The organism is Peijinzhouia sedimentorum (genome assembly GCF_049340005.1).
In the GTDB taxonomy this organism is placed as follows: domain Bacteria; phylum Bacteroidota; class Bacteroidia; order Cytophagales; family Cyclobacteriaceae; genus CAXBDP01.
In genome coordinates, this window is record NZ_JBMPIY010000003.1 from 1 (window position 1) to 57,671 (window position 57,671).

At 40.8% G+C, this 57,671-nt stretch carries 38 protein-coding genes; 8 read left to right on the forward strand and 30 right to left on the reverse strand.

Features of this window, described 5'->3' with window-relative positions; genetic code table 11:
• Positions 1-384: 384 nt before the first annotated feature.
• The 10 genes from ACOXY8_RS05675 to ACOXY8_RS05720 form a co-directional block, all read right to left on the reverse strand.
• A complete protein-coding gene (locus tag ACOXY8_RS05675) occupies positions 385-924 on the reverse strand; it encodes a helix-turn-helix domain-containing protein (RefSeq protein WP_458330589.1) in 540 nt (179 codons plus the stop codon).
• 660 nt (positions 925-1,584) lie between these two features.
• On the reverse strand, positions 1,585-1,842 hold the full coding sequence (locus ACOXY8_RS05680) for a hypothetical protein (protein WP_458330590.1): 258 nt from the start codon (positions 1,840-1,842) through the stop codon (positions 1,585-1,587).
• 774 nt (positions 1,843-2,616) lie between these two features.
• Positions 2,617-4,089: a 1-hydroxycarotenoid 3,4-desaturase CrtD gene (gene crtD / locus ACOXY8_RS05685; protein WP_458330591.1), complete on the reverse strand. Its 1,473-nt coding sequence runs from the start codon at positions 4,087-4,089 to the stop codon at positions 2,617-2,619.
• A gap of 49 nt (positions 4,090-4,138) precedes the next feature.
• Complete coding sequence (locus ACOXY8_RS05690; protein ID WP_458330592.1) at positions 4,139-5,473, reverse strand: FAD-dependent oxidoreductase; 1,335 nt, start codon at positions 5,471-5,473, stop codon at positions 4,139-4,141.
• Between the two features lie 85 nt (positions 5,474-5,558).
• A complete protein-coding gene (locus ACOXY8_RS05695; protein ID WP_458330593.1) occupies positions 5,559-7,835 on the reverse strand; it encodes a family 20 glycosylhydrolase in 2,277 nt (758 codons plus the stop codon).
• A 379-nt stretch (positions 7,836-8,214) separates the two neighbouring features.
• The gene (locus ACOXY8_RS05700) at positions 8,215-9,051 is read right to left on the reverse strand and encodes a maleylpyruvate isomerase N-terminal domain-containing protein (protein ID WP_458330594.1); all 837 of its coding nucleotides are present in this window, start codon (positions 9,049-9,051) and stop codon (positions 8,215-8,217) included.
• Positions 9,052-9,090: 39 nt separating this feature from the next.
• Positions 9,091-10,353 (reverse strand): kynureninase, encoded by a 1,263-nt coding sequence (kynU, locus tag ACOXY8_RS05705; protein WP_458330595.1) that lies wholly within the window; start codon positions 10,351-10,353, stop codon positions 9,091-9,093.
• A 51-nt stretch (positions 10,354-10,404) separates the two neighbouring features.
• Positions 10,405-10,890: a methylated-DNA--[protein]-cysteine S-methyltransferase gene (locus tag ACOXY8_RS05710; RefSeq protein ID WP_458330596.1), complete on the reverse strand. Its 486-nt coding sequence runs from the start codon at positions 10,888-10,890 to the stop codon at positions 10,405-10,407.
• Complete coding sequence (locus tag ACOXY8_RS05715; protein WP_458330597.1) at positions 10,844-11,914, reverse strand: amidohydrolase family protein; 1,071 nt, start codon at positions 11,912-11,914, stop codon at positions 10,844-10,846. The genes ACOXY8_RS05710 and ACOXY8_RS05715 overlap by 47 nt, the downstream gene beginning before the upstream one ends.
• A 5-nt stretch (positions 11,915-11,919) precedes the next feature.
• Entirely contained in the window at positions 11,920-12,438 is a 519-nt protein-coding gene (locus ACOXY8_RS05720) for a 3-hydroxyanthranilate 3,4-dioxygenase (RefSeq protein ID WP_458330598.1), read from the reverse strand.
• Between the two features lie 223 nt (positions 12,439-12,661).
• Between ACOXY8_RS05720 and corA the strand changes: the two genes are divergently transcribed.
• Positions 12,662-13,723 (forward strand): magnesium/cobalt transporter CorA, encoded by a 1,062-nt coding sequence (gene corA / locus ACOXY8_RS05725; RefSeq protein ID WP_458330599.1) that lies wholly within the window; start codon positions 12,662-12,664, stop codon positions 13,721-13,723.
• Positions 13,724-13,797: 74 nt separating this feature from the next.
• Here corA and ACOXY8_RS05730 read toward each other — a convergent pair whose 3' ends face one another.
• Together ACOXY8_RS05730 and ACOXY8_RS05735 are read right to left on the reverse strand one after the other, a co-directional pair.
• Positions 13,798-15,213: an MBL fold metallo-hydrolase gene (locus ACOXY8_RS05730; RefSeq protein ID WP_458330600.1), complete on the reverse strand. Its 1,416-nt coding sequence runs from the start codon at positions 15,211-15,213 to the stop codon at positions 13,798-13,800.
• A gap of 201 nt (positions 15,214-15,414) precedes the next feature.
• Positions 15,415-16,152, reverse strand: coding sequence for an MIP/aquaporin family protein (locus ACOXY8_RS05735; protein ID WP_458330601.1), 738 nt, complete (start codon positions 16,150-16,152; stop codon positions 15,415-15,417).
• Positions 16,153-16,785: 633 nt separating this feature from the next.
• Here ACOXY8_RS05735 and ACOXY8_RS05740 point away from each other — a divergent pair.
• Together ACOXY8_RS05740 and ACOXY8_RS05745 are read left to right on the forward strand one after the other, a co-directional pair.
• Entirely contained in the window at positions 16,786-17,166 is a 381-nt protein-coding gene (locus ACOXY8_RS05740) for a transposase (RefSeq protein ID WP_458330602.1), read from the forward strand.
• 50 nt (positions 17,167-17,216) lie between these two features.
• Positions 17,217-18,071 carry an IS3 family transposase gene (locus ACOXY8_RS05745; protein WP_458330603.1) on the forward strand — a complete coding sequence of 285 codons (855 nt, stop codon included), beginning with the start codon at positions 17,217-17,219 and terminating at the stop codon, positions 18,069-18,071.
• A gap of 103 nt (positions 18,072-18,174) precedes the next feature.
• On the opposite strand, the gene ACOXY8_RS05750 is transcribed toward ACOXY8_RS05745, so the two are convergent.
• The 6 genes from ACOXY8_RS05750 to ACOXY8_RS05775 all read right to left on the reverse strand — a co-directional run bounded on the left by ACOXY8_RS05750 (position 18,175) and on the right by ACOXY8_RS05775 (position 32,074).
• The gene (locus tag ACOXY8_RS05750) at positions 18,175-18,627 is read right to left on the reverse strand and encodes a hypothetical protein (RefSeq protein ID WP_458330604.1); all 453 of its coding nucleotides are present in this window, start codon (positions 18,625-18,627) and stop codon (positions 18,175-18,177) included.
• Positions 18,628-18,630: 3 nt separating this feature from the next.
• The gene (locus ACOXY8_RS05755; protein ID WP_458330605.1) at positions 18,631-22,827 is read right to left on the reverse strand and encodes a DUF6443 domain-containing protein; all 4,197 of its coding nucleotides are present in this window, start codon (positions 22,825-22,827) and stop codon (positions 18,631-18,633) included.
• Positions 22,828-22,845: 18 nt separating this feature from the next.
• Complete coding sequence (locus ACOXY8_RS05760; protein ID WP_458330606.1) at positions 22,846-23,508, reverse strand: hypothetical protein; 663 nt, start codon at positions 23,506-23,508, stop codon at positions 22,846-22,848.
• A 5-nt stretch (positions 23,509-23,513) separates the two neighbouring features.
• Positions 23,514-27,101 carry a hypothetical protein gene (locus ACOXY8_RS05765; RefSeq protein WP_458330607.1) on the reverse strand — a complete coding sequence of 1,196 codons (3,588 nt, stop codon included), beginning with the start codon at positions 27,099-27,101 and terminating at the stop codon, positions 23,514-23,516.
• A gap of 2,528 nt (positions 27,102-29,629) precedes the next feature.
• On the reverse strand, positions 29,630-31,201 hold the full coding sequence (locus ACOXY8_RS05770) for a glycerol-3-phosphate dehydrogenase/oxidase (protein WP_458330608.1): 1,572 nt from the start codon (positions 31,199-31,201) through the stop codon (positions 29,630-29,632).
• A 36-nt stretch (positions 31,202-31,237) separates the two neighbouring features.
• Complete coding sequence (locus ACOXY8_RS05775) at positions 31,238-32,074, reverse strand: hypothetical protein (protein ID WP_458330609.1); 837 nt, start codon at positions 32,072-32,074, stop codon at positions 31,238-31,240.
• 163 nt (positions 32,075-32,237) lie between these two features.
• On the opposite strand from ACOXY8_RS05775, the gene ACOXY8_RS05780 reads away from it, so the two are divergent.
• Entirely contained in the window at positions 32,238-35,399 is a 3,162-nt protein-coding gene (locus ACOXY8_RS05780; RefSeq protein ID WP_458330610.1) for an endonuclease/exonuclease/phosphatase family protein, read from the forward strand.
• Here ACOXY8_RS05780 and ACOXY8_RS05785 read toward each other — a convergent pair whose 3' ends face one another.
• The 11 genes from ACOXY8_RS05785 to ACOXY8_RS05835 all read right to left on the reverse strand — a co-directional run bounded on the left by ACOXY8_RS05785 (position 35,400) and on the right by ACOXY8_RS05835 (position 46,545).
• Positions 35,400-39,233, reverse strand: a complete 3,834-nt coding sequence (locus ACOXY8_RS05785; RefSeq protein ID WP_458330611.1) for a T9SS type A sorting domain-containing protein — start codon at positions 39,231-39,233, stop codon at positions 35,400-35,402.
• Between the two features lie 273 nt (positions 39,234-39,506).
• On the reverse strand, positions 39,507-40,397 hold the full coding sequence (atpG, locus tag ACOXY8_RS05790) for an ATP synthase F1 subunit gamma (protein WP_458330612.1): 891 nt from the start codon (positions 40,395-40,397) through the stop codon (positions 39,507-39,509).
• Between the two features lie 67 nt (positions 40,398-40,464).
• Positions 40,465-42,042 carry a F0F1 ATP synthase subunit alpha gene (gene atpA / locus ACOXY8_RS05795; protein ID WP_458330613.1) on the reverse strand — a complete coding sequence of 526 codons (1,578 nt, stop codon included), beginning with the start codon at positions 42,040-42,042 and terminating at the stop codon, positions 40,465-40,467.
• A gap of 36 nt (positions 42,043-42,078) precedes the next feature.
• Positions 42,079-42,639 carry an ATP synthase F1 subunit delta gene (atpH, locus tag ACOXY8_RS05800; protein ID WP_458330614.1) on the reverse strand — a complete coding sequence of 187 codons (561 nt, stop codon included), beginning with the start codon at positions 42,637-42,639 and terminating at the stop codon, positions 42,079-42,081.
• 17 nt (positions 42,640-42,656) lie between these two features.
• The gene (locus ACOXY8_RS05805; RefSeq protein ID WP_458330615.1) at positions 42,657-43,151 is read right to left on the reverse strand and encodes a F0F1 ATP synthase subunit B; all 495 of its coding nucleotides are present in this window, start codon (positions 43,149-43,151) and stop codon (positions 42,657-42,659) included.
• Positions 43,152-43,220: 69 nt separating this feature from the next.
• Complete coding sequence (gene atpE, locus ACOXY8_RS05810; RefSeq protein ID WP_458330616.1) at positions 43,221-43,478, reverse strand: ATP synthase F0 subunit C; 258 nt, start codon at positions 43,476-43,478, stop codon at positions 43,221-43,223.
• Between the two features lie 38 nt (positions 43,479-43,516).
• The gene (atpB, locus tag ACOXY8_RS05815) at positions 43,517-44,629 is read right to left on the reverse strand and encodes a F0F1 ATP synthase subunit A (protein ID WP_458330617.1); all 1,113 of its coding nucleotides are present in this window, start codon (positions 44,627-44,629) and stop codon (positions 43,517-43,519) included.
• Positions 44,630-44,643: 14 nt separating this feature from the next.
• Positions 44,644-45,033 (reverse strand): hypothetical protein, encoded by a 390-nt coding sequence (locus ACOXY8_RS05820; RefSeq protein WP_458330618.1) that lies wholly within the window; start codon positions 45,031-45,033, stop codon positions 44,644-44,646.
• Between the two features lie 6 nt (positions 45,034-45,039).
• Positions 45,040-45,288: an AtpZ/AtpI family protein gene (locus tag ACOXY8_RS05825; RefSeq protein WP_458330619.1), complete on the reverse strand. Its 249-nt coding sequence runs from the start codon at positions 45,286-45,288 to the stop codon at positions 45,040-45,042.
• Positions 45,224-45,664, reverse strand: coding sequence for a bactofilin family protein (locus ACOXY8_RS05830; protein ID WP_458330620.1), 441 nt, complete (start codon positions 45,662-45,664; stop codon positions 45,224-45,226). Before ACOXY8_RS05830 ends, ACOXY8_RS05825 begins: the two co-directional genes overlap by 65 nt.
• An 11-nt stretch (positions 45,665-45,675) precedes the next feature.
• Positions 45,676-46,545, reverse strand: a complete 870-nt coding sequence (locus ACOXY8_RS05835; protein ID WP_458330621.1) for a M23 family metallopeptidase — start codon at positions 46,543-46,545, stop codon at positions 45,676-45,678.
• Positions 46,546-46,703: 158 nt separating this feature from the next.
• On the opposite strand from ACOXY8_RS05835, the gene porW reads away from it, so the two are divergent.
• The 3 genes from porW to uvrC are packed head-to-tail and all read left to right on the forward strand — an operon-like array spanning position 46,704 to position 53,415.
• Positions 46,704-49,232, forward strand: a complete 2,529-nt coding sequence (gene porW, locus ACOXY8_RS05840) for a type IX secretion system periplasmic lipoprotein PorW/SprE (RefSeq protein WP_458330905.1) — start codon at positions 46,704-46,706, stop codon at positions 49,230-49,232.
• A 3-nt stretch (positions 49,233-49,235) separates the two neighbouring features.
• Positions 49,236-51,560, forward strand: coding sequence for a penicillin-binding protein 1A (locus ACOXY8_RS05845; protein WP_458330622.1), 2,325 nt, complete (start codon positions 49,236-49,238; stop codon positions 51,558-51,560).
• Between the two features lie 46 nt (positions 51,561-51,606).
• Positions 51,607-53,415, forward strand: a complete 1,809-nt coding sequence (gene uvrC / locus ACOXY8_RS05850; RefSeq protein ID WP_458330623.1) for an excinuclease ABC subunit UvrC — start codon at positions 51,607-51,609, stop codon at positions 53,413-53,415.
• 87 nt (positions 53,416-53,502) lie between these two features.
• On the opposite strand, the gene ACOXY8_RS05855 is transcribed toward uvrC, so the two are convergent.
• Positions 53,503-55,860, reverse strand: a complete 2,358-nt coding sequence (locus tag ACOXY8_RS05855; RefSeq protein WP_458330624.1) for a DPP IV N-terminal domain-containing protein — start codon at positions 55,858-55,860, stop codon at positions 53,503-53,505.
• A gap of 266 nt (positions 55,861-56,126) precedes the next feature.
• Here ACOXY8_RS05855 and ACOXY8_RS05860 point away from each other — a divergent pair, with 266 nt between their 5' ends.
• The gene (locus ACOXY8_RS05860) at positions 56,127-57,599 is read left to right on the forward strand and encodes a M20/M25/M40 family metallo-hydrolase (protein WP_458330625.1); all 1,473 of its coding nucleotides are present in this window, start codon (positions 56,127-56,129) and stop codon (positions 57,597-57,599) included.
• Positions 57,600-57,671: the final 72 nt, after the last annotated feature.

Genomic DNA, 57,671 nt, shown 5'->3' on the forward strand with positions numbered 1-57,671 from the left:
TGTCTTTTTCATAATACCATTTAAAATTGAACATTTTTTTTCAACTTTTAAATGGCCGGACTTTAGGGAAGCTTACACTGAAAACCACTTTGGTCGTGGAAAAACTTTAAATCATCAGTGATGTGGTCGTCCAAATAATCCAAATCACATTGATTAAAAACGCGCTCAAAGAAGGTGCTATCTTGTTTCTTGAGGTCTATAAATAAACTTGAGTTATTATCTATTTGTGCATTGGCATTACTCCATAAAAATGAGATAAAAAGTAGGCTTAAGAGAATTTGTTTTGTCATCGTTTTTTTCTGCAAACATGCGATGATGCCCATATTTATCCCATAAAATTACCCGCCAATATCCTGACAATTGCCCGTCAGCTGCATTAAAGGCTCATATTATACTAAAATTCAATTTGAAGTACAGCTTTCCCTTTTTGTCTATTTCAGCGGCATTTCTCAAAATGATAAACACATTAGACAAGACTAAAACTACCATAACCACCAAGGAAAATTTGTTTCCAAGCGAAAACCAATTCTTCATAAATGCACTTAGCATAAAAATAATAATGGCTAAAATGGACCAAATGATCTGAACAGACACAATTTGCTTGGTCAGAGGATTAACTTGTTTCATTATGAACATTAGAGACAAAGGAAGCGCAATATTTACTGGGGGTAAAAAGGCAAATACGACGGATGAAATATTAATGATTTTAAGAAGGGAATAGTTAATTGGTTTTTGATCCTTTGGCTTCTCAATTAGCTCATTCTCTTTCAGATCCAAGGTCTTCGTTAATATTTTAAGCGTATGCCCTTTAGGCTCGGTACCAGATTCAATTCGCTGAATTGTCCTTACAGAAATCCCCGATTTTTCAGAAAGTTCTTCCTGCGTCAAATTGTGCCTTTCTCGAATTTCCCTAAGTTTAGACATTCTGAATTATGGTTTTGGATAACTATTAATGACCGATAAATAATTATTAGCCAGCTGTAGATGTATGCTAATCAAGTCTTAAGAGAAATGAAGCGGCTCAGTCGCCTTAAATTTACTTATATCTTAGCTATTGTTTGAAGGGTTTATAGGGAAAATAAATTCTTACCGAGGCTAACCCTAAAGGAAGGCACGTTTGTAGACTTTTTGCAAAGTCGGATTACAAATCCTTTTTACATATAGTCCGACATTGCAAATGGCGAACAGGTGGTGAGATCAGTATCATTTGATTACACTGTTTCCCTTCTTGTCCAAACCCATTCCAACGGAATGATATGTTTATAGACTATTTACGGAGAATTAGCAACGACTCTGAAGGAGTCGAATGTATTGGGCACCTCATTCAAAATCCAATACCTAGTTTCAGACCCGCAAGGCTTCAGAAACCTTGCGGGTCTTTTTGCATTTGTCTGAACTATGATTACGCAGATTAATTAAATGATTAATATGATTTTCTTTTTTTGCTAGCTCCAGAGGAGTGGAATATCCATAGCCCATGGTTTCAACCGTGGGGTAATGGAGATGCACAAAGCAACCTCCCGCACAATCGTCTGAACTATCCCACCTCCTGAGGGCAGGGATTAATAATGATTTTCTGATGGACTATTTTTCCATTACATCAGTTATCCTCATTTTGCCATCGGGAGCACGCATTTTCAACCCGTGACAATTCGTCACGGTTTCATTTCCTTCTGCTTTTAGCCTTTGCTTGAGTTTTCTCCAATAGGCATTTGGATCAACACTTTCGGTTAAAATCAATATTACATCTACAATTGACACATACCATTTCTCTCGCTCCTCGTCCCAAGCAGTTCTCACTTTTTTATCTTCGTATAACTGTATCGTTTCCTTTTTAGGCATTTGGATTAAGATTTACCTAATATAAATAATTTCAATACTAATCAAAAGCACTCAAATTCATTTATTAAGACTCACTGATTTTTGAACTAGGCTGATTTGATGCATTGTGCCTCTTTAGCTTTAATGTCCCAGCCAGTATCAAGCGCAGATGACTTGATATACAATTCCATCATTTATTTCATTTAACTGGTCTTCCATTTTTGGGGCTTAATTGGTCGGATTACAAATCCTCCTTATCTGTGGTTCGACATTGCAAATGGCGAATAGGTGGTGAGATCGGTATTAATCTATTACACTGTTTCCCTTCTTGTCCAAACCCATTCCAACGGAATGACATGTTTATAGACTATTTACCAAGAATGAGCAACGACTCTGAAGGAGTCGAATGTATTGGGCACCTTATTCAAAATCCAATACCTAGTTTCAGACCCGCAAGGTTTCAGAAACCTTGCGGGTCTTTTTGCATTTGTCTGAGCTATGATTAGGCAGATTAATTAAATGATTAATATGATTTCCTTTTTTTTTGCTAGCTCCAGAGGAGCGAAATATCCATAGCCCATGGTTTCAACCATGGGATAATGGAAAAGCACAAATCAATTTTACCGACCGTAGGTGGGCCTCCCGCACAGTCGTCTGAATCACGCCTGCATGCCGCAGGCAGGGATTAAACTCCCGCAGAATGTTATAAAATCGGATTGCAAATCCTCCTTATCTGTGGTTCGACATTGCAAATGGCGAACAGGTGATGAACAGTTAGATTCCTTTAAAAGAAACCTATTTCGCCTCTGGCACATAATAATCCACCATCTGCTTAGCAGAAAGAAGACTTAGCGGAATGCCACCGCCTGGGTGGACGCTGCCTCCGCAGAAATATAGATTGCTTATGCTATGGTGCTGGTGTGGGTGGCGTAGAAATGCTGCGTAGGGATTGTTGGAGCTATTGCCATATAATGAGCCTGCAGATGATGAAGTTTTGGATTCGATACGGCGTGGGTCGAGGTAGTCTTCCTCTTCAATATATGCTGCCAAATCCACTTTGAGTAAGCGGCTGAGTTTGGCTATTATATTTTGCTTAGCCTCGGCAATTAATTGATCCCAATCTTGCCCTTGGTTATTGGGCACGTTGATCATGGTAAACCAGTTTTCCCCACCCTTACCCGCATCTGTAGTCTGCATTTTGGAAGTGATGTTCACATAGATCGTTGGGTCGCTACTGATGGTGCCTTTGTTAAATATCTGGTCAAATTCATCTTTATAATCATCTGAGAAGAAGATATTATGCAGACCTAGTGCTGGAAAGCTTTTCTTAATTCCCCAATAAAAAATCAATGCCGAACTGGATTTTGGTTGGCGAAGCAATCGCTCTGGTTGCTTTTGATTGCTTAGCAGTTTTCTATAGGTATTTACCATATCCATATTGCTCACCACCAGATCTGCACTATGCCATTGACCATTTACTATCACGGCTTTGCAGGCGTTATTTTCAATTTTAATCTCCTCTACCTTGTGGCCAAAGTGGAAAGCAATGCCTAAATCCTGCGCTAGTTTGAGGATGGATTGAGTAATGGAATGCATCCCGCCAATAGGAAAAAATGCCCCTCTGTTAAACTCCAAATGCGGTATGATATTGAGCGTGGCTGGTGCCTGATATGGATCGGAACCATTGTAGGTGGCATAGCGATTAAAAAGCTGCACGGCTTTATCAGTTTTGAAAAGGCGTCGGTTTTCATCCGCCATACTGCGATTGAAGTTGAGCGTATGCAATCGAGTATAGGCTTTGAAAGCTTTGGGACCCAGCCAAGTACTCAATTTGTGTATAGGCTTAAACATAAACAGGTCGGCCAAGGTATCGTAGAGGGCGGCACTTTTGCTTAAGGCTTTTTCTAGATTGGCGGGAGGTTCGCCAAGTTTATCCTCTATTTCCTTGAAGAGCTCAGCTCGATTGCTGGAGGCGGTGAGTTGGGTGCCATCCTCCCAAAAATATCGGCAGCTTTCGGCTAGTTGTTGGTAATTGAAGTAATCCTTTGGGTTTTTGCCGGCAGCTGTAAAAAGCTCATCGACCAACTCGGGCATGGTAAATAATGAAGGACCCGCATCGAAGCGATAGGCGCCCAGCTGTATTTCGGACAATTTTCCTCCCGCATAGCTGTTGGCTTCGAATACTTCCACATCATAGCCTTTGAGCTTTAGCCGCACGGCAGCTGCCAAACCTGCAATACCGGAACCAATGATGATGGCTTTTTTCATATTAGCTATTTCGAAGTCTGCTTACTGCCCTTTTTGAATGAACAGTAAATTAACTTCTCGCATCTAGAAGAGTTATAATTTCGGCCAAATTTGCCTCATTAGGATTGTGCGAAAAGTCGGCTTTGCTCATATATTCCTTCATTACAGCATCTTGCACTCGACCTCTTTTGAGCGCTTCGCTGTAGCGCAGATTGCTAAAGGTAACCATCGTATAGAGCGGAATCCATTTGTCGGGATAGGCTTGGTGCAAGCGGGCTTCAATCTTCTTTTGCAATAGGAATGCTTCATCGGCAACACTATCGCGCATTTCGATAAAATTGTGCAAAGCCAAATCGGCTATGGCATCGGCATCGGGCTTGCGGACTTGCTGAAATCTATTTGCCAAAGCTTCCCAATTGCCATCGAAATTGTCCATCATGCTGTTGAGCACGTAGCAATCCTCAAAGGCGGCATTCATTCCTTGTCCGTAAAAAGGAACAATCGCATGCGCTGCATCACCAATTACCATTGCTTTGGATCGAAGCCAAGGATAGCACTTTACAGTCACCAGTGAGGAAGTTGGGTTATGCTGATATTGCTCTTGTAGATCAGGCAAATTCACAAGCGAATCTGGAAAATACTGTTGGAAAAAGGCTTTTAGATTTTCTGGCTTATCCAAATGCTCAAATGAATTTGCACCTTCGAATGGAAGGAATAACGTAACCGTAAAAGACTTATCCAGATTGGGCAGAGCAATCATCATAAAACCGCCTCTGGGCCATATATGGAGGCTATTGGGTTCAATACAAAAATCACCGGCTTTGGCAGGAAAGCTCAGCTCTTTGTAGCCGTGCTCAATAAAATGTTGTGAATAATTGAAGCGATCGTTGCGCATCAATTTGCTTCTCAAAATAGAAAATGCACCATCGGCACCGAATATAAAATCCGCTTTGAAATTACGGCCATCTTCTAGCCAAACTTCTGCGGTTTGGATATCCACATTTTTGCAAGCTTGGCCAAAATACATGGTGGCTCCAGCTTCCTCTGCGGCATCGAGCAAGAGAGCATTTAGACCCGAGCGAGAGATGGAATTGATATACTGCCCCTGCTTGCCATAAGGCTGAAACGTGAGGTTACCTTCCAGATCGTGCATGGTACGGCCATGCATAGGGATGGCCAATTGTCGCACTTTATCAATTAAGCCAATTTGCTCAAAACACTTGAGCCCTCTGTGACTCAAAGCCAAATTGATAGATCTACCAGCATCTAGCTCGCTTTTACGTAGGTCGGGTCTTTTCTCAAAAACTGATACTTGAAAACCTCGCTTGGCTAAATAAATGGCCAACATAGAACCGCATAATCCGGCTCCAAGAATAATGATATGGTTTTTGGTGGGCAGGTTCATTCTTGTGGATTTACGCTAAGATAATCATGAATGCAGGTTTAAAAAACAACAAGAACTTTCTCAAGTGATTATCCGGTTCATTCGATCAATGAAAATCATCTTCCGTGACTTCTCTCCAAGTTCCGCTTGGTTCTTTCACTCTCAATTTCAAGCCATACCCTCCACCTGCATCGAAATACAAAATTTGGATTGGATGATTGCCTTCTTCCAACGCAATCTGTCCATTCTTAGCAGTTGAGCCATGCAATCCATCATGATTGATCACTTCTCTATTGCCTATTTTCAGCATACTTCCATCATCACTTGTCAACTCAAATTCGTAAATGCCTGCTTCCTTGGCAACAAATATTCCATCTATCTTAAGGCCAAATACAGCCTCTGTTACTTCGGCAGGAATTTGTGGAATAGTCAGTTTATAGGAAGTCATCGGCTCAGCATCGGCTAGTTGACTTATTGTTCTGAAGTTTTGTTTGAAATACTGCGCTGTTAACCCAAACGCATTTTTCACGTCCTCTACTTGTACACCCGGTAAAGGATCTTGTCTGGTAAACGTACCAATAGCCGGCGCACTTTGGCGGCCATCTTCACTTATGGCAATTGCCATTACTTTGAGGCTGGCATCTATCGGAATGTCTATTGCTACCGGCTCTGTGTATAAGGTAGAATTAGCATCAGGCAAGGTTCCATCTAGCGTATATCTGATCTCGGCATTTGGCAAAATGGACTGAAGTTTCAGCTCAAAGCTTTTTTCCATTTGCACCATATTGCCTCCTAAGCCAATAGGCTCTGGCAATCTGTAATTGATGTTTTTGGCGTCGAGTAATGGCAAATGATACGCAAGGCGTGACTGAAAATCTACGTAATTTTTCTTATCCGCTCCACTCCACACGACCTCTGACAAAGCCAGCATACGAGGGAAAACCATATATTCTACATGATCTGATGTGGGGATATATTCTGTCCAAACATTGGCTTGCGCACCCAAAATATGTGATTGCTCCTCTGCACTAAGTTCGGCCGGAATTGGATGATAACTGTAAACATTTGCTAAGGTACTAAGGCCACCAATGGCGGTAGGCTCAAATTGCGGATCACCTTGATAATGATCGAAATACAGCGCAAAACCGGGCGTCATCACTACGTCATTTCCATGCTTTGCGGCTTCTATTCCTCCCGCTTCTCCACGCCAGGACATCACTGTGGCAGTGGGTGATAAACCACCTTCTAATATTTCATCCCAGCCGAGCAATTTCTTGCCTCTTGCATTTATTATTTTCTCTACCCTTCTGATAAACCAGCTTTGCAATTCAAACTCATCCGCCAAGCCTTCTCGTTTCATCAGCTCTTGCGCATATTGACTCTCTTGCCATTTTACTTTCGGCGCTTCATCCCCACCAATATGTATATATTCACCCGGGAATAAGTCCATCACCTCATTGAGTACATCTTCCAAAAACACAAATGTCTCTTCCTTCGGACTGAAAATATCCTCAAATACCCCCCATAGTGTCGTAACTTTATCTGGCCCTTCATCATTGGCAAACTCAGGGTAGGCATAAAGCGCCGCAGTGGCATGGCCAGGCATTTCAATTTCGGGCACTACCGTAATGTAGCGTTCTGCAGCGTAAGCCACGATTTCCTTCACCTGCTCTTGGGTATAAAATCCTCCATACCGCTTTCCATCAAACTGATGCGGATGATCGCTGTAATGGCCGATAAGCGTTTCATCCCGCCAAGCTCCTTTTTCAGTAAGCAAAGGGTATTTCTTGATTTCGATGCGCCAGCCTTGATCTTCGGTAAGATGCCAATGAAAACGATTCATCTTATACATGGCCATCATATCCAGATATTTCTTGATGAAATCTATCTCAAAAAAATGGCGAGCAACATCTAAGTGCATACCTCGCCAAGAAAATGCCGGGCTATCGGAAATCGACAAAAGCGGGAGGTATTGGGCAGGTTCGTTGGCCGGCAGCAATTGCAATAAGCTTTGCACCCCGTAAAACAAGCCAGCATGCGAATTGGCTTGGAGCAGCAAAGCATTGGAATAGATATCAAGCTCATAAGCTTCCTCATTGGATGTATCTGTTGCATCATCCGAAATCAGAATTTGCCAATCCGACTTTTGTGGATCATCAATGAAATCCGCTTCTGTGCCGGAAGCATCTAAGAACAACTGAATGATGCGCTTGGCCTCCTCATCTTGCACGTAAACGCGTGGATTAGCTGGAATTTTATAAGTTCCATTCGGTGTACTAATCTGCTGTGGAAGAGGAATAATGGCAATGGGCAATTCCTTTGGTGCTTCGTTTTGGCAGGCGACCAATGCCGCTATTAAAATAAATAAGGTTAATTTTCTCATCTTTTTCATGATTGCTCATGAAATATAGGAATTAAAAATTTTAGCCAAATTCAGCTATTAATTATTTTTTATTTAATTTGGTTATAGTGCTATTGAATCTCAAATTCTAATGAAAATTTAATTTGATGACCAATTTTGTATTGTTAGTACTTGAATTTCTGATTTAATCTTAAAGAATATTATAATCCGATTTGCAACAGAATTTCCGACTTTATCCATTGCATTGGCAATACATTTTTTCATTATCACAACGGTGCTTGCCATTAGATTGAGATCTAAATTGCCAAAAGAGGATAAGTGGATTTTAGGAATCGTAACTGTTGTGAGTTCTTTACTCGGCTTACTAATGCTGATTATCTGGCGGAAAAAATTACGGTAACTAAGCCATCACGGATACCATGTGGAGCACTCTTTGACCCAACTCCTGATTACCTTTTATCTCCACCAATGATTTAGCTTCATCTAACTTCATTCCTTTTGAAAACAACTTCCAAGCAATCTCTGGTGATATGGCAATTTCTGCTGCGAACGCTTGCGGTATATCAGCAGTCAATTCCCATTTGCTAGCATTCTTCTGCAAATACCAATCACCCCCAATCTCAGTGGAAATAGATACTTTGATAGCAGTTCCATGCTCCGCAATTACATCCCGAAAAGTATGCGGTAATCCCTGCATAAATGTGTGGATAAATGGATAAAACAAATCTTTGCGCATTAATCCTTTATCACCAAAGGCATCTCGAATTTGCTGTTGATGGATAAACTTTTCGGTGTATTCTCTTGCGATATGAAACCAGTTCAGCGATTTTTCCTCACCAGCCCAAGCCACAGAAAATACAGCTTCTTCGAATGGATCGAGGGTAGCTAAGTATGCGCAATATTGCTTACCGGTATGTTGAAGTAAATCCAAAATCACTTTTGGGCTAAGTCGCTGACTTGCCTTTGTCCAATCGGCATTTAACTCGTTTAGATAATCCACCAAATCCTGATAGGAATGAATAGGATTAGCGGGAGCAACAAAATGACCATCACGAAGCATCGATAAGGTTCGCACATTTCCATCGAGCAAATGAGTGGCGATATCACGTACCTTCCATTTTTTGGCTATGGTAGATTGCTGCCAATGCTCTGTCGACAAAGACGCCAAAAAGGAAATGAGCATTTCATCCAAGATTGGAAATAGATGGATGGTCTGTATGAGAACCACTTGCTTCATTTTGAAAATAAATCAGCCTAATTCCAAAACAACGAAATTTTAGATAAACTTGGCTAAAATCTGCCCAAACTTATACACATCCATAAAGCTATTGTACATAGGTGTTGGAGCCAGGCGGATAACATCCGGCTCTCGCCAATCGCCGATAACTCCTGCGGCCATCAAGTTATCAAATAGCGCACGTCCATTTTCCTTTATCATTAGCGATAATTGCGCTCCTCTTTCTTGTGGGTTTTCAGGAGTGATAATGGTAATGATATTTTGTTTATCGATTATTTTGATGACAAACTCAAGATAAGCCGTAAGTTCAAGGCTCTTCTGGCGCAGGTTTTTAATTCCAGCTTTTTGGAATAGCTCCATTGATGCTAGATGCGCGGCAGTTCCAAGTATATTGGTATTGCTCAATTGCCAGCCATCTGCACCATACATTGGCTCAAACCCACTTTCCATTTTGAAGCGCTTACTTTCATTGTATCCCCACCAGCCTGCAAAGCGTGGAATTTCATTGTCCTGAGCGAATCTTTCGTTTACAAAAGCACCACCTACGGAGCCCGGGCCGCTATTCAAATATTTGTACGTACACCATACAGCAAAGTCCACATTCCATTTGTGCAGCTCTACCGGCACGTTACCTGCAGCATGCGCCAAATCGAAACCAACCGTAGCACCTATTCTATGCGCTTCTTTGGTGATGATCTCCATCGGCATTAATTGCCCCGTATAGTATTGAATACCCGGGAATAGCACCATAGCAAGCTCATCTTTGTATTGCTCAATGGCAGCAAGTATATCTTCTTCCCGCAATGTGTACTCACCTTCACGAGGCGCTAATTCCAAAATGGCATCTTCAGGATCGTAGCCATGATGCTTCACTTGCGATTCCAATGCATAAATATCAGAAGGGAAACTTCCTGCTTCGGTCAAAATCTTGTATCGCTCACCATGCGGCCAATAGAATGAGACTATAAGCAAATGAAGATTAGTCGTGAGATTATTCATAATCACTACTTCATCCTCCCGCGCGCCTACCAGCTCAGCTACTGATTTTTTGAATAGATGATGGTATTTTGCCCATGGTCTATCTCCATTGAAATGACCTTCGACACCTAAGTTTGCCCATTGATCTAATTCTCTGTTTACATATTCACGCGCCAGCTTTGGCTGCAAGCCGAGTGAATTACCACAGAAATAGATGGCATCTCGGCCATTTACCTGCGGAAAGGAAAATTCTTCTCTAAAGGATCTTAAAGGATCTTGTTGATCCTGGAATTGGGCAAAATTCTCTGTGTATTCGAAGTTCATGGCAAAAGCTAAATCAATGGAACCTCAAAAATGGCTATTGGTTTTCAATAATTAAAATAAAGAAAGCTGTTGAGGAACATTTAAGGCATTTTCGAATTTCAAAAGCCACTCTTTTCTGGTTTTTCCTCCCGCATATCCGGTAAGATCGCCCGATGAGCCCATCACCCTATGGCAAGGAACTACGATCAAGTATGGATTTTTACCGGTGGCATTGCCTATTGCTCTTGGCGAAGTATCACCTATTTGCTCACCCAATTTTTTATAGCTGATGGTTTTTCCTTTCGGGATTTTGGCAATTTCCGTCCAAACTTTCCGCTGATATTCCGTACCTCTTTCGCCCAGATTCAGGTCAAATTCAGTTCGTTCAGCATTGAAGTATTCTTGAAGCTGATCGATGCATTTGGCGATCTCTTTAGGAACAAATCTAGACGTAATTTCTTCAGCAGTTTCATCTACAAAAGTGATGGAGAAAATGGTATCTTCATTTCCACTAATCTCTATTTTCCCAATTGGGGTTTCTAGGTATTCTTTGGTCATTATCTAAAAAATTATCAACACTCCTTCCCAGCCAATTTAGGGCATTATTCTGTAGCAATTTTTGGCTTACTCGTTCATCGAAACCAGCACTCCGGATAAGCTTACCGGGTGACGCTTCGCCAAGTGGGAAAGGGTAATCAGAGCCCAAAGCTATAAAGTCTTCGCCAATTAGATCAACAATAAATCGTAACATTTGCGGCTCATGCACCAAAGAGTCTAAATAAAACTTACCAAGATAGTTCTTTGGATTGAAAGGATTGTCCACCGCACAAAGGTCGGGACGCACATTGAATCCATGCTCTATGCGACCAATAGTAGCTGGAAATGAGCCTCCTCCATGCGCAAATGCTACACGCAAATTGGGTAGTCGCTCGAACACACCACCGAATATCATCGAGCAAATAGCCAAACTGGATTCTGCCGGCATTCCTACCAACCAAGGCAGCCAATATTTGGGCATTTTCTCCTTGGCCATCATATCCCAAGGGTGCACGAATATACATGCGCCTAGTTCTTCGGCTGCCTGAAATACCGGAAATAGCTCTGGTGCATCCAGATTCCAATCATTCACATGGCTGCCAATTTGTACGCCTGCAAGGCCCAATCCTTTCACGCATCTTTCCAATTCTTTAATAGCCAATTCGGGAGATTGCATTGGTAAAGTACCCAAACCCACAAATCGACGAGGGTAATCCTGCACTACACTGGCAATATGATTATTGAGAATCATACTCATATCGTAGGCATCCCGCGGCTTAGCCCAGTAGGAAAACATTACTGGAACTGTGGACAAAACTTGTACATCTACATTGTGCAAATCGCAATCGTGCATACGCACCGTCGGATCCCAGCAATTATCTTGTATTTCACGAAAAAACTTGTCGTCGATCATCATGCGTGCGCAACATGGCTTATGATGCTCCAATCGCACAAAGCCGCCATATCCGTAGCGCTCCTGCAAGTCGGGCCAGGTTTTGGGCAAAATATGTGTATGAATATCAATGGTAAGGGGATCGCGAATCATCAATATCAGTTTGGCTTTTGCATGACTGTACCACACTTTTTGCAGGTGCGGTTTTCTTCAGATTCGAAAAAACGATTCATAATAGGCGGTAGTTGACTGACGATATCGGAAATATGGGCAAATTCTTCATAAAGCTTGTTCCCACAATTTTCACAAAACCACATAAAGCCATCTTTTTCCTTTTGCTCACGGTACACTTCCATTACCATTCCTACAGAACCGGCAGGCCGTTGCGGGGAGTGAGGTGTACGTGGCGGGAGGAGGAAGATATCGCCTTCATTGATTGGAATATCTACCGGCTTACCGTCTTCGATAATCTTGAGAACGATATTTCCTTCTACTTGATAGAAAAACTCTTCGGCTTCATTGTAGTGATAATCCTTACGAGCATTTGGCCCGCCAACCACCATTACAATAAAGGTTTCGTTGTCAGTATATACCTGTTGATTGCCAACAGGAGGCTTTAATAAGTGACGATGTTCATCTATCCACTTTCTGAAATTAAATGGGCGTCTAATCGGCATAGAATTCAAATTTTAGGAATCATCTAAGTTATAAATTTTTTTCGTGAAAATAGAAGCCACCATTCAATGACCTATGTAAAGATCGGATTCGCTTTCTTATTGAAGATTAAAAATTCAATTAATATTTTACCTTATGCGCATAAAGCTTGGACAAAAAACGAATTGTACCCATTATCAATTTCATTTGTTATCTTGAAAACACTTTCATCTCAAACTATTATTCATGGCTCGTTTCTTTAACAATCGTTCTCGAAAAGTGGGTTTACCTCCCGGCAGCGCAATCTATACCGGCAAAAAACAAGATAATGTATCTTCTATGGAGCTATTATCTTATTCCGCTGAAGCTGTAGAAGAAAAGAAGAATGCCCACATCAGCGATTTCTTAATGCTCCCCGACAATCGCACCAACTGGATTAATCTCAATGGAGTACACGATGTAGAACAAGTACAAGCTATTTGTGATCACTTCGAAGTCCACCCTCTTTTGATGGAAGATATACTTAATACCGATCAAAGACCCAAATTGGATGTACACGATAATCATATTTATGTGGTACTCAAAATGGTGGAGTACCTGCCAGACTTAGCCGAAATCAAAATGGAGCAAGTGAGCTTTATCATTGGCAAAAATTTGGTGCTTAGCTTTCAAGAAGTGGTGGGCGACACATTCAATCCGGTAAGAGATCGTATACATAGCCGTGGAAAAATTTGTACACGCGGAGCCGAATATTTGCTTTACGCACTAATAGACACTGTGGTAGATAACTACTTTGTGGCCTTGGAGAAAATTGGCGATGAGATGGAACTGATGGAAGAAGATCTCCTTCAAAATCCTGACAACGAATCTGTACAAGATATTTACAACTTGAAAAGAGAAATGCTAGCATTGCGTAGAGCTATTTGGCCATTGAGAGAAGTGATTGCTCAAATTGAGCGGGAGGATACACGATTAGTAACAAAAGCGACCAAATTATACTACCGCGATTTGTATGACCATATGATTCAAGTAATTGACACTATCGAAACTTATCGAGATCTCCTCTCGGGGATGGTGGATTTGTACCAAAGTACTATCAGTAATCGTATGAACTCGATTATGAAAGTGCTAACGATTATTTCAACAGTGTTTATTCCCATCACCTTTCTTACAGGTGTTTATGGAATGAACTTCAAATATATGCCGGGAATAAGTAATGAAAATGGCTTCTGGGTTATAACGGGCGTTGTGCTGCTAAGCATGGCCGGAATGCTATCCTACTTTAAAAAACAGGGTTGGTTTGATTGATTTTCATATTGGCAGCATCAAAAAAGCCACCTCATTTCTGAAGTGGCCATTTACCTAAATCAATCCAATTAGTTTTACAATAGCGTAGTAGGGCAAACGTATGCAGACTTTGCCATATCAGTTTTTGCAATCGCCTCAAAGCCTCCAACTACATCTACGAAATTATCCCATCCTCTTTGCTTGAGAATAGAGGCTGCGATCATACTTCTATATCCTCCTGCACAATGCAGTGCAAATGGCTTATCCTTTGGAAATTCCGCCAAATGATCGTTGATCTGATTGAGTGGAGTATTATGAGCAACCAATAAGTGCTCCGAGTCAAACTCACTTTTCTTTCTCACATCAAATACAAGTAGCTCATCTTTTTCTACCTGCTCTTCTAATTCACTTGCCGAAATTCGATTTACCTTATCCAGCTCATGCCCATCATTTTTCCAAGCATCTATACCACCCTCGAGATAGCCGATTGCGAAATCGTAGCCTACTCTTGCTAAGCGAGTAATTGCTTCATCTTCTTTGCCCGGCTCAGCTATGATCAGAATCTCCTGTTTGATATCTGGAATCAATTCACCAACCCACATGGCAAAGCTTCCACTCAGGCCTATATTGATACTATTTGGGATAAAGCCTTTTGCAAAATCAGCTGGGTCGCGAGTATCTAGTAACAAAGCACCTGTTTCATTAGCTGCGGCTTCAAACTCTCTTGGAGAAAGCGCCTTCATACCACGCTCCATCACCTTATCTATACTGTCATATCCCTTTATATTCATCAGCACATTTTTAGGGAAATAGCCTGGAGGAGTAGTGAGTCCCGTTAAAAGTTCTTTTATAAATTCCTCACGAGTCATATCCGCACGCAAAGCATAGTTTGTAGCTTTTTGATTTCCCAATGTATCGGTAGTTTCCTTACTCATTTTCTTACCACAAGCACTGCCTGCACCATGGTTCGGATATACGATCAGATCGTCACTCAAAGGCATAATTTTATTGCGTAGCGAGTCGAATAAATGAGAAGCTAATTTCTCTTCTGTAAGATCAGCAATTACGTGCTGCGCCAAATCCGGTCTGCCTACATCACCAATAAAAAGTGTATCTCCTGTGATAATTCCATGCTCCTTTCCTGATTCATCTATCAGCAAATAGGTTGTACTCTCCATAGTATGACCCGGAGTGTGAATTACTTTCACTTTGTATTTACCCACTTCGAATACTTGATTGTCTTCGGCGACAATAGCTTCGAAACCTGGTTTGGCAGTTGGGCCATAAACGATTTTCGCACCCGTTTTCTTTGCAAGGTCTAGGTGCCCACTTACAAAGTCGGCATGGAAATGTGTTTCAAACACATACTTGATTTTTGCGCCGTCTTTTTCAGCACGATCGATATACGGTTGCACTTCACGCAGTGGATCAAAAATAGCTGCCTCGCCATTGCTCTCAAGATAGTAAGCTGCATGTGCTAAACAGCCTGTGTAAATTTGTTGTACTTTCATATTCTTCGATTTTTGTTTTTAGCCTTTTAGATTTCCGGCAGAGCAAATAATATTTTCTATCCTTTGCAAGCCAGATCATTTATTTCATTCGAAATTATACTCAAATTAAACATCTAAAAAACAGAAAAACAGTGATTTTGGTCACATTCGGAAAAAATATCCAAACCAATACCAATCAAAAGAAGCGGGAGGGATAGATCGTTAAATATTTGCCAAATGCAAAGCAACGGCAATGCTTGCACCTATAATTGGCCCAACAATAGGCACCCAAGAGTAGCTCCAATCGCTATTTCGCTTAGCAGGGATGGGTAATAATTGATGCATAATACGCGGCCCTAAATCACGCGCAGGATTTATCGCATAACCGGTAGTGCCGCCGAGAGACAAACCAATAGCCAAGACAACCAAGGTGACAGGAATAGCTCCTAATGAGCCCATGCCTACTTTCTCGGATTCGCCAATGCCTATACCTATTTCCGGATCAGCAAAATGGAGAATAGAGAATATCAGCACAAAAGTGCCAATTACTTCACAGAATAGATTGAAGGGAATTTTGCGAATGGCTGGTGCAGTACAGAAAGTGGCCATTTTGGTATCGCCATCTGCTGTTGCTTTGTAATGATCGTGATAAAAAACCCAAACTAGCGTGGCACCAATTGCTGCTCCTAAAACTTGGGCTAAGATAAAACTTGGAACTTTTGCCCATTCGAATGAGCCTTCAAAAGCCAATGCAAAAGTCACGGCAGGATTGAGATGCGCCCCGCTATATGGCCCAGCTACAATTACGCCTGTAAATACACCCAAAGCCCAGCCTACTGTTATCACAATCCACCCGCCTCCATGACCTTTGGTGTCTTTTAGTATTACATTAGCTACAACGCCATTGCCCAATAAAATAAGAAGCATTGTGCCTAAAACCTCAGCTGCAAATTCAGTCATTCCATAAATTCATTTGGCTGAATATCGGAATTATTTTGAGTTTTTACCCAATGACCAATCAATTTTTGAACCTATTAATAATCTATCCTAGCTGCATTGATTGTGTAGAAAGGAAAATAGATCTGCACGCTTTAAAAAAACGCGCCAGTTGACAAACATTTTCTGCTCATATTGACCGCTAAAGCCGTAGCATGCTACGGCTCTACTGGATTCAAATCTTTTTCAAATTTTCTAAACAATAATTTCTAGCTTCAAAGGAGCGAAAATCCATAGCCCATGGTTTCAACCGTGGGATAATGGAATAGCACAAATAATCCTCCCGCACAGTCGGTAAAAAATAGGATAAGACATCAATCTATAGCTATTGAACCTCGATCATCTACCAACACCGCAATTGTCTGAACTATCCCACCTCGGACGGGCAGGAATTTTTATGATTAAATGATAGGCTATGATTTTTTTTGAAGGTACTCCCTGCTCTAAACACCTGTCGGGTATTGCCTAAATGATCCTTATGATAATAATGATACTCCTAGCCATATGCCGAAGGCATATAAACGATCCGACCATCGCCAAATTGTCTATGTTGCAAGGTGTCTTGTCCTGAAATAGGTTTACACAATCTACATAGAAATGAAGAGATATGTAAAGACCTATAAGAGTAAATGGCAGAATCAGTATACTGAAGAATTTAAGCAAAGTGTCTGTAAAGATTTTTTATCTGGAAATATGACACTGCGAGCAGTGGAACATAAATATGGGCTTGGGAACTCCAGACTTAATGACTGGCTAAAAAAGTATGGGTATAAAATCAAAAAGCCCTATATTATAGAAACTAGGGATATGGCTAAAAAAAGGGTACCCAAAAAAGATTCCGTTTTGTCCAGGATCCAAGAACTGGAGAAAGAATTGGAGATGGCACGTTTGGAGGCAGCTGCCTATCGAAAAATGATAGAGATAGCAGAAAGCGAGCTTAAGGTTGAGATCAGAAAAAAGTCAGGCACCAAACAATAACAGCAATAAAAGCCTGCTATCCGCAAATTGGGCTATCAAGGATATGCAGATTGTTTGGTGTAACTCGTCAGTCCTATTATCAACACCTGTGGCGTCAGGATTATTTAACAATAGAACATCACCTTATACTCGAACAAGTAAAAAATATTCGTCAAAACCATCGAAGTATGGGAACTCGAAAATTGTATGAAAAACTTCAAGACTTTCTTCTTGACAATAAAATAAAAATTGGCAGAGATGCTCTATTTAATTTATTGGCTTTCAATGGATTGTTAGTTAGAAAAAGGCGACGTAGCGTGTCTACAACTATGAGTTACCATCGTTACCATAAATGGCCTAATCTGATCAAAGATTATATTCCCACGGCTATTAATCAACTTTATGTAAGTGATATCACATATTGGAGAATTGAAACTGGCTTTCTTTATGTGAGTCTAGTCACTGATGCATTTTCGCATAAAATTGTTGGCTACCATGTAGCAAATACCCTTGAGACAATTGCTAGTAGACAAGCACTTGAAATGGCTCTGAAAAATATGGAAGGCAATAAAGAGATCCTTATTCACCATTCAGATAGAGGCATTCAATATTGCTCTCAGGAATACGTCCAAGTTTTGCAGCATCATCGTGTTAGGATTAGTATGACAGAGACATCAGAACCGACTGACAATGCCATAGCTGAAAGAATAAATGGCATACTAAAAGAAGAATATCTAAGTCATTATACAGTTAAAACTATAAAACAGGCTAAGAAATTATTAAGTGAGTCTGTCCAACTATATAATGAGGATCGACCTCACTATAGTATTGGTCTTTTAACACCAAACAAAGTCCATAATCAAAACCTTATAACAGATAAACTATGGAAGACATACCCAAGAAAAAAGAAGGTACTTACAACATGAAGAATAATTGTAAATTTGTGTAATAATTAACTTTAACCTGTAAACTTTTTTCAGGACGATACAAGTAAATTTGTTGCAATAATAACTTCAGTTGGACTCCAAGTCATTTCTGCTTCTTATGATACTCACCCAAAAGGAGATTCACCCTTTCCACTTCTTCATTTTTCGAAGGGTCTGTATGTATTTCTTCAATTCTATTCAGCAGTAATCGGTACTCATCCTCGGTAGTAATCTTCCCTCTCTTAAGGATTTGAGCAACATTCTTTTTCTCAATTTCACCATTTAATCCTGAACCAAATTTAGATTCTAAAACTTCATCAAGCTTACTCTTATCAGATTCACTTAATCCTTTCGCCCATTCCATAACATCTTTTGCAACCATACGTAGACCTCTAATGTCTTGTTTTTGATACGATGAGTTAATTACAATATCATATTGCATCAACATGTCTCCCCCTACTGGACTCTGCTCAAGTATAAACTTAACAACAGAACTACACCACTCTTTTAAGTAGTATAGCTCTTTTAACTGATCTTCCTTTATTTTCTTTGCCATTTTTTAATATCCTGTATATGGAGCTAACGGCCCAAAAAAGGTATTTGATGCCCCGTGATATATAAGTCCTAATGGATTATATTGACTTACACCTCTAATTCTGTTGCCTACATTGCTACTATTAACTCCTCCAAAAGAGTCAATAAGTTGTTGTTCACGCCCTCTAATTGCAGGGTAACCTTGATATCCTTGAACGGCTCGATCAAGAACAGGTACTCCAAATCCAAACACTTTCATATGATGATTTGATGCTCGTCTCATCACTATACTATAAGGGTTACCGTATCCACTGGTTCTTCCAACATAAACTTGCCCTGTAGCATTTGTCATAGTATATGTTACAAACGTTCTTTGGGTTGCATCATATGCTGTAGCTCCTGCTAGAATTACAGCTCCTAGAACATCTCCAAGTGGAATGGGGCCATCTACTGCTGCTGCTGTTAATGCAATCGGAACTGCTGTTGCAATAGGCCCATCATCATTACAATCACCATTTGGGCAGTCTGTAAGTGACTCATTACCTACACTCTGATCCTCTTCAACCTGCTCACCTGACCCAGACAAAAACTTCCCTACAAATTTCTTAAACCCTCTCGATACAGATTGAATAAAACTCGATCCTTCATCACTCCTTCTATCAGGATCGGTTTGCTGCGCTAAAAACTGTGAGATCTGGAAAGTAGAAACCCACATCCCATTCGGATCTATATTCGATAGCGGGTTGTTTAAGGTGTAATTATACGGACTAAAACTCAAATAACTATCCGCCATCGGATCCACCACATGCCATCTCCCAATCTGTGCATCATACATTCTAGCTCCGTAGTCATGCCAATCGAGGTCATGGTCGTCTTGGAGTTCTTTGCCATTGTAGAGGTAGCGATTCCTACTACCCAAATCCAACTCCAAACCTGCGATTTGCATTCCAAATGGATAATAGTGGTTCTCTTGGATAATGACCGCTTGGCTGCTGCTGATGGAGAATTGATCGTACCATACGGGTAAGTCTGAGCTATTATAAACATATACTTCTACAAAGCCTGCTTGGCTTGCGGTGATGTCCAAGGCTAGCTCCTCAGGGTTGGTGAAAGCTTGGCGACTAATTTCCACCCGCCCAGAGTCGTAGCGGATACTGTCTTTATCATAGAGGATATAGCCTAAGTAACTCTCGGGTACGGGTGCCTTCTCAAGCTGGCGAGCCAGTTGTAAAGCCAACCACAGCGGTTGTAAACCTAGACTGCTAGTGCCTGTTAGATTGGCGCCTTCTAGACCTGAGCGTAGTGCATTTTGTCTGCCTATGCCTGTGAGTAGATCATTGAATTTCGGTTTCTCTTTCGGATCATACAGCATACCCAAGACGGCCGCATGAAGGGAGTCGCCTTGTGCAAGTTCTTTGCTCCACACCGGGCCATAGTCTCGGCCACGAGAAGCATCCAAATAAGCTACAGCTCTACCGCCTTCGGTTTGGTTATACCGCGCATCGATCGATCGGCTATCACTTAAGTTATGGAAAAACTGCTGCATCTCTTGCGTTTCGTTTTCAGGTTCCATCGTCGCCATATAGGTCGTGGTGCTCTCTGCTCTAAACACCTGACGGATATTGCCTAAATGATCCTTATGGTAATAATGATACTCATAGCCATACTCCGCTGGATTATAAACGATCCGACCATCACCAAATTGTATATGCTGCAAGGTATCATTTTCGTAGAAATAATTCCCTAAGTAATGGCGGGTATGTTGCAAGGTACTGCCTGACCATACCCGCTGGCTGAGTTTGTTGCCCTGCGCATCGTAGCGATAGCTGATAGAATTGCCATCGCTCTTGCGGATGCTATCGGGTAAGTTCAAGCGATTGTAGCGGATATGGCTGATTTCTTTGTTGAGATCTGTCTGCAAGTTGCCGTTGCCATCGTATGTGAATTGAGTGGCTGCGGTGCTTCTGCTTTTGAAATCTCCCACGCCATTTGCTAGGCTTACGCCATCATTTACGGTTTTCAAGCGATTGCCATCGTAGCTATAGCTAAGGTTATCGATTTGGCCGTAGCTTGGTGTGCCAGTGCTATTGAGTAGTCCTTGGCGTTGCAAGGCGGTGATATTGCCATTGGCATCGTAAGCAATATTGTTTACGCTATAGCGATTGCTCTCTAGGCTCGTCCAGTTGCTGCCATTGTGCGCACGGTAGTCGGCGTGGTTGAGGCGCTGCGGCACATCATAGCGAAAACCATAGCTACGCTTCACTTCATCTGTGGCGGTTTGCCAGCGTACTCCGGCAATGTTGCCATTCTTTTGTGCTTGGCTATAGCCATAGTCATAGTACAACTCCATACCAAAGAGGTCATCGCTATCGCTGCGGTCGGCATCGTTGATATGGGTGAGCCAGCCACGGACATTATAGCGATAGTTGATCGTTTGCAAGCCATCACCCAATTCCTTGCTCGTCAATTGGCCTAAGGCATCGTAGCTTTGTTCAAGGATCTTCACACTTGTACCATCATTGATCCGATGATGCACCGTCAGCAGACGATCTTGATGGTCATAGATATAGTCTTCCTGCAAGGTGAAGCTGGCACCAATATCTGCTTGTGGCTGATTCATGGCTTGATAGCTGCGCAGCAGGTTGCCGACAAAGTCGTACTGATAGGTGGTGTATTGGGTGCCGCCTAGGTGATGAACACTTTGCTGTTGCAGTAGTCTGCCCATTTCATCATAAAACATCACTTCCTTGTTAAAGGTTGTCGTGCCCAATACCCGTGTTTCTACTCCTGTAGCCATGCCATACACCTGCATACTCACTTGGGGCGTTTGGGCAAATTTGGTATTGAAGCTTGTGTTAAAGCTCTCATCTGCGATGCCATCATTATCAAAGTCATAATCGTCATAGTAATAGCGGATTTCTTCATCAGTACTGCTCGTGGTCGGCCAGGCAGGGTTACTATTCGCCTGAGACTGATTCGCAGATCGTGTTTGGCTATTAGTGATTTCGCCTACTTTAATCAATCGATCCAACCCATCGTATTTCATAAAGGTCCAGCGGTTTTGGGCACGTTGTGTGCCTGTCTGGGTCATGATCAGTCGATCTCTCTTATCATAGACATATTCAATGCCACCTAGCAAATCTGTGATTCCCGGGAGTTTTTTTACAATCAAGCGATCGCGTTCATCGTAGAAATAAAAAAACCAATATTTAGCAACCATATTCCGGATCGTAGAAGTACCCATAGCCCAATAATTATTCGTCCGCAGGTATTCCTCTGCAGCGGGAGGAATCACCACCCGTAAGCGTCCTTGTTCATCATAGACATAATAGGTACTTAACCAATGGCTTGCAGTGTTCAAGTTGCTGTTTCCGCTGGCCTTTTGCACCCGCTCTAACTGCAATCGCCCCTCTCGATCGTGATACTGAAGCCGGATGGTATTTTCTTCGTCCTGCGTCTGGGTTATCAATAATTCACCTGCACTATAGGTTTGAGTCGAAGTGGGTGCACTTGAGAGAAATGTGCCGATGGTCCAAACCCGAATATTGGTCGATGTATTATAGCTCATCGTGGTGGTTGCTTTTACATTCCTTCCGACAAAGGCTTGTCCCGGTCCCGCCTTGGATAGGCTCCGATTTCGTCCACTCTTTTCCAATTCCGAATACCCATAAAAGAAATTTGTGTCTTGATGACTCACATTACTCTTGTTGGTATGAAAGGTATATTGTGCATTGAAGGGATTCGTCTTGAAGTCTCCATCTGTTGTCGAGCTAGGCGAATACGCTAAGTAGGATGCTTGTGATTTACCAAATTCATCATAATAAATGGGTTGCACGATATCATTCCCTTGGGCTGAGGCACGCTTAAGTACGGTTTGTATCGGACGACCCAAGCCATCTAAATATTGCGTACTGACCATGACCTGCTCTTTAGACAAGCCATCCAGCGAAGCGCCATTCACTCCCGCAATTCTCGCTTGGTAGCTGCGAACAAAACTCACTTTCATCCCACTGGTGGTATAAGTAGGTCGAGCCAATGCCGTCTGGGTTGCACTCAAGGGACCCGTTTGACTATTGGGTATATTTTGTGCTTGCCCATGATAACTATAGCTCAGCAAGCCTAGGCCTATCACGAACACTATACGGTTGAAACGAATGGAAAATGCCCTCCCTATGTTGAAGGTAGTCTGGGCTAGGCGCTTGGGAAAGAATTGATCCATCATGGGTCTTGCTGTCTTTACTTAATGGCTTGGTTTAATACTCCGCTGGAGGGACTGCTTAATGGCTGCTTCATTCCACACTTCTTGACGTTGATCCAATAAGGTGGCTTCTACCTGTAGCTGTGCATTCTCAATAAGCACTCTTACAGGTAAGCCCGCTGCTGTTTGCCAATAGCTCGCCAGAATCCCCTGAGGAAAGGCCGATGCCTGTACAGCTTCTTGTTCCTGTCTCTCCTTATTGGCCGCATAATAAAATGTATAAGTGGTTTCTGCTTGCTGAAACACCAGACGTAGAAGACCCTCCGTGGTGGATGAGGTATCTTCCGATTCCTCCTTGCTTAGAAATGCCGAATCTTGTATGCGAGATTGCGATTCATACACTTGGCCATTGCCCGCCTCCCGATACAATTGGCGGCCTTGGATATCCCATATCTGGGATTTTACAATGCTGCCATTGGTGGATAAGACTATATAATCTTTCCCAATATGCACAGTGGCCCGATTACCTTGCTTTTCGATCAGTGACTCTTGCGGGAGGTTACCCGATTTCAGTTGATATGCCAGGCGATATTCGCCTACTTTGGCTTGCCCATGGCTGCTAAGGCTTGCTACACATAGCAACATCGCTAGTAGCCCACTGTAAAGGGAGAATCGCATGGTATTTGGTATTTTTATATGTCTCATGTCTATTAATTTGCATCTACACCCACCTTATAATCAAAGGCGCGTTGGATATTTCCTAAATGGTCTTTTATAAAGCGTAAGCGACCAAAACTATCGTACTCATAGCGCAGTAAGCGCCCATCTACCGGGTTGATCGAGCGATATCCTTCCAAAATATCGTAACTGTATGTCTCCATTTGGGAGCCAACCGGATGGATCCGAACTTCATCTACATGGGCTAAACTGCTGCTCAAACTTATGCTGCTCACGCCACTCACCTGATATTGGTAGTATTTCCAATCGCTCGTCAAACTCACACTCCCAATACTTGTCAGCGTTAGGCTGCCGCTGCCTTTGGCCCAAAAACTAACAATATATGGGGTACCTGTACTCAACCCACTTTTGCTGACTTGCTGACTTGGACTCGTTCTTAATTCATAGTATTTGCGACCAGCTGCTGAGGAACCCGTTTTGATGCCTCCACTTGCATAGGTCAACTGTCCGGTTGTACTGCCCTCGAATCCGGAATAGCCATAGGTAGTGCTCGTCGAAAAATTGGTGATTTTGGCGATGGGTAAACTATGGGCATAATCCCACAAATACCCGATCTTCTGCCCATCCACTAGTTCTTGTGTCTGCAAAGTGCCCGTCGCTACATCATAGCCAAAGAGGGCACGTTGCTCATAGTGCGTATCTAACAGAATATTTGGGCCAGGACTGCTTTTGGAGGGAGAAAAGCTCGTTATAAAATCATCAGGTTCCCAAGACCATATCTCTGTAGGTTCATAGATGGCTATACTGCTATTGTATTTGCTTACTTGCCCGCTAATATAGCGCATCTGACTTCCTATCTTACGAGCTTGATATTGCTCAATGGGGACATTGTGTATATGCTGATCCACTAAGCCCGAGGTGTTAGGACTGGCCTTGTGGGCATAATCCAAGGGATAGCTATAAAAAGTGATAATCGATTCGCTTTTATTGCCCAAGCTTGTTTTTACTTCTTTCTGCGTAGGCTGCAAATGACCCGGTGTAGTTTCGTAGGTATATAGCGTCTGTGTATTTCTCGCGACTCCATCATCATCATAGGCCGTTTCATTGATTTCTGCTAACTGCGTCCAAATGGAACGATTATTATAACGATGAACTAAACGATAATCCTGGGTCGGCGAACTGCTTCTATAAATGATCCCTGCCTTTTCGCCTACCGCTGAATCCAATACTTCATAGGCATAGCTCAATGCTCGTTCACTGATAGGATCATAGTCAACGCCATCCCGCTTATATGCTACCTCCTTGAGTAAAGCACCCGGTTCGTACAATCCATAATAAGGATCTGGAAAGGGGTAAATCCGAGAATTATAGCCTACTTCATAAGATAATGGTGGTACTGATTGATATTCATAAACTTTTTTACCATACTCTCCATTCTCTCCCAAATACTCTGTTACTTGTTCATATCCAATAGCTGGCCCATAATAATTAAATTGATCTTGGCTGCTCTGGTTTAGGTAAACATCGTTGGGATGCTCTCCAGTATAGGTTTTATAACTATACACTGGCTGATGGTAGATAATGCCGGACTCCTTTCCATCCTCTTTCGTATAAGCAAATCGGCGCACCTGCCACTTGCCCGATTTTGTGCCATCCCATTCCTTAATGCGTTTCACTCGTAAGCCCGGTCCGGGATAAAATTCTTTTACCACCTCTGTATTATGTACCCATGAAATGAGCAACCTCGCATAATCAAATACAATTGTGTTATTATGCCTTGCATAGGTGATTGTACGATAATCACCTGCTATTAATTTCTTATACTTTTGATCTGTATAGCTGCTGCCATAAAAGTTTAACCCCTCTACGGTCTCCCAAGTACCCCCATTCTTTTTTTGTACTCGTGCAAATGGTTGTTCCGTTCCAGGGGCTGGCGTTCCTCCTGAATTAATAATCTCAGCAGAGACATGCACAAATTGCGTTGTATTGATGGTATATTCAACTGTATCGGATATAAAAGGTGCATCCGGATCAAACGCAAAGGCCTCTGATAATACTGACTTATCTTCAAGCTCATACTGACGAAGCTCATTTAAAAAATCCCAATCTGACCAATAATGCAAGGAATCGCCCCAAGCAGTAACATGATAAAAATAAGGATTTATTTCATCTTCAAAGAGCGCTTCTGTATCCTCTACATTTCCTTTATTTAACTCATACTCAAATTCTACCTCTCCACCAGTCGGGTAGCTGATTTTCTGCAATACACCCATTTTTAAGTGGGTTTCCGACGGTGTTCGATTACCACCTGTTATACTAAAACCCTTTTCTTGTGGAAGATAATTATCCTCGATTGTCGGATGAAGCACCAAATAATCTAGTTGCACTATCTTAGGCTCCATTAAGTTTGCATTGGATGTTGCCCCATTGTAATAATTCCAACGGTCGCGTGCGGAACTCAAGGGGCCGGGAATCGCACCGCTGTTGTAGGTAAATGTATATGGTGGTTGGCTCGTACTTTCTGTGCCGTCATATTCTTGGAGTGACATGAGATACAAACGCTTAAATCCTGCACTATTGGTATGATCATAGCAGAAACTAAAGACTTTAAAGGTGGTATAGCTGGCTCCATTAGGGTCAAGCTTGCGCTGAATCTTGATTTTCCCTAAACTTTCTCCATTGGTTAAATCTTCGCGAGGATCAGGCGATGGATCAAAAAGTACGCGTACTAAGGGACTTGTAATACTACTCAAGCGATACGCACTATAGCCCACAGATGCATCTACATTTGTAGCAGGAGGCGTGGTACTATAATTAATCATATGGATTATGCGTGATTGCCTGCGAAGGGTGTAGGCATTGCTTAAGTTCTCGAAGGTATAGGCAAAATTGATCTCCTGACTAGGCGCTCTGGGATGATACATCTTCGTTAAATGCCAAGCTGAGGTATAGGTAAAAGACCCCGACAAAGAAGTTCCTCCTACAGAGGTAAGCTCCTTTTGATAAAATTCATACACAGTGCCCGAAGCATCTGTGATTTTAAAGCCATTTGTGTCATTGGGCAAGCCTTCTATTTTTAATTTCTCTTTTGAGATTAATTGGATATTTCCTTCATCATCAAATACAAATTTGCCCGAACCTCCTGGAAAGGAAAAAACAAATATATCCGGCTCGCCATCCTCGCCACCTGCTTCTAAATTTCTGTAGTAGGAATTCTTAAAATATGGATTAGCCGAAGGTGACAACAAACCATTGGTTAAGTAGCCTGCGACATGTTCATCGGGCAACTTCCGTAAAATACGGGTAATGCTACCGCCCGCCTGCAAGGACCAATTCATCCCCACCCAAGAGGCCATATCTGTCACTTTTACACCACTTGCATCATAGGACAGCTGTATTGGGATGTTGAGTCCACGATGAGATACCGTAAATAGTGGAATCGATACCGAAGGCCGGCCACTAAAACTGGAACTCGGACTTAACACGTAATTGCTCAAGGAAGCTGCCGTCGGAGAGGGAGGTATACGATCCATTATAAACGGTAAATCCTGACCTATCGCTGATTGCATCCCTAATGCGCTCACGATGAATAGTATGAAATATATACTTGACCTGACCATTAATACGTTATTTTTGGTCAATGCTACTTTTATTATGAATAACATGCAAATAAAATGTAAATATTCATTTATTATTCATATTTCTGAAAATATCATTTTTATATATTACTGTTGATCAATTCCCTTTTTATGTAGTACATAGCATTTTTTACTACTGAAAAAAAAATTCGTCCAATTCTACATATATTTATATTTAATCAAATTGAATACGACATTATCCCTGCTCTATTACTTCAAGCACACTCTTGGAAATAGGCTACTTCCCTCCGAATGAATCCCTTAACAGGGATCAATAGAAATAAAAATATGTAAATCAACTGTTCGACATTTGAAATGTCGTACTCCTGATAAAGAGGATATGTAATCCGACTGATTGTGATCAAAAGGAGAAATTTAAACGCGGAGATCACAGAGTAAAGACGCAAGTGAGCGCAGAGAAAAATCCATTATTTATTATCAAATCCCATCTCCAACTGTTTGACATTTGCAATGTCGTACTCCTGATAAACAGGATTTGTAACCCGGCTTTCGATAATGAGCGAAAACCCACACCCCCGCAATGATCCGAATCAGCCTGCTTGCCGAGGTAAGAATTTATAGAATTTCAGAATTACTAGAACTGTGATTAGAGATGATTTTTTTGATGGACTTTGATTTCCAGCTCCAAAGGAGCACAATCATTAACCCACGGTGTAGCCGTGGGATATTGTCGAAACACAAATCATCCTCCCGCCTCAACAATCCAAAAATAGAATTAGACCTCCATCAACTGCTCTCCAAACCCAACAATACCTCTTCAACATTCTCTGCTTTTTGAATCAACTGCTTTCACCGCATTTGTCTGAACTATGATTAGAGATGATTTTTTTGATGGACTTTGATTTCCAGCTCATCGGAGCGAAATATCCATAGCCCACGGTTTCAACCGTGGGATAAAGGAATAGCACAAATCATCCTCCCGCCTCAACCATTCAAAAATAGAATTAGACCTCTATCAACTGCTCTCCAAACCCAACAATACCTCTTCAACATTCTCCTTTTTTGAATCATCTAGCTTCACCGCATTTGTCTGAACTGTGATTTTTGTGATTAAATGAATACGATGATTTCCACAGCCCATCACGGAAACAGCCAGACCTTCAAGGTTTTAAAAACCTTGAAGGTCTTCGCAAGAAACATCATTTATTTCTAACAAAATTCACCGCCTCTAATCAGCCGTCAACCCTTCTTCCTTCATCAACGTTTACTATATTCCGTTATTCAAAAATACGTCTCAATAAAACCTCAAAATCACCACCCAAAATAGTCCTGAATTTCCTTCAATCTCCAAAGCCTAATCAGCTCATTATCCATGCACATTTTGCCCTGTTTCAGCCCAAATTATGTCCAAATCAACCCACCTCTTTGCAGAAAGTCACTTTTTCGGAAATATTCAAATACTACTATTTTGAACAAGTAAATTTAAAATATGAATTTTCTTTCACTCGATTTTAGCCCATTTTAGTGGGTGTTTACCTTAGGGTTTCCTTGGTGTTTCCTTGCTTTCCTATTGGTGTTTAATTGGTCAATAAGGTGCACAAAGCGAATATTGCGCAAAAAGTAACATAAAACGAAGAAAACGAATATCACGAAAAATGTGCAATAAACGCATATTGCGAATAAAACGCACACTCATTTTTTTATCCCTAAAGGATTCACCAAATTAGTTCAAAGCCGAAGCAAACCACCCAAAATGGAGGGTGCTGCTAGGCCAAAAAAATACGATGATCATTGAGCGAAATTTGACTCAAAATCGCAAAATTTCGTCCAAAGATCAATGCCCAAAATACGTCCAATTTTTAAAAAAAAGACCCGCAAGGTTTTCGAAACCTTGCGGGTCTTCCATCGCCACCGTAACTGTTCGACATTTACAATGTCGTACCACAGATAAAGAGGATTTGTAATCCGATAATATTTTCTTGGCGAATTACCTACTTCATTGCAATTGTTTGAATCACGGATTAACAGATTTCACGAAATTTGCTTTTTGTCCCGTCATGAAATGGATAGAATGTATTGGGTATTGTCCATTAACAATCTGCGGAAACAGTCAGCCCTTCAAGGTTTTGAAAACCTTGAAGGGCTTCACGCTAAACAATCTATTTTGCTAACAAACATTTTCTGTTCTTATTGACCGCTAAAGCCGTAGTATGCTACGGCTCTACTGAATTCAAATCTTTTTCAAATTTTCTGAACAATAATTTCTAGCTTCAAAGGAGCGAAAATCCATAGCCCATGGTTTCAACCGTGGGATAATGGAATGGCATAAATCATCCTCCCGCACAGTCGGTTAAAAATAGGATAAGACATCAATCTGCAGCTATCAAACCTCTTTAACCTCCATCATTTATCAACATCGAAATTGTCTGAACTATCCCGCCTCTCTCGGGCAGGGATTTTTATGACTAAATGATGGACATGATTCTAAGTGTTGTCACGTCTTGAAAAAGGTTCACAGATTTAAGATGAAATCCTTGGCTTTCATACGATCAATAATCTACCAATAAATAGTTAGCCGCTAGGCTGGTAAACTCTTGTACTTGCCTTTTCTCCCATTCTGGTGTTTTATCCATTTCTTTAGCCATAATTCTGGCAACTTCCGGTGCCATATCTATGGCAGCTCGAGCATCTAAAAACAAAGCTCTTACCCGCCTGGCTAGTACATCCTCCACTGTTTGCGCCATTTCGTAGCGAACTGCCCAAATTACCTCCACCTTTTTGTATGGGAGTCGTGCGTGCAATTTTTCTCCCAATTCAGGCTCATCCTCAATCAACCTCTGTAAATAAGGCTGATCAGAACCATAAATATACCAAGCCTTCTTTCGATCGATATTGCGAACATAGCCATGTATTGGCAAATGTGCCGTCATACATTTTCGCTCTTGCAAACCGCCAATCATAGCTGCTTTGTCCACTGTTTCCTCAGCCATTTTGCGGAAGGTGGTCCATTTACCACCCAAAATGGTGACAAGGCCACTTAAGGAAACATGAACCTTATGTCCGCGAGAAATTTCTTTTGTGCTTTCAGTACCATCTTTGGGAGCTGCCAGTGGACGTAAACCAGCGAAAATACTTAAGACATCTTCTTTGGCGGGAGGCTTGGCCAAATAGCGGGAGGCAGTTTTTAGGATAAAATCGATTTCTTCCTTCAATGCTTTTGGCTCTGCACTTATTTCATTCACGAGCGTATCTGTAGTGCCTACTACCACTTTGCCATGCCATGGAACTGCGAATAGCACGCGACCATCATCGGTTTGCGGAATCATGATTGCTGCATCGCCTTGCAAAAATTCACGATCCAAAACTATATGAACACCTTGGCTAGGTTGTATAGATTTGGTTGCATTCGAATCATCCATTTGAATTATATCATCGACAAACACGCCTGTGGCATTTACCACTGCACGACTTCGAATTTCGTAAGACTTATCTGTAAGCAAGTCTTTTACTTTAACTCCACAAACCATTTCGTCCTCTTTGAGCAAATCAGTTACTCGCATATAATTGAGAACAGTGCCGCCACTTTCCACGCAGGTTTGCGCTATATTAATTGCCATTCGGGAATCATCGAACTGTCCATCGTGATACACCACGCCACCCAATAAGCCTTCTTGTTTGATATTTGGGATTTTGGCAATGACTTCATCTGTATCTAACGATTGCGATGGCCCCAAGCCCAATTTGCCCGCCATCAAATCATATACTTTGAGGCCTACGGTATAAAATGGCCCACTCCACCACTTGTAACTAGGAATCACGAAAGGCTGATTATGTACTAGGTGAGGAGCATTTTGGTACATGAGGCCACGCTCGTGCAGTGCTTCCATCACGAGTGAAATATCTCCTTGTGCTAAATACCGAACTCCACCATGCACCAGTTTTGTACTTCGACTTGAGGTTCCTTTTGCAAAATCGTGCCGCTCCAGCAATAGCACTTTATATCCTCTGGTAGCTGCGTCCAATGCTGTTCCTAGTCCAGTAGCACCTCCACCAATTACTACCAAGTCCCAAATCTCATTGGAATATTCTTCCAGTTGTGCTAATTGTTGGTTTCTATTCATATTGAGCTAGTTTAATTTTTAATTTTCCGCTAATTACTAAAAAGCTGCGAGCAGGTATTCAATTATTAAAGCAAAAATGGGAATCATAAATATCAACTCGCCATAGCTGCGATGTGTTCCCATTTGATAAAAGTGTGGCGCTTTGATTCGGAATAGTAGCAACATAATCATCATAATAGAAGAAGGTAACATCCAAAACCAATCGAATGAATAACGAGAGGAAAGTAAGAGCCAGCTCATAAATGCAGCACTTAGGAATAGGTCATGAATAAGGGTGATTTGCTTTAATCCTAATTGCTTGGTGAGTGAAGGCATTTTCATTTTGGCGTCATCTTCCCACTCCAAAATTGAATAGAGTAACAAATCGCAAAAAACAAGGGCAAATATCCAAAAGAGTGCTAAGCTATTATGCCAAAATCCCTCCTCAGCAATATTGGTTATAAGTACGCCTCCTGCATAGATTATCGCTACGAATAGTTCTTTGAGTAGATAAAACTTGCTGCGAGCAAAATGCGCGAGGAATAGATAAACCAATACTACAATGCTGAGACTAATGCCTACTTGCCATATTTGCTTGGAAAGCTGTAAGGCCAAGATAAAGCTGGGAATGGATAAAACACCACAAACAATTATCAGCGCTTTCCAATTGCTATGAAAGTACTCATACCTCCCGCCTTTTATTTGGTGTCGGTATCGATAGGCATCCAATAAATGATCGGCAGTGTATATTACCCAAACAGTAAGACCCAGCAAAACAGGTATAATGATTTCATATTCAATATTTTCTAATCTAGCAAACCAAATACTTATTCCAACTGCTCCCAAGGCAATGTCAAATTGTAGTAAGTGGAAATATTGATATGCTTTTTTCACAAAAAAAATTTATCAAACTTATAGCTAAGCTCGCAAATACATGCTGAGCAAGCTACAATATAGCTGAGCCAGACATTATGTTTCGGCCAATAAGGTTTAATTTAAAAAAATCGGACTAAATTTGAGTTTAAATCTTCATACTAAGGGAATTAAAATTAATCATATGATTAAATTCTACATAGCTTTTTCAACAAGTGTGCTGCTTTGTCATCTTGGAATCGGAACTGTGTCAGCTCAAATACAGTGGAATAGTATTAATACTCCCTATATTCAAAATTTCAACAACCTTGCTAGTGACGGGTTTAGTGATAATTTGCCTCAAGGCTGGTATCTGATGGAGACAGGTACAAGTAGTCGCAATGATGGACAGTATGTAGCGAACAATGGCGCCTCAAATAGCGGCGACATCTACAGCTATGGCCAAAATAACTCTGATAATCGCTCGTTTGGCAGCTTATTATCAGGCTCCCTTTCACCAAGTATAGGTGCATACTTCGTAAACAATACTGGATCGGTAATTACAGCACTTAAAATTAGCTATACCGGCAAAATGTGGCGTCTTGGTAATAATTCAGGTCGCTTAGATTTCCTTGAATTCAGCTACAGCCAAGATGCCAGCTCATTGAATTCCGGCACTTATAACAGCGTTTCTCAATTAGATTTTGTAACACCCAATACCGCCGGCAATATTGGCCCTAGGGATGGTGATAACCCATCATATCAAAAAGAATTAAGTCAAACTATTTCAGGGCTTAATATGGAACCAGGGAGTGGCATTTGGCTCAAATGGGAAGATATAAATGCAACAGGTGCAGACGATGGGCTTGCTATCGATAATTTTTCGATTGTCCCTATGGGTCAAGATACTGAAACACCAATCATTATCACTTCACCTACATTTCTTTCATATGGAAATATTCAGGTTGGTGCAAGTAAAGTACTTTCCTATCAAGTAACGAGCAATAACCTGAACGATTCTATTCACATTATAAGTGATAAGCCTGAGCTATTTAGTTTGTCCGCAGACGGAGTTAATTTCAGCAATGAGATACATATTGCTGTCGAAGGTCAAGAAGTGTTTGTCAAATTTAACCCTCAAGCAATCGGAAGCTCCACATCACAAATCCGTCATAGAAGCGGCAATGCTCAAACAATCATAAGCGTAATTGGAAGTGGTTTTGATCCTTACAGCAATATAATTTCCATAGCTGAAGCACGTGATAAACAAAGTGGGGATATTGTAACTGTAGGCGGGAGGGTTACTGCTGGCAATCAATTTGGAAGTCCGTCATTCATCCAAGATGCTACTGGAGGGATTCCCATTTTCAATAGTAATTTTAGTTCAAGTATAGAAATAGGTGATTCAGTTTTGGTGTATGGAACCATCGGATTTTTCAATGATCTGATACAAATCACAGGCTCTAATTTATTAGGCAGAAAAGTTGATGTTGCTAAAAGATTTGTGAGTCCAAAGCAGGTGGAATTAAGCGAAATTGCTCAATATGAAGGCCAATTAGTGACCGTAGTGAATGTGGAGTTGAGGGATAAGAGTTTTGTATTCTATCCCAATAGCACGGAAATTATTGAAGACCAAGACGGTATAGAAGCCCAAATGAGAATTGTAGGAAGTACGGATATTCCAGGTCTTACCAAACCGCAAGCTGAAACAGACATCACAGGCGTAGTCGGTCGCTTTCGAGCCAATACACAATTGCAGCCTAGATTTCAGCCGGATATTCCCGGAAGTGAAATCCCTACCTCAAACACAGACCAGCTAAGCAGAAATACAACTTTAGATGTAGCCACATGGAATATTGAATTCTTTGGAGCTCGCAGGGAGGATTATGACAATCAAAGCTTTGGCCCGGACGACGTGGCTTTGCAAGCTCAAAATGTAAGGCGCGTATTAGATTCTTTGCACTCCGATATCATTGCTGTACAAGAGGTTTCTAATACCTCCCACTTGGCCGAAATGGTTGCTTTAATGCCTGGCTATGCTTATGTATGCTCAGATAGATATTCATATTCTTGGGAAAGTGAAGATCCTTCATTTGCACCACAAAAAATCTGCTTTATTTATAGAACATCCACAGTGGAAATCGTCAGTCAAAGAGTGATGTTCGAAGAGATGTTTGACGCCGCGCGTGCTGGTTCAAGTACTGCATTAGACAATTATCCAGGCAATAACCCGTCAAGCTTCTATTCAAGCGGGAGGTTGCCTTTTGAATTGAAAGCAAGGGTTACAATCGGTTCGGTGCAGCGAGATATTACATTTATAAATATCCATGCAAAGAGTGGAGGCAGTGATATCGCAGATTACAACCGTCGCCAATTCGATGCGCTAGCGCTGAAAGATACTTTAGCCACCTATTATCAAAATCAACATGTAATTCTACTAGGTGACTTAAATGACGATTTGGATGCTTCAATAATCCAAAACCTGCCAAGCCCTTATAGTCCATTTACAGCCTCTGAAAGTGGCTTTTTACCAATTAGTAAAGCATTGAGTTTAGTCAACAATCGCTCAACTACAGGCTTTAGTGATATGATTGATCATATCATTGTTTCGTCCAGCTTAGAGCCTGATTATATTCCGGAGTCGGCCAAAGTGATTGCTCCATTTAGGATGATTCCTAACTATGCAAATAACACTTCTGACCACCTTGCAGTAACTGCTCGATTCGAATTACTTGGCCCAATAGCTCGATTTGATGAATTAGAAGCTGGCAGAAAAGAGGGCTCAGGACCATATACCAAAACCATTCGATTTGCTGCGCCCACTACTGAAGAAGGCACAATTACAATTGAAGTAGAATTAGGAGAAGGTGCGGTATATGGTAAAACGGAAGATTTTTATACTTTACCTGCAACGCAAAACAATCAGATAACCTTAAATGTACCTGCAGGTTCATCTTCCATCTCATTTACTATAATTCCAAATGTGGATAATAAGCGGGAGGATGAAGAAACCGCAACATTCAAATTATTGAGTAGTAGTGGGGGAGTATTATTAAATGAATTGGATGAGTTCACTTTTACAATAATTGAGGTTTGGAGATTTACCTTTGCCACAAAGGTTGTTATAAGCCCAAACCCTACATCAGGAATTATTAGTTTGGTTCCCGTCGAAGGATTGGATGAGGATACAATAGTAACAGCCACCTTAAAGGATTTCCTTGGAAGGATTTTATATAATGGAACTGCAAATTTGAATCAATTGAGTCAAGAGCTTTCGACCGTTCTTACCAACCATAACGGAAAAGTTTACTTACTCTATCTCGGAATTGATGGAGAGCTGGGAATTACAAGAATATTGAAGAGGTAATTACTTCTTTAGAAAGCGAAGTGAAGTAGGATTGGAATTATTAAGGACTTTCAAAACATAAACTCCTTTTGGCAAAGAATATACTTCCATCGTTGTTCGTTCAGAATCGATGGTAGAAGTGTAAACCAAGCTTCCTTGGGTATTATAAACTTGAAATTGAGTTCCCCTATCGTAATTATTGATAATAAATAGTTGATCTGAAACAGGATTAGGAGCTAGTTTAAGAAACTTCCCATTTGTTTCAATAATTATTCTCTCCAGTTGTGAAACGCTTATGCTGCCATCAAAGTCAACTTGCTTTAATCTGTAATATGAGATCCCTACTATCGGGTTTTCATCTATATATTGGTAGGTGAGTGTTTGTGAGCTATTGCCTGCACCTGGCTTTTGAGTAATCGCTTCCCATTCATTTCCATCTAACGATCTTTCAATCAGAAAATAATCATTGTTCTCTTCACTAGCAGTAGCCCAATTAAGCTCAACTCTCTCGTCCGCTAATTTTGAAGCTTTAAAATAGATCAAGCGAATGGGTTGAGTTGCATTTGGAATAATTGTTTCAAAAGCACCCATATTTACCCCTCCATCAAATCGTTCTTCATTGTCAACATCTCCGTCCAAGTCATATGTGCTAAGGAAGCCATCAGAGCCTGTATTTGCAGCGGGAGAATCTTCAAAAAGTTTATAATCCCCATCTATAGTTGGTGCGGCGGTCGGATCCATCGGATCGACAAACATGGGATCACTCGTTGTGCTGAATGCATCTGCAGATACATTCCCAACCACATCTCCAACATCATCACCATATAGCGAATGATTGAGGGTTGTAGATGATGTGTTTTGATTGGCGAGTAGTTGAACAGCTGAGCCGAATGGTCCGAAGAAATTAGACTCACTGATTTCTGCAATGACATTATACAATTGTTTACCACCACCACCGGCACCATTTCCCCAGACGATCGAATTTCTTAACACCGGATTACTTGGATTTCCACCTTCATCCGTATTAAAAAATGCTCCTCCATCATTATCCGCATAATTTCCTGCAATAGTCACATTAACAAATAATGGGTTCGATGCACTCTTATTGTAAACACCTCCTCCGTTTACGATTGCTCTATTTCCAGTAATTACAGAATTCACAATTTCAGGACTATTCCCATTATTTCCACCATTCCCATATATAGCACCTCCAAACCGAGCTTGATTGCCTAAAAACTTACTACTGATTATTAGCGGATTAGTACCATCATTATAATTCGCAATGGCTCCTCCACCTCTTACATTGCCATTGCTTCTAAATACTGAACTTCTGATTACATCGGTATTACAGCATTGATTATAAATAGCTCCTCCATAGGACTCCCCACTTAAATCAGGGCCATTGTTATTTTCGAACAATGTGTTTATGACTAAAATTGAGCTTTGTTCGAAACTTTTGATCGCTCCTCCACCATTCTCCAACGACCCAGACAATTTAAAGCGGTTATTTATAAAAGCTGAATTCAAAATGGTAAGCTCGCTACCTGCACGATTGTAAATAGCGCCTCCTGCAACATTGGATTCATTCTCCTCAAATGTAAGATTTATCAGCGTCGGGCTACTCGCATAATTAAACATCGCACCTCCATATCCATGATCTCCTGTTCCATTTGCATTGCCCCCTTTGAGGATAAATCCGTCTAGAACGGCAGTTGAATTAAGGTTTGTTCCATTTGGATGATAGAAAATATGGTAAGAATTATCAGTTCTATTACTAAAGCTTGAGCCATCATTCTCATCTAAGTCTCCACTAAGAATTGTCGGATACGATTCCCAATCTCGATCTCCAATGCCCGGATTACCTGTATTTTGGAAACCACCATAAATGGTTATACCATTCTTCAATTGCCATGTTTTTGTACGCGAATCTGCAGGGCTCGAATTACCTGAAAGGTCTTTCTCAGGCATATATGTTCCTTGTGCAACCCAAATCTCATTCCCGGTAGTAGCTGCTTCTAATGCATCTTGAAGTGAGTTAAAAGCATTGGTCCAATTTGTTCCATTGTTATCACCAACAGCCTCTAACTTTACATAAAATCTATTTTGACTGATACCGAAACGCTTCCAGTGAGGGTTATTTACAGCATTGCCTGCAAGATTAGTCACATTTACAACTCTCAAATACAAATCAAAAGGATCGTCAATATTAATGGGACTATCCAGCGTAATTGTTACTTCATTACTGCCTACACCTCCCAATACTGGGTTAGTAGAAATTGCGTCTACCACCGTAGCAGAATTAATTGCATCGCGAATGGAATAGTTTGAAGCAACTTGAGCAGTAGTTGGGTTTAACTCTTGATTAAAAATCGCTTTTAATGTCGTACTATTTATTATTTCAATTGTAATGATATATGGACGTATAGTCCCTACTTGAGGATCTCCTGTTACTACCCCAACTACATTGAGGTTTCTGTCTGGTTCCAATGTAAAATCTCCACTATCGTCCACTATCATGTCATTGTACACAATCACATTTTGTGTGGAATTTACTTCTGCCCCCTCTTCAACGTCCAGATTATAAAACTCAATCTGCCCATTACTTCCGGTGATTTCTTGTACTCCATCCCCGGCAAATATAAATGTGCTTGTTCCTGCATTAAACGTTCCACTATTCTCTATTTCGCTACCGCTAAATACAATAGTCGTTGAGCCCGCATTGATTACTCCACCACTATTTGCAATAAATACATCATCTTGAAAATTGATAGTGCCCGTGCCTCCATTGAGTGTGCCGCTATTTCTAAAGGTAGAAGTCCCAGCAACAGTCACATCGCCTGGTCCGGTATTTAATACTCCACTGTTTCTGAATTCTGCATTCCCTTCAACAATAATTTCTCCACCACCAATTATAGATATCGAACCGCTGTTTCTAAAAATAGCTTCTCCCTCAAAGGTAATTGACCCATTAAAAATCTCTGTTTCTGAATCACCCTGAGCTGTAAAATCCTTTGTAAAGATAACATCGGCATTCCCTATATAGAACCTACCGTTATTCTCTACTGCGGCTTCATCATTGAACTGAATACTCCCACCTGCAGATATTGGTAATTCAGGGAATGATGGATAATCAGGATCATTACTTACATCCGGTGTAACTGGAGCCATAAAGAATCTCCCACCGTTTCTAATTACAAGGTCTCCATCACTAAAAATAAAATTGCCTAATCCTCCATTGAGTACGCCAAACAAATTGGTTGATCCATCAATGGTTATATCTCCTGTACCTACACTAAATAACTTCCCACTAGACAGCTGGAAACCATTACCTAAATACATATTTCCTTCTTGAATATCTAGTTCACCATTAACCTGTAAATAGGCACTGGGTAAGCTTAATGAACCACCATTCGTAATTTGCACCAATGTGTTATTATATGCATAAGAAAAACCACTCCCATTGACTTGCAAATGTCCATTATCTAGGAAAATGGTGCCATTGTTATTAATGCTCACATTATTCGAAACAGTCAAGGTTGCTCCATCAGTAACATATATGTTCCCGCCGTTCCAGCCGGAACTGACTGTCAAATTACTGATTGTTACATTGCTAGATATAATAGGGAAGTTAGTAGTATTTGGGATATTAACACTGGAGCCACTAACCGGTACTGAATTACCATTCCAGTTTGACGGGTCTGACCAATCAGAATTAAGATTCCCATTCCAAGTAGACTGAGCAATTGATCCCCCGAAAAAGCCAAAGAAAAATAGACACGCTAATCCCATCATTCGGCCTAATGCAAAACGTTTACTTACCGGATTCCCTATTGCTGTTCCAATTTGGGATTCCATTCTAAATGTTAGCGCAAAAAATTATTTTAAGAATATGCATATAAATTGCCACATTAAATGTGTGAACAACAAAAATACATTAATAAAACGAATAAAAACTAACATGTAAGACAATAAGTTTAACTAATCTGAGATAGTTTATTCAATTCATTTTTTTATTATTAAATGTATTAATATAATTAATTCTTATTTTAAATTGGGAAAAAATAAGATAAAAAAAGCGACACTGTTCGCACAGTGTCGCTTTTTTTATTATTGGGTAATTTTATAATTCTATTTCGCAGCTAACGCTTCAGCACCACCTACGATTTCTAGTATCTCTTTGGTAATTGCTGCTTGGCGTGTTCTGTTATACGTCAATTTCAATTGTTTCAGTAGTTCACCAGCATTATCAGTTGCCTTATCCATTGCGGTCATCCTAGCACCATGCTCAGAAGCATTAGAGTCAAGTAACGCTTTGTAAAGCTGAATTTTTAATGACTGCGGAATGAGTTCTTCTACAATATATGCTGGTGTAGGTTCAAACAAATAATCCGTTTTTGATGATTCGGCTTTACCTTCAGCTGGTGTTACTTTTTCTACCGGCAAGAATTGCTCTTCCATTACAAGTTGCGTTGCAACATTTTTGAAACTATTGTACACAAGCTCTACTCTATCGTATTTGCCACTTACAAATGAATCCATGATATATTCGGAGGCTGCACGAGACTCATCGAAGGACAATCGAAGGAACAAATCGCTATGTCCACCTACAATATTGAAATTTCTACGCTTGGCATACTCAAAAGCCTTTTTGCCAATTGGCAAAAAGGTTACCTTGCCAGTAGCAAATTCTACTGCATATTTCTGGTTCAACAGTCTATTAGCGCCTTTGAAAACATTACTATTAAATGCCCCACACAAACCTCTATCGGAAGTGATAAGCACAATTAGCACGTTTTCTACCGGGCGTTCTACTGTAAATTCAGAATTCACTGTCTCATCCAATGAAGAAGACACATTCTGCAATATACCTGAAAGACGTTGAGCATAAGGGCGCATACGGATGATGCGATCTTGGGCTCTTCTCAACTTAGCAGCTGCCACCATTTTCATGGCTTTGGTAATCTGCTGGGTTGAGCTTACCGATTTTATTCGCTCTTTTACTTCTTTTAAGTTGGCCATTTGCTTTCGGCTTAGCTATATAAAATATAGGAAGAGGCGAATCACCTCCTCCCGCTTTTTCTAAATATTACTTGGAATAACGAGGTGCTAGTTCGGCAATCACCTTTTTCAAAGTGTCTTCAGCTTCGTCAAGTTTCCCTTTTCTCAAAGATTCCAAAGCATCTTTATGCTGCAATTCAAGTGTAGAAGCAAATTCTCTTTCGAATGCTCTTACTTTTTCTACTGCTACATCATCGATCAAACCTTTGGTAGAAGCATAGATAATTGCTACCTGCTGCTCTACAGAAACAGGAGAATATTGCGCTTGCTTCAAAATCTCTTGATTACGACGGCCACGCTCGATTGTACGCTTAGTACTAGCATCTAGATCTGAACCAAATTTAGAGAAAGCTTCCAATTCACGGAACTGCGCTTGGTCAAGTTTCAATGTACCAGCAACTTTCTTCATTGATTTGATCTGAGCAGAACCACCCACACGTGATACCGAAATACCTACGTTAATCGCAGGACGAATACCCGCGTTGAATAAGTTAGTTTCCAAGAATATCTGACCATCTGTAATTGAAATTACATTGGTTGGGATATAGGCAGAAACGTCACCTGCTTGTGTTTCGATGATTGGAAGAGCTGTCAATGAACCGCCACCTTTTACTTTACCTTTCAAAGAAGGCGGGAGGTCATTCATGTTTGCAGCGATCTCATCGTTATTGATAATCTTCGCAGCACGCTCCAATAAGCGAGAGTGAAGATAGAATACGTCACCTGGATAGGCTTCACGTCCTGGAGGACGACGAAGAAGCAATGAAACCTCACGATAAGCAACCGCTTGTTTCGACAAATCATCATATACAACTAAAGCAGGACGGCCCGTATCTCTGAAGAACTCACCAATAGATGCACCAGTAAATGGAGCATAGAATTGCAATGGAGCAGGATCAGCAGCTGAAGCAGAAACGATTACCGTGTAATCCATTGCACCACCTTTTTCAAGAGCAGCAACAACTTGTGCTACAGTACTTGCTTTCTGACCGATAGCAACATATATACAGAATACAGGTTCGCCTTTTTCGTAGAATTCTCTTTGATTCAAAATCGTATCAATCGCAACGGCACTTTTACCTGTTTGGCGATCACCGATAATTAACTCACGCTGTCCACGACCGATTGGAATCATCGCATCGATAGACTTGATACCCGTTTGCAAAGGCTCATTTACAGGCTGTCTGAAAATTACACCTGGCGCTTTACGCTCAAGTGGCATTTCGAACAATTCACCTGTGATTGGTCCTTTACCGTCGATTGGCTGACCAAGTGTATCTACTACACGGCCTACCATACCATCGCCAACTTGTACCGAGGCAATTTTGCCGGTTCTTTTTACAGTATCACCTTCTTTTGTATGCGCTGAAGCACCCAAAAGTACCGCACCTACATTGTCTTCTTCAAGGTTAAGCACAAGTGCTTGAAGGCCATTTTCAAATTCCAATAGCTCTCCTGCTTGCGCATTTGATAGTCCGTAAATACGGGCAACACCATCACCAATTTGAAGTACTGTTCCTACTTCTTCGAGCTCAGCAGCGCTTTTGGTGCCTGCCAATTGCGCTCTTAGTATTGCTGAAACTTCATCCGGTCTAACTTCTGCCATGATATGATCCAGTTATTATTTCGTTGTGAAACGGGTTTAAAATTCTTTTACGTAAGGGTTTTCGCTGAACGTTTGTCTTAGGCTCTTCAATTTAGTATTGATCGAGTCGTCTAGCTGTTCATCATCTACTCTCAATACAAATCCACCTATGATGCTCTCGTCGATTTTCTCGATAAGCTCCACAGATTTCATATTTGAGATAGTTTTTACCATTTCAATAAACTCACTTCTTTGCTCAGCAGTAAGTTCGCTTGTAGTGGTAACAGTCGCCTTTTGGATACCCAAATGACTATTATATAATTTATGAAATTCGGTAACCATAGAAGGAATTACTGATTCCCTGTTCTTTTTGGTTGTAACTGCCAAAAGAGACATGGTTAATTCATTTACCTTTCCTTCGAATAACTCTCTGAAAATGGCCAATTTTTTCAAATGTGGTATTACAGGGTTTTTAAGCAAAAGCTTCAACTCCCGATTTCCATTTATTAAAGAGCCTACCATTTGCAAATCTTTACTCACCTCTTCAAGTGAATTCATTTCGATACTTAAGTCGAAAAGTGATTTGGCATATCTTGCGGCTACGATTAAATCTGACATTCCTTTTGGAATTTTACCTAGTTCAATTTAACATCTTTCAAAAAGTCATTAACCAATGCTTTTTGAGAATCCTTATCTTCCAACTTCTTTCTTAGCAATTTCTCAGAGATATCAAGAGACAATTGAGCTACTTGATTTTTTACATCTGTGAGGGCAGCTAATTTTTCGTTGTTGATAGCTTCTCTTGCATCTTCAAGAAGTTTGGCTGCCTTTTGTTGAGCAACGCCAATTTGTTCTTCTTCGAATTTGCGAGCTACTTCACGAGCATTGTTAAGGATATTATCTCTCTCGATGCGAGCTTGATCTAATAGCTTTTCATTATCAGCCTTTAAATTGGCCATTTCCACTTTTGCCGCTTCAGCTGCTTGTAGCGCAGAGTCGATCGAATCTTCTCTTTCGCTCAATGCATCCAAAATTGGCTTCCATGCGAATTTTCTTAGGATCAATAGCAAGGATAGGAAACCTAAAGCTTGCCATATAAATAATCCACCGTCAGGTAATAAAAGATCCATAGTATTAACTTGTTAATGCTTCAAATAAAAAACAACCGGGCCCATCGCCCGGTTGAATTGTAAAATTGATTAGAAAGTTAGGTTACTGTTTGTTGCGATAAGTAGACAAACTACCACACCGAACAAAGAAACCACCTCAATAAGAGCTGCAATAATCAACATCGCTGTCTGGATTTTACCAGCAGCTTCAGGCTGACGTGCAATACCTTCCATTGCTTGACCACCGATACGACCGATACCCAAACCGGCACCAATTGCAACGATTCCAGCACCAATACCTGCACCCATTAGTGCAAAACCAGCAGTTAATAAAATTGAAGTAAGCATGTTAAATTAATTTAGGTAAGTGAAAATTCAATTTAAAATCAATGATGTTCTTCATGATGATGCTCAGCTACTGCCGAACCAATGTACATACTTGAGAACAAGGTAAATACATAAGCTTGGATAGTCGCAACTAGCAACTCAATGATGTTGATAAATATAACCATGATAGTACTTGCTATACCTACCGCATAAGACGAGAAGATAAACGCAAGACCGATTAAACTCAAAATAACGATGTGACCTGCCGTAATCGCCACAAACAAACGAACCATAAGTGCGAATGGCTTTGTGAAAATACCGATGATCTCAACCGGAACTAATATAGGCAAAAGCGGCAATGGAACACCAGGAGTAGCAAATATGTGCTTCCAGTATTCCTTATTTCCATTAAGGTTAGTTGCTATGAAAGTGAATAATGCCAAACACATGGTGATAGCAATATTACCCGTAAGGTTGGCCGCACCAGGCAATAGACCTAGCAAGTTTCCAAACCAAATAAAGAAGAACAAGGTAAGTAAGTACGGCATAAAACGCTTGTACTTTGGACCAATATTCGGCTTGGCAATTTCGTCACGAACATATAGTATAATAGGTTCGAAAACAGATGCCATTCCTTTTGGTGCTGACTTTGGATTTTTCTTGTAATGAGACGCTACATTCAGCATGATGAATAAAACTACCGCAAGGGTAAGAAATAACATCGCCACATTTTTGGTAATGGATAAGCTGAATGGCTTTACATTTTCGATTGCACCTTTTTCGTCTTTCTTAATGAATGACCCATTCTCACTTGGTACATCCGATGCTTGGTAAACTTTCTCGTGATATTTCACGAACTGTAAACCTCCCGCTTCTACAACCTCCTTACCTTCGTCGTCGTGGTGGAACTTGTAAGAGCTGAACGTCACCAATCCATTGTCTATCCATAAAATTACGGGCAAAGAAAGAGAAACAGGATGTTCTCCTATGTCGAAAAAGTGCCAGTAGTAAGAATCTTTGATGTGATGCAGGATAAAATCCGTGCCTCCACCTTCTCCTTCGGTTTCACTAGCAACAGCGGCAACTCCAGTGCTTGGAAGGCCTGCAATAACAGATATTAATAAAAAACTGTAGATCAGCCTCTTGACGGCTCGTACTGTAAAATTTTTCATTATTTATGGGTCACCTACCTTGAATGAGGGCGCAAGGTAGTCATAAGGCTAATTATTTCAAAAATCAGGTAGAAAATATACAGTATAAAAAAGTTTATTACCCACAATAAGCGATCTTCGACACCTAAATATAGAACTATACCCACGAAAAATATACTCAACAGCAATCTCATCACTGTACTTGCAATAAAAACTTGCGGGAGGTTTTCGGCAAAATCCTTCCTTGACACGAAATAAGAATTAGCAAGACCGATAAGAATGGAAACGATAAATGAGAAAATGAAAATGGTCCAAATGTCAGAATGAATCAAATGGTGAGTGAAGGAAATATTCTGCAAAAGAAAAATAATAGCTGCAAGAAAGGCGCTATAGCCAATGATTTTGAACAGAGCTTTTTTTACCATGCTATGCTAAAGTTTGGGTAGTGATTTGTAAAATTGATAAAAGCCCGCTGCGGTTCCGACAAAGGACAATATCAATATCCAAAGTGGTTTGGAGTCGTTGAACCATTTATCAAGAAAAAAACCAATGGCGATAAATACACCAATGGTCACGAGCATTTGTAAGCCTAAGCCAGAAAATTTTAAAACCTGATTAAGCGTTGACGGCTCTTGCTTCTGGTTTTCTGTCGGTTCTGATTTCTTTTTGGCTTTCTCCAAGCTTGATTTCCTTTATTATTACACCCATTTTGCAACTACCATTAAACACTGCGCCAGGTTCTACGATCAATTTATTCGTGATTATATCTCCATTTATCACGCATGTAGATTTCAGCAATAGTGTTTCGGATATTTCAACCTTGCCACTTACTTCTCCAGCAATTTCAGCGTTTTGCGCAAGGATATTTCCTTCCATACTCGCATTAGTTCCAATAGCTACCTTGGTTTTAGTTTTCACATTACCAATGATTTTACCTTCTATGCGCACATTGCCATGCGTCTCCATATCACCTTGTATTACGGAACCTTTGCCAATGATATTGTTGCTAACACTAATTTCTTCTGCTCTTTTGAATTCCTCTTTTCTATTAAACATTTGCCTATATACTAAAATGAAATAATCTGTTCTGGGTCAATTGGGCTGCCATTATGCCAAACCTCCAAATGCAGGTGCGGCCCGTCTGTAAGCTCGCCACTATTTCCGATAATTGCAATTGTTTCTCCTGCACTCACGAAATTACCAACTTTTTTCAATAATACTGCATTGTGTTTATAGATGGAAATAAGATTGCCTCTATGCTGAATAGCAATGGTATACCCCGAATCCTGCGTCCAACTTGCCATTATCACTGTACCATCGGCGATTGACATAATCGGATCGTTTGCCTTTGAAACTATGTCCACACCAAAGTGATCGGATTTCAAATCGAAAGGTGCTGAGATCACCCCATTCACTGGCGGGAAAAAATAAAGATCCATCAACTCTTCCATTTGAGTGATTCCTAATGAAATTAAGCCAAAGTCTGATTCTTCAATTTCCTTTCTAAAAAGTGAATCCGCTTCACTAATTGGGCTTTCAACTATTTCGCGATTGGAACCTGAAATACTCGGAGCCATGGATTGAATCATCTCCTCGTCTATACCAGCATCTTGTCCTTGGAAGATTCGTCGCAAATTGGCTATATAGGTTTCGCGAGCTTCTAATTGATTCGCAAGTGAATCTACGGTTTCGGAAATTTCTAATACCCGTAGATTAGTCGTCATTTCCCGATCGTCTTTGCCGATAATGGCTGGGATAATTGTTTCAGTAAATAATGAGCTTATAAGTACTACTACCAAAAGCACCAATGAGCTCAGGCCGATTAAATAAGATCTCGAAAAGCGGTAGCTCTTCTTAACGGCAAAATTATCTTCATCCCTTACGATGAGGAGAAATCTGCCCTTTAGCCAAGTTGTTAGTGTTTTTCTTCTGCTCACATTAGCTCTTTAAAAGTGAATTCAACAAATTTATGGATAATTAACTAGAAAAATTTTGAGCATTGCATGAATCCAAGACAAATTGCGTTGTTTTATCATCAATGAGGACAAACCCTAAATATCTCTTCTATTCGATTATTGCTGGAATTTTCTTTAGCATGGTGCTGATTTCGTGTTCTAGCGAAAAAAATACCATGGTAAGTAAGGCCTTCCATAACACAACGTCGAGATTCAATGCCTTATTTCTTGCTAAGGAACAAATGCGGGAGGTGGAGGAAAATATTAGAGCATCGCAGACCTACAACTACGATGAAATCCTTCCTGTGTACCCACTAGTAGACTCAACGACCATTGCTCCAATGATAGCAGATTTGGACTATGTTATCGAAAAAGCTTCATTGATTATCCAGTTTCATGGCAATAGCCAATATGTAGACGATGCTTATTTTCTAATTGGAAAAGCACGGTTTTACAAAGGCGAATATTCCTTTGCCAATGAAACACTTCGCTTTGTAAATGTATCCAGCGACGACCAAGACCTGCAGCATCAAGCATTGATATTCCTTATCCGTGTTTATTTGGCAGACAATCGCCCAGACCTTGCCGAAGAAGTCTCCAATTACCTCAAGAGACAAGAAATGACTGAAGATAATCTCTGGAGATTCTATCTTTCTCAGGCAGATTTTTATCAGAAAAGAGGCGATCTTGACAATATGGTAATCAACCTTGCAGAGGCAACATCTATTAGTAAAAATAGATTTGATGTGGGAAGAATTCATTTTTTGCTTGCGCAAGTCTACCAGCAACTAGGATTCGATGGTGGAGCATATCAAAGCTATAGAGAGGTAATCAAAACCAGCAAGGATTATGTCATGAGCTTTTATGCGAATTTATTTATGCAGCAAGTAGCACAGATGAGCCGTGATACAGATTTGCAAAAAGCTAGAAAATTCTACACTAACCTATTGAAAGAAAGCAAGAATGAAGAATTTATAGGACGAATATACATGGAAATGGGTGCTTTCGAAGAGCGAAATGGGCAATTTGATCGGGCTTTCGAAAATTACAACTTAGCCATTACCAATTCAGAAAATGCGAGAGCGAGAGCACTTTCTTATAAGCGAATTGGTGATTTGCTTATAAATAAGGACAAGAACTATTTGCACGCCAAACTCTATTATGATAGTGTAATGCTTGACCTCCCGCCCAATTATTCTAGCTATGCGCAGATAACTTCCCTATCAGAAGACTTATCCAATCATTATACATATTATAATACCGTAACCACAAACGATAGCTTATTACAATATGCGAATCTTTCCACAGATGAGATTGAAAGACTTGCAGACCGTTTGGCTCAACAGAAAAAAGAAGAATATGAAAATGAGCTTGAAAGATTGAAAGCTGCTGAAGAAAAGGCGGCTAGAGGCAATCTATTTCAAAATATTATAGGCAGAAGTGGTGGAGCAGCCAGTAATAATGCTTGGTATTTTTACAACCCAAGCGCCACAAGTCAAGGTCAGTTGGAGTTTCAGCGAATATATGGCAATAGAAGGCTTGAGGATAATTGGCGAAGGTCGCAACGCACTAACTTCCAATCTGTAGCCCAAGCTGAAGAACAAATACCTACTATGTTGGCCGATGAGGAAGTGGAAGCTGACACTGGATTCGATGTTGAAGGCTTTAAAGCAGAATTTATAGCCAGCATCCCAAATTCCCCTGAAAAACAAGCTGAATTTCAAGAGCAAATCAAAGAATCGCTTTTTGAAAAAGGTAAGATACTAAGACTTGAATTTGATGAGAATCAATTAGCCTTTGATGCTTTCACAGAGTTGCTCAGAAGGTTCCCAAATTCGGAATATGAGCCCGAAGCACTTTATTACTTATTCCTGATTGCAAATGAAATTGATTATGATGCCAGCGAATTTGAAAATATGCTCAAGGCCAATTATCCCAACAATATGTTCACGATGGCATTGTCGAACCCTGAATCACTCAATGAAATGGACGCCATAAGTGAAAAGCTGCAAGATGTGTATAAAACGGCTTACTTATTGTACAAGGCGGAGCAATTTGCAGAAGCAAAATCTCTACTAAGAGGTATTTATTTAGACTATCCTTTATCAGAATTTAGCGACAACATTCGTTACTTAGAATTGATGAACATTGCCAAATCGGAAAGTGAACTTGTGTTTAGAGAAAGTCTCGAATCATTCAATCGTGACTTTCCAGAAAGTGAATTGTCCGGAATGGCTACGAAATTGGATAGTTTATACGCTGAAAGAAGAGAGCAATTGTATTCGCAAGTTGCAAATAGCTACCAAGCTGGGGAAGTTGCGCCTTTTTACTTAATGGTAACATTCACTGATGAAATGGCCCAACAGTCGGATACTTTTAGCGAAAACGTTCTAAGAACAGCATTACAGTTATTCCCAAGCACAATGCTAAAAGAGGATTACGTAAATTTGGGAGGCGAAATCCCGATGATGGTATTCTCCGGTTTCGATAGTTTCGAGCAAGGCTTACAGCTGTGGCAGCAGATTCAGGGAATTGAAATGATAAAATCAAACACGCAACAGGGTAATTTTTATACCTTCGTTATTGATAATAGAAATTTGGAAAGGCTATATCAGAACCTAGATGTAGAAGAGTACATTACTTTTTTTGAGCAAATGTATAGGCAATAGTAAATGGAAAAGAAAAGCAGTAAAAAAGAGGGTGAAAAAAGCCTTACTTCGAAAATAGTAAGAGGGATCTGGATTGCATTTATCGCAGGTATGATAATGCTGCCAATATTTGTGTTTTCAATAAGTATTAATTTATTCAATTTGTATGGCGGCCTTCCAAGTTATCGGTCGCTAGAAAATCCAGAAACAGATCTCTCCTCTGAATTGATATCAGCAGATGGAGTAGTATTAGGTAGGTACTTCCGTTTCAATAGATCGCCTGTTCCTTACGATTCTCTTTCACCGGCATTAATCAATACATTGGTAGCTACGGAAGATATCCGCTATTGGGATCACTCCGGAATTGATGCAATTGCTATTGCCAGAGCAGGTTTTGGTGTACTGAAATATACTTTAACTTTTGGCAATGCAAGTTTAGATGGCGGTGGTAGTACTATTACTCAGCAGCTGGCCAAAAACCTTTTTAAAACCAGAAGTGAGCAAACCAAAGGTTTACTGAGTGATGTCAAATATCTCAGTATGGTCATTATAAAAGTGAAGGAATGGTTGGTGGCTGTAGAGCTCGAAAGCAATTACACCAAACAGGAAATTCTAGCGATGTACTTGAATACAGTCGATTTTGGTAGTAATGCTTATGGTATCAAGGCCGCTTCATCTACCTTTTTTGGGAAGACTCCTTATGAGCTCAATCACCAAGAAGCGGCTGTACTTGTTGGACTACAAAAGGCAGTTACCTATTATAATCCCTTCTATAATCCTGAAAATAGTTTGCGCCGTAGAAATGTGGTGCTCAACCAGTTAGCTAAGTATGATTTTCTTGATGAAGTAGTCGTTGACTCCTTAAAAGCATCGCCCATAGAGTTAAGCTATGAAGTAGAAAACCAAAACACCGGCCTTGCTCCATATTTCAGAAAAATAATGTCGGATATATTGACCGTTTGGGGTAAAGAAAATGGCTATGATGTATGGGCTGATGGATTGAAAATATACACTACTGTGGACAGTCGAATGCAAATTGCCGCTGAGAAAGCCATGACTACTCATATGAGCGAGCTGCAAAAAACCTTCGATGAACATTGGAAAGGCAGAAATCCTTGGATAGATACAGATGGACGAGAAATAGAAGGTTTTATCGAATCAGCCGCCCGCCGTACGGATCGTTACAGAGGTTTAGTAAGAAAATATGGTGCAGGACACGATTCTATTGATATCGTGATGAACACGCCTGTGCGAATGAAGATATTCACTTGGCAAGGCGAAATTGATACATTATTAAGTCCGATTGATTCTGTTCATCATTTCAAGCGCTTTTTGCAAGGTGGGTTTATGGCAATGAAACCACAAAATGGACATATCAAAGCTTGGGTTGGTGGCATCAATCACAAATACTTCAAATATGATCATGTAAAGCAAGGCAAAAGACAGCCCGGTTCTACGTTCAAGCCATTCGTATATGCTACCGCAATTGAAAATGGCTATAGCCCATGCTTCGAAGTAGTAGATGCACCTGTAACCTTTGATCTCCCTGGACAAAATCCTCCATCATGGACGCCGCCAAATTCAGATGGGGTATTCTCTGGACAAGTAATGACAATCCGCCAAGCTATGGCTCGATCAATCAACTCCATTACGGCCTATATGATGAAGCAAGTAGGTCCAGAAAACGTAGTGGCGCTGGCTAAAAGGTTAGGTATAGAAAGCGAATTGGAAGCCGTACCATCGCTAGCACTTGGCGTAAATGATGTTTCTCTTTTTGAATTGGTCGGTGCCTACTCCACTTTTGCAAATGGCGGTATATGGACTGAGCCGATTTTCATTACGCGCATCGAAGATAAAAATGGCAACCTGATCCAAGAGTTTGTCCCTCGTACAAGAGAAGCAATGAGCGAAGAAACTGCCTACCTAATGCTCCACATGCTCAAAGGTGCGGTAGACGAAGATGGTGGTACTGGTGCCGGAATTCCTAGAGAGCTTAAAATAGACAATGAAATTGGTGCCAAAACAGGTACTACCAATAATGGCTCCGATGGCTGGTTTATGGGCGTCACAAAAGATCTTGTTGCTGGTGCATGGGTAGGTGGAGATGAATCGGTGATCCGATTTAGAAACTGGCTGATGGGTCAAGGTGCAAGAACGGCTAGACCAATTTGGGTCAATTTCTTTACTGAAGTGTATAGCAATCCACTATTGGGCGTTGAAAAAGGGCCATTCCAAGCGCCCGTAAAACAACTTTCTGTGGAAATCGATTGTAATCAATACAAAAGCCGCGGGAGGCAAACGGAGTATTTGAACTTCAATCAGTATGGTGGTGGTGAGGATGACAATTAATCCGTCATCAACACGCTAACCTAGCACCCAAAATTTCAAAGTAACTATGGAGGATAGCTATGAAATCTCTTCCATTAAACCATCGGAAGTAAATCGCCTGCCCGACCAACCGGGAGTTTACAGGTATTATAATGCTGCCGATGAATTGATATATGTAGGCAAAGCCAAAAACCTCAAAAAGAGAGTAAGTAGCTATTTCAACAAGCAGCAAGGACTCGATCGCAAAACGCGGAAAATGATTTCTGAAATACAGCGTATCGAGTTTTCGATGGTGAATACAGAGTTTGATGCGCTATTGCTGGAAAATAGCCTTATCAAAGCCAACCACCCGCGTTACAACATTCTGATGCGCGACGATAAGTCTTATCCATATATCGTCATTACTAAAGAGCCTTTTCCTCGTATTTTTCCTACGCGAAGGGTATTCCCTAATAGCGGAACCTATTTTGGCCCATACGCGAGCGTCAAGGCCATGCATAATATCCTTGATCTAATTCGTAAGCTTTATAAAATACGCACTTGTAAGCTTCATCTTTCAGAACAAAATGTACAAGCCGGCAAATTTAAAGTTTGCTTAGAATACCATATTGGCAACTGCCTAGGGCCATGTGAAGGATTACAAAAAGAAGAATCTTACCTCGCTGATATTGAACTGGCTACGTATATTCTCAAAGGAAATTTAGCCTCCGTTCGACATTATTTCAAAGATAAAATGCAAGAGGCAGCAACCGCATTGCGATTTGAAGAAGCGCAGGAATTTAAAGAAAAATATGATCTGCTAGATTTGTTCCAAGCCAAGTCGCTGGTTGTAACTCCAGCCATTGAAGATGTGGATGTAGTAGGCCTCGTGAGTGACGAAAAAACAGCATTTGTCAATTATATCCGTATCAAAAACGGAATGATGGTGCTTACCAAAAGCTTGGAAGTTAAGAAGAAGCTAGAGGAAAAGGACGAAGAAATATTTCCATTGATTGTGGTGGAGTTACGAAATACCTACCAAAGTACAGCAAAAGAAATTCTGAGCAATATAGAAGTGGATTTGGAAGGGACAGAACTCAAATGGACTGTGCCTAAAATCGGTGACAAACGAAAACTGGTAGAAATTGCACTGAAAAATGCGCTGTACTATAAGAAGGAGAAAATTGCGCTGATTGGCTCAAAAGAACCTAAGGAGCTAAAAGTGCTCAAAATATTGCAAGCTGATTTGCAGCTAAAAGAAATTCCAGATCATATAGAATGCTTCGATAATTCGAATATTCAAGGGACCAATCCGGTGGCGGCGATGGTCTGTTTCAAAAATGCCAAACCCAGCAAAAAAGATTATAGACATTTCTTAATTAAAACAGTAGAAGGTCCGGATGATTTTGCTTCCATGCAAGAGGTGGTCTATCGCAGATATAAAAGGTTGCGGGAGGAAAATATGCCACTCCCTAAGCTTATCGTAATTGATGGAGGCAAAGGGCAGTTGAGCTCGGCTGTCGAAGCCCTAAACCAACTGGGGATTTATGGCGAAATTCCTGTAATCGGCATTGCCAAAAGGCTAGAAGAAATTTACTTTCCGGGCGACCAATATCCATTGCATATCGATAAGAAATCTCCTTCGCTAATGCTCCTGCAAAGATTGAGAGATGAAGCGCATAGATTTGCAATTACTCATCACCGTAATTTACGCAGCAAAAAAAGCATCAATAGTGCTTTGGTAGAAATACCGGGTATTGGCGACAAAAGCCTTCAAGCTTTGCTGAAAGAGTTTAAAACCATATCGAAAATGAAGGAAGCTGGAGAAAGTCGATTAGCCGAAATTGTAGGCAAATCGAGAGCTGAGAAGGTATGGGCGTGGATAAGCCAAAAATAAGGGGAAAAAAGGCACCCAATTGGAATTGAGTGCCCTCTTTCAACCTTAACCAGCTGCCACCGGTTAACCTTAATCACATCACCATCACTATTCTTCGAACAAATCTAAATCGACGCCGGTTCGGTAATCGCCAATTAAATGTTCAGCGAAATAATACCACATCATTTTGTCGAAATACTCTTGGTATGCACCGAAGCCATGACGACGGCCCGGCATCACCATAAAGTCAAAACGCTTACCAGCTTTGATCAATGCATCTGCTACTCTTATGGAATTTCCAGGGTGCACATTGTTGTCCATATCGCCATGTACAAGCAATAAATGACCTTTTAGATTTTTAGCTAATTCTGCATTTGTCTTAATTTCTGATTTAAAAGAAATCTCTTCAACAGTTTCTTCTTCACCTTCATCATTTTTCTTCTTCACTTTTTTCACCTCTTCTTTTACACCGTGGTGTACTTCACCCCACCAGATGTTATACATATTGTTATCGTGATTACCTGCTGATGATACTGCCGCAGTGTAGAAATCAGGATACGTAAGTAGCGCTGCGGTAGACATAAATCCACCACCGGAGTGACCGAAAATACCTACTTTGCTTATATTGATAAACTTATGTCTGTTAGATAATTGCTCCAAAGCATACTTGTTATCTGCCAAAGGATAATCGCGCATATTGTCATAACCGAATGTATGATAATAACGAGAACGCTGCGGGCTACCACCACGCTGACCTACGGCTACTACTACAAAACCTAATTGCGCTAATGCTTCATTTCTGCCTAAACTAAAGTTCTTCGGCACTGGCTCAGTTTGCGGACCAGGATAAACGTAGGTTACAATCGGATACGTCTTGGTAGAATCAAAATCATAAGGCTTCCACATCACGCCGTACAAATCGGTTACATTATCAGCAGCTTTTACAGTGAAAGGCTCTGGCATTTTAAAGCCTGCTTCCACTAATTTGCTGATGTCTGATTCCTCAAGATCAAGAACTACACGACCTTCTTTATCTCTCAACACAGATTTTGGCACTTGATTTACCGTGCTATAAGTATCTACAAAGTAGTTGTTCTTATCAGACATATTGAAACTATGCGTAGCATTTTCTGATGTCAATAACTTTTGACCACTGCCATCAAATTTCACTTTGTAGTACATGTTATAGTATGGATCTACACCCGGCTCTAAGCCGTAGCCTTCGAAGTAAATTGTACGAGCAACAGTATCCACTTTTTGGATATCACCCGCTACGAAATAGCCATTGGTGATTTTGTTTTTCATATTTCCTTCGCCATCATAAAGGTATAGTTGTCCCCAACCATCACGCTCGCTAAACCAGATGATTTCCTGTCCTTCGTTGATCAAACCTACGTTTGCATATCGCGTGTTGAAATAAGGCTTACTTACTTCTTCGATCAAAATCTTAACATCCCCCGTTTCGGTATCTACTCTACACAAATCGATTTTGCTCCACGTACGATCACGACGGATAAACCATAAATATTTAGATTCTTTCAGTGAGGTGAATATACCTCCGCCCGCTCCAAAATAAGCTCCACCAATCGATTGATCTTTCCATCTTTCGGCTTTTACTGGGATTTGCTTTTTGCTCTCTACATCAAAAATATGTAATTCATCTTGAGGCACATTTTTATCGCCCGGCATTGGATATTTGTATGTCTCCAATTCTGGACGACCGCGGGAGGTTGAGTTGATTACCCATAGGTCATCTACTTTTCTTCTGTCCTGACGCTTCGAGTATAATTTTTTGGAATCCTTAAACCAAGAAACGCCTGGCCTTAAACGCTTGGTCGTAGTAGTATCCCCATCGTTTGCATTGTAGCTATACCATTTTTCACCATCAGTAGTCAATTGATATTCCACACTGTCGGCATCACCCGCTTTCATCAAGTATAGATTATGGTTTTTCGCAAAAGCAATCCACGTACTATCTGGTGAGTAGTTGGCCCAAGTAATTCTTTCCTCCCTCTTTTTGATGGAATCTTCCTTTACTAGCGTACGATTCGAAATATTGTATGTGAAACCGATAGAATCCACATGGAAAGTGAACAAACCACGATCTACATCATACTTAAATTCCTTTAGATCAAGATCTTTAGCATTGAACGCGCGATTCATCGACTCACTCAATTTGCCAGCCATATAGTCTTGGTCGAATAGCAAATTCTTAGTGCGATTAGCAGCATTTACCATGTACCAATTGCGGCCTTCGGTATTTTGGTAGCTATACCAAAACTCTTCCTTATCCTTGATCCAGTTTGGAGATACGCTCAAACTGCCAGACATTTTTCTGAGATTTTCAGGCTTGAATTTCTCAGCTGCTTTGAAGTTGGCTTTGTCTTGAGCAAACACATCCGTCAAAGTGAAGCAAAATAGCAAGGCTAGGGAAATCCCTAAATTGCTTTTCCAAGATGATTTCATATTGTTAATTTTTGTTGGGTTTGTTCCAGTTTAACTACTAAATTAAAGTCCTACCAAATAGTAATGAAATTGAATGTGTCAAGCGGTCATGATTATCCACATTTGGTTTGGCGATTTTGAAATCTACTAATGCTTTAGGACCCATCCTCCCGCGTTTTCATATCCCAATCCAATATTATTGATAATCAATATTGTTCGTTCGTGTAATTGTTTTCGCTTTAGTCATTTCTCTGATTATTTTTGATAAACCAAAAAACCACTACAAAATGAAAAACTTACAACGAAGCATTGGTGCATTAGCCCTTTCTGCACTGATCTTTACTGCCTGCGAAGCCCCAAAAGAGGAAACGGCAGATGTTCTACAAAAAATTAATACGGAAGTACTCGCCAATTCTAAAGCCTACGCTACATTACAAGAAGCGACATCCACTATTGGCCACCGACTTACCGGCTCGCCCAATGGCGCACAAGCAGAGGAATACACATACAATTTGCTGAAAAGCTATGGCTTCGAGGATGTACAATATATGCCTTTCGAAGTGCAAACTTGGACTAGAGGAACTATAGATGTGCAAATAGGAAATCCCGGTGCATTGGAAGCTTTCTCTGCGGTGAGTTTAGCTCATTCGCCCGTGGAAGTAGATGTTGAAGCTGAAATAATAGACCTTGGCAATGGCTTGGAAGCCGACTACGAAAGAGTAGGCGATGCAGTACAAGGCAAAATCGCTTTGGTGTATATTGGCATTTTGCCTGATTCGGAAGAAGGCGCATCGAATCTACACAGATCTGAAAAAACGGCTTTGGCAACTGAAAATGGCGCCATTGGAATTATCATTCACAATCAGGTAGATGGTGGAGTGCTGCTTACGGGAACGGCTTCTGTTACAGGTAGTCTTATCGATATTCCGGCCGTGTGTATAAGCAAGGAAGATGGCGCAGCTTTGAGAGAAAGACTGCAAACGGAGACCATCCATGCGAGCATTAATATGACCAATACTGCTGATTACATAAAGGCTAGAAATGTGATTGCTACACTGAAAGGCAGTGAATTGCCTGAAGAAAAAATCCTTATCGGTGGCCACCTAGATAGCTGGGATTTGGCAACAGGTGCGATAGATAATGGCATTGGTTCATTCGCTGTATTGGATATGGCGCGTACTTTCAAAGCATTGGATTTGAAGCCTAAAAGAACAATTGAATTTGTGATGTTTATGGGCGAAGAGCAAGGACTTTTGGGTTCTAGACATTATGTAGATCAGGCTGTTGCTGATGGCTCTATAGATAATATCAAGTATATGTTCAACCACGACATGACGGGCAACCCGGTTGGCTACAATGCGGGAGGTAGACCAGAGACTGCCGAAATGCTCAACGAAATAGGTGAACAAATAATGGCTGTGGACAGCAGCACTTTCAAAAACAACAACCGCAACGGCGCAGGATTGCATAGCGATCATCAGCCATTTATGCTGCAAGGGATTCCTACTATCTCGCCAGTAGGCCAGCTAGACCCAAGCATTTTTGGTTGCTACCATGCCGATTGCGATGATTTCAATCTAGTAAACGAAGCGCATATAAGAGATAATGTACGCTTTAGCAGTATGCTACTCTACAGTATGGCCGACAGAGAAACCATACCAACTCCAAGAATGAGCGATGAAGAAACCAAAGAATTCTTGATCCGCTCAGGACTTCGCTTGAAACTAACCATCGGCGGCGATTGGAGATGGGAGAATTGATTTAAACCAAAATAGAATTTAACAGAAAAGGAGCTTGATAGGCTCCTTTTTTTTTGTTTTATCCCGTGCCGA

Bases quoted from the DNA above. Each gene is read 5' to 3' on its own strand.
- corA (WP_458330599.1), top strand. From the start codon at position 12,662: ATGGCTCGTTTCTTTAACAATCGTTCTCGAAAAGTGGGTTTACCTCCC.
- porW (WP_458330905.1), top strand. From the start codon at position 46,704: ATGGTGCTGATTTCGTGTTCTAGCGAAAAAAATACCATGGTAAGTAAG.
- ACOXY8_RS05690 (WP_458330592.1), bottom strand. From the start codon at position 5,473: ATGAACCTGCCCACCAAAAACCATATCATTATTCTTGGAGCCGGATTA.
- ACOXY8_RS05715 (WP_458330597.1), bottom strand. From the start codon at position 11,914: ATGATTCGCGATCCCCTTACCATTGATATTCATACACATATTTTGCCC.
- uvrC (WP_458330623.1), top strand. From the start codon at position 51,607: ATGGAGGATAGCTATGAAATCTCTTCCATTAAACCATCGGAAGTAAAT.
- ACOXY8_RS05750 (WP_458330604.1), bottom strand. From the start codon at position 18,627: ATGGCAAAGAAAATAAAGGAAGATCAGTTAAAAGAGCTATACTACTTA.
- ACOXY8_RS05695 (WP_458330593.1), bottom strand. From the start codon at position 7,835: ATGAGAAAATTAACCTTATTTATTTTAATAGCGGCATTGGTCGCCTGC.
- ACOXY8_RS05680 (WP_458330590.1), bottom strand. From the start codon at position 1,842: ATGCCTAAAAAGGAAACGATACAGTTATACGAAGATAAAAAAGTGAGA.
- ACOXY8_RS05765 (WP_458330607.1), bottom strand. From the start codon at position 27,101: ATGGTCAGGTCAAGTATATATTTCATACTATTCATCGTGAGCGCATTA.
- ACOXY8_RS05740 (WP_458330602.1), top strand. From the start codon at position 16,786: ATGAAGAGATATGTAAAGACCTATAAGAGTAAATGGCAGAATCAGTAT.
- atpA (WP_458330613.1), bottom strand. From the start codon at position 42,042: ATGGCAGAAGTTAGACCGGATGAAGTTTCAGCAATACTAAGAGCGCAA.
- ACOXY8_RS05760 (WP_458330606.1), bottom strand. From the start codon at position 23,508: ATGAGACATATAAAAATACCAAATACCATGCGATTCTCCCTTTACAGT.
- ACOXY8_RS05735 (WP_458330601.1), bottom strand. From the start codon at position 16,152: ATGACTGAATTTGCAGCTGAGGTTTTAGGCACAATGCTTCTTATTTTA.
- ACOXY8_RS05755 (WP_458330605.1), bottom strand. From the start codon at position 22,827: ATGATGGATCAATTCTTTCCCAAGCGCCTAGCCCAGACTACCTTCAAC.
- ACOXY8_RS05720 (WP_458330598.1), bottom strand. From the start codon at position 12,438: ATGCCGATTAGACGCCCATTTAATTTCAGAAAGTGGATAGATGAACAT.
- ACOXY8_RS05700 (WP_458330594.1), bottom strand. From the start codon at position 9,051: ATGAAGCAAGTGGTTCTCATACAGACCATCCATCTATTTCCAATCTTG.
- kynU (WP_458330595.1), bottom strand. From the start codon at position 10,353: ATGAACTTCGAATACACAGAGAATTTTGCCCAATTCCAGGATCAACAA.
- ACOXY8_RS05675 (WP_458330589.1), bottom strand. From the start codon at position 924: ATGTCTAAACTTAGGGAAATTCGAGAAAGGCACAATTTGACGCAGGAA.
- ACOXY8_RS05730 (WP_458330600.1), bottom strand. From the start codon at position 15,213: ATGAAAGTACAACAAATTTACACAGGCTGTTTAGCACATGCAGCTTAC.
- ACOXY8_RS05780 (WP_458330610.1), top strand. From the start codon at position 32,238: ATGATTAAATTCTACATAGCTTTTTCAACAAGTGTGCTGCTTTGTCAT.
- atpB (WP_458330617.1), bottom strand. From the start codon at position 44,629: ATGAAAAATTTTACAGTACGAGCCGTCAAGAGGCTGATCTACAGTTTT.
- ACOXY8_RS05785 (WP_458330611.1), bottom strand. From the start codon at position 39,233: ATGGAATCCCAAATTGGAACAGCAATAGGGAATCCGGTAAGTAAACGT.
- ACOXY8_RS05770 (WP_458330608.1), bottom strand. From the start codon at position 31,201: ATGAATAGAAACCAACAATTAGCACAACTGGAAGAATATTCCAATGAG.
- atpE (WP_458330616.1), bottom strand. From the start codon at position 43,478: ATGCTTACTTCAATTTTATTAACTGCTGGTTTTGCACTAATGGGTGCA.
- ACOXY8_RS05830 (WP_458330620.1), bottom strand. From the start codon at position 45,664: ATGTTTAATAGAAAAGAGGAATTCAAAAGAGCAGAAGAAATTAGTGTT.
- atpH (WP_458330614.1), bottom strand. From the start codon at position 42,639: ATGTCAGATTTAATCGTAGCCGCAAGATATGCCAAATCACTTTTCGAC.
- ACOXY8_RS05710 (WP_458330596.1), bottom strand. From the start codon at position 10,890: ATGACCAAAGAATACCTAGAAACCCCAATTGGGAAAATAGAGATTAGT.
- ACOXY8_RS05860 (WP_458330625.1), top strand. From the start codon at position 56,127: ATGAAAAACTTACAACGAAGCATTGGTGCATTAGCCCTTTCTGCACTG.
- atpG (WP_458330612.1), bottom strand. From the start codon at position 40,397: ATGGCCAACTTAAAAGAAGTAAAAGAGCGAATAAAATCGGTAAGCTCA.
- ACOXY8_RS05820 (WP_458330618.1), bottom strand. From the start codon at position 45,033: ATGGTAAAAAAAGCTCTGTTCAAAATCATTGGCTATAGCGCCTTTCTT.
- ACOXY8_RS05845 (WP_458330622.1), top strand. From the start codon at position 49,236: ATGGAAAAGAAAAGCAGTAAAAAAGAGGGTGAAAAAAGCCTTACTTCG.
- crtD (WP_458330591.1), bottom strand. From the start codon at position 4,089: ATGAAAAAAGCCATCATCATTGGTTCCGGTATTGCAGGTTTGGCAGCT.
- ACOXY8_RS05855 (WP_458330624.1), bottom strand. From the start codon at position 55,860: ATGAAATCATCTTGGAAAAGCAATTTAGGGATTTCCCTAGCCTTGCTA.
- ACOXY8_RS05805 (WP_458330615.1), bottom strand. From the start codon at position 43,151: ATGGATCTTTTATTACCTGACGGTGGATTATTTATATGGCAAGCTTTA.